The sequence below is a fragment of the Nostoc sp. DSM 114167 genome (assembly GCF_052692655.1).
The window spans coordinates 2,401,372-2,459,042 of the sequence record NZ_CP195116.1 but is presented as its reverse complement, the minus strand read 5'-3'; the positions used below and the strand labels follow the sequence as shown (position 1 = coordinate 2,459,042).

Genomic DNA, 57,671 nt, shown 5'->3' with positions numbered 1-57,671 from the left:
CGCCTCGATTTAGAAAACCTTGGCGAGACGCCCTCGAATGAAATCCCTGGCTTTTATGAAGGATTAGTTGAGGCGCTGCCAAGTCTGGAGGGCCACTATTGTTCGCCTGGCTGTCGTGGTGGTTTTCTGATGCGAGTCAAAGAAGGCACTATGATGGGCCACATAGTGGAACACGTAGCCTTAGAACTCCAAGAATTAGCTGGGATGCATGTCGGCTTTGGTCGCACCCGCGAAACTGCCACACCCGGAATTTACCAAGTAGTAATTGAGTACCTGAATGAGGAAGCGGGACGCTACGCTGGACGAGCCGCAGTACGGCTGTGCCAGAGTATCGTCGATCGAGGCCGTTATCCCAAGGCAGAACTCGAGCAAGATATCCAAGACCTGAAAGATTTTTCCCGTGATGCTTCCTTGGGACCTTCTACGGAAGCGATCGTCAAAGAAGCAGAAAAAAGAGGTATTCCCTGGATGGCGCTGGAAGCCCGCTTTTTGATTCAGCTAGGCTATGGCGTGAACCAGAAGCGGATGCAGGCGACAATGACGGACAACACCAGCATTCTGGGCGTAGAACTAGCTTGCGATAAAGAAGCCACTAAACGTATCCTTGCTGCTGCTGGTGCGCCAGTACCCAGAGGTACAGTAATCAACTTCTTAGACGATTTGGAACAAGCCATTGAATTCGTTGGCGGCTATCCCATCGTCATCAAGCCCTTAGATGGCAATCACGGACGTGGGATCACCATTGATATCAGAAGTTGGGAAGAGGCAGAGGCTGCTTATGAAGCTGCTAGACAGGTTTCTCGGTCAATTATTGTCGAAAGATATTACGTTGGGCGCGACCACAGGGTATTGGTGGTAAATGGCAAAGTAGTAGCAGTAGCCGAACGTGTCCCGGCTCATGTCATTGGCAACGGCAGATCCACCATTGCCGAACTGATTGAAGAAACAAACCTCGATCCAAATCGCGGTGAAGGACATGATAACGTCCTGACCAAGATTGAACTAGACCGCACCAGCTACCAGCTGCTAGAAAGGCAAGGTTACACCTTGAATAGCGTGCCACCCAAGGGCACTATTTGTTATCTCAGGGCAACAGCCAACTTGAGTACAGGTGGTAGTGCCGTCGATCGTACCGATGAAATTCACCCAGAAAATCTGTGGTTGGCACAACGAGTAGTCAAGATCATCGGTTTGGATATCGCCGGACTCGATATCGTCACCACAGATATTAGCCGTCCTCTGCGGGAAGTGGATGGCGTGATTGTCGAAGTTAACGCTGCTCCCGGTTTTCGGATGCACGTTGCCCCAAGCGTAGGTATTCCCCGCAATGTCGCTGGTGCAGTGATAGATATGCTGTTTCCTAACGAGCAATCTAGCCAAATTCCCATCCTCAGCATCACGGGTACTAATGGCAAAACCACCACTACTCGACTACTAGCACATATTTATAAACAGACTGGTAAAGTAGTAGGTTATACTACTACCGACGGAACATATATCGGTGATTACTTAGTAGAAGCTGGCGATAATACAGGTCCTCAAAGTGCCTATGTCATCCTCCAAGATCCTACGGTAGAAGTAGCAGTACTAGAAACGGCTCGCGGTGGCATTCTCCGCTCTGGATTGGGCTTTGAAGCCGCAAATGTAGGGGTAGTATTGAATGTAGCGGCCGACCACTTAGGAATAGGCGATATAGATACCATTGAGCAGTTAGCTAACCTCAAAAGTGTAGTGGCAGAAGCTGTATTCCCTGATGGCTATGCAGTACTCAATGCCGACGATCGCCGCGTTGCTGCGATGTCAGAAAAAACTAAAGCTAATATTGCTTACTTCACCATGAACCCCGATTCGGAATTAGTGCGGAAGCATATCCAGAAGGGTGGAGTAGCAGCAGTATATGAAAATGGCTATTTGTCAATTGTTAAAGGTGATTGGACACACCGCATAGAAAGAGCTGAAAATATACCTTTAACAATGGGCGGACGGGCACCGTTTATGATTGCCAACGCTTTAGCAGCAAGTTTGGCAGCGTTTGTGCAAAACGTCACAATTGAGCAGATTCGTGCTGGTTTGAAGACCTTCCGAGCTTCAGTTAGCCAAACACCAGGACGAATGAATCTATTTAATTTGGGCAACTACCACGCTTTAGTGGACTATGCCCACAACGCAGCCAGTTACGAAGCGGTAGGTTCCTTTGTGCGGAACTGGACTACAGGACAACGAATTGGCGTAATTGGTGGACCAGGCGATCGCCGCGATGAAGATTTTGTTACTTTGGGTAAATTAGCAGCGCAAATTTTTGATTACATCATCATCAAAGAAGACGATGATACACGCGGACGCCTACGGGGTTCAGCCGCCCAGTTGATTATTCAAGGCATCACAGAAGTTAAGCCTGATAGCCGCTATGAATCAATTCTGGATGAAACCCAAGCAATCAATAAAGGCTTAGATATGGCTCCTGATAACAGCCTAGTGGTCATTTTGCCAGAAAGTGTTAGTAGGGCTATTAAGTTAATTAAGCTGCGTGGTTTAGCCAAGGAAGAGACACACCAACAAAATCCCGGCACAACTGTTATCGATTCCCAAAATGGAATCATACCTTCTTCTGTTGTTAATACCTTGCTGTAGTCAGGAATCAGGAGGAAGCAGGGCGCTGGCTTCTCCTGACTCCTTTAATTACTGTTTTTCTTCTTCCTGATTGGTTTCTTCGCTAGGAGTTTTCATTTCCTCCTTAAAACCTCGTAGGGTTTTGCCCAGTGCAGTCCCCAGTTCGGGAATTTTTTTTGGGCCGAAAATTAGAATAGCGACTATGCTAATTACAGCTATTTCTGGCCATCCCAGTCCAAACATATAAATTTCCTCTAAGGCATCTGTAATTAAATATAGACATTGATGGCTCAAATCCGATAAGTTCGCCACTTATAAGGCATCAAGAGTGAGCAAATTAGATAAAATAGGTTCAATGAATTCCAGGCGATCCCCCATAAACCCATGAATATTGTTGATAGATTAAAACCAGCTGGTGGAACGATAATTTCTAGAGAATCCTGATTTTTGGTTAATTGAATCTTACTGCCATCTGGTTTGCCAACAACCAAAGTAGGTAAATTTATTGACTGTGGTTTCTCTAAGGCTGCGATTGCAGCAGCAGCAGAATTCAAACGCTTTTCTAAACTGGGTTCAACCATCCACTTTAACCAATTGGTAAAGCTGGGACTGAGATTAGCCGCTACCTCAAACTGAATGCGAAAATCTTTTTGGGGTAAATCAGCTGGGTGTGTACCTGTCACTAAATAAATTAAAGTTGCACCTAAACTATAAAGGTCAGAAGCGGGAACGGTACGCCCGCCAAATTGCTCCTGTGGCATATAGCCATAGGTTCCTACCACAGTCCTAGTCCCAGTTTCTGTGGCCAGGACAGTTTGCACCGAACCAAAATCAATCAGATAAACTTCACCGACACTATTACCAGAGCGATCGCCCAATAAAATATTGCTAGGCTTAATATCACGATGGATTACAGGCGGATGCAACCCATGTAAATAAATCAGAATTTCTAAAAGTGCTTTGGCTATCTGTTTGATTTCAGCTTCGGTAAAAGTCCGCCCACTTTGTAAGTATTGCTCTAAAGTTTGTGCTGGAATATAAGTTTGTACTAAGGCAAATCCTTTGATGGTTGGTGAATTTACCTCAAAATAGTCTAAATAGCGAGGTATACAGGGATGTGCTAGGTTTTTTAAAATTTTGGCTTCCCGCTCAAACAGCTTGAAATCGTCCCATTCAGAGTCACTACCAAAAGAGAGTAACTTGATGACGACTAATTCCTGAGTTTTTAAGTCACGAGCTAGCAAAGTTCTACGCCCAGCTTTTTTACCTAATAGCTGCTGAACTTCGTAGCGATCGCTGAATATTTGACCAATCATAATCAGCACTGCAATCTAGCTAATTATATTTAAAACTATTACATAAAATACTACTTGGTAATATCCATACGTAACCAATCACTTAATTCTTGAGCTAGCCATTCCAGTTCCGCTTCCGATTTAATTGCACCATCACTACCACCAAGTTGATATTTTTTTACTCCTACCCAAATATCCAATTGTGCGGGGACGGCAATTCTCGTGCCTTCAGAATCTTTAGTAAAATGTTTGGGAATATAAACTAACTTATTAATACTTTGTCTTGGCGATGCACGATGACGAGAAAATTTTCCAGAAAACAACTCCCAGCTTAGGGAAATTTGTTTGGAATTCAGGCGTAAGCAGATGCGTCCAAAAAAATGAAAGAAAAATTTATACACCATCATCAAGCCAGCACCCCAAAATGGAAGTGAAAACATCGCAAAGGGGATGTTGACAGGAAAAGGTGCTGAAAGTGCGCCAATTGTCCAAAAGAGAATAAATGAATTCCAGACGATCGCAAACAAACCTGTAAATATTATTGATGAATCAAAACCAGATGGTGGAACGATAATTTCTAGAGAATCCCCATTTTTGGTTAGTTGAATATTACTCCCATCTGGTTTGCCAACAACCAAAGTCGGCAAGTTTATTGGTTGTGGTTTCTCTAAAGCTGCGATCGCTTGGTCAGCAGAACTCAAACGCCGTTCTAAATTAGGCTCAATCATCCACTTTAACCAATTGCTAAAGCTGGGACTGAGATTAGCCGCTACCTCAAACTGAATGCGAAAATCTTTTTGGGGTAAATCGGCTGGGTGAGTACCTGTCACCAAGTAAATTAAAGTTGCGCCTAAATTATAAAGGTCTGATGCTGCAACAGTGCGTCCGCCAAATTGCTCTGGTGGCATATAGCCATAGGTTCCCACCACAGTTCTTGTCCCGGTTTCGCTGGCCAAGACTGTTTGCACTGAGCCAAAATCTACCAAATAAACTTGACCGACACTATTTCCAGAACGCTCCCCCAATAAAATATTGCTAGGCTTAATATCACGATGAATTATAGGCGGATGTAGTTCATGTAGGTAAACAAGAATCTCTAAAAGTGCTTTGGCTATCTGTTTGACTTCAGCTTCGGTAAAAATCCGCCCAGTCTGTAAACATTGCTCTAAGGTTTGTGCAGGAATATAAGTTTGGACTAGAGCAAATCCTTTGATGGTTGGTAAATTTACCTCAAAATAGTTTAAATAGCCAGGAATTGAGGGATGTGCTAGGTTTTTTAAAGTTTCAGCTTCTCGCTCAAACAACTTGAGTGAATCCCACTCAAAGTCACTACTAAAAGAGAGTAATTTAATGACAACTAATTTTTGAGTTTGCAAATCACGAGCTAATAGCGTCCGTCGCCCTGCTTTTTTTCCTAATAGCTGCTGAACTTCGTAGCGTTCGCCTAATATTTCACCAATCATTATGTTTTCTTATAATGCTACCGTTGAAAAGTTGTATAGCTGATAGCTTTTCAATTTGGCAAATCGATATCTTTAGTATAATTGCGTAATTCTATGCCCTCCCAACTTTGGCCTTATATTACCCCCGGTATTCCCGATGAATTATTCGAGCATTTGCCAGGAATTCCTCTGAGCCAGCGAGAAGTCCGACTACTATTGATTGCCCAACTGCGGCTGAAATCAGATTCCGTGTTGTGGGATATTGGTGCAGGGACGGGTACAATTCCGGTAGAGGTGGGGCTATTGTGTCCAGGCGGACAGATTATCGCTATCGAAAGGGATGAAGAAGTAGCTAGTCTGATCAAGCGTAACTGCGATCGCTTTGATGTGAAAAATGTCGAAGTTGTTGAAGGCAGCGCCCCAGAATGTTTACATGACCTGAAAATTACCCCTCATCGCGTTTGTATTGAGGGAGGTCGCCCCATTCAGGAAATACTGCAAGCAGCTTGGCATTATTTGCCGCCATCCGGTCGGGTTGTAGCCACAGCTGCTAATCTAGAAAGTCTGTATGCTATTTCCCAAAGCTTTTCCCTATTAAGGGCTAGAAATATCGAAGTCGTCCAATCTGCGGTTAACCGCCTAGAGACACGCGGCTTTTCTCAAACCTTTACCGCCGTCGATCCCATTTTTATCCTCAGTGGTGAGAAACTGGATTAGGAAATGGGGCATAGGGGAGCCACTGCGGTCTTCTCCCTTGGCGCTAGCCTCTCACGAATGGGAGAAGGGGAGACGCTTTAGCGCATAGCGTCGGCGGCAAGCGAGTCCGCGAGCGTCTGGGGTCTCCCCAAGTGGAGGAGGCAGTGCGGTCTTCTCCCTAGGGGAGACGCCAAGGGCGATGGGGTCTCCCCAAGTGGAGCAACTGCCGTCAACTGCCGTCAAGTGGCGTCATAGGGCATTGAAAGAGGCGGCAAGGGAAGGAGGAAAACAAAGATGAGGAAGTAGGGGGAGCAGCCCTTCTCTACGAGACGTTGCGCGAACGACTACGCTCAGTGACCGGGGAGCAGGGGAGCAGGGGAGAAATGAATTCAAAATTCACGCATTCAAAATTCACGCATTAAAAAATTTTAGAACTTCTACCTCTCTACCTCTCTGCCCCATCCCCCATACCCCATCCCCCATGCCCCATCCTCCATGCTCAATGCCTAATGCCCCATTCCCAATATTTAATACTTCTATGCCTTGGTCTCGGATTATTAGTGGAATTGTTGCGATCGCTCTTGCTCTTTGGGCAACCCTTTTTGGGGGTTGGTACTTTACCATCATCTTTGCGGTTATCATCTTTTTGGGTCAACAGGAATATTTTAATTTGGTGCGAGCTAGAGGCATCGCTCCTGCCGCTAAAACCACTATGGCTGTCAGCCAAGTATTGCTGGTGATTTGCACCCTTGATGGCAGTTTAGCTGACGCTGTGATGCCAATAGCTGGCACTCTTATTTGTTTTTACCTGCTGTTTCAACCCAAATTTGCGACGATCGCTGATGTTTCCGCTTCTATTATGGGGCTATTTTACGTCGGTTATTTACCAAGTTACTGGGTGCGATTACGAGCAATTGATAGCGCTGCTTTTAGCAATCTCCCTTTGGGGGGTTACTGGCCCACAACCTGGACAGATTTCTGGGAAAAAGCAAATTCCGCTTCTTTAGCACAAGGTTTTACAGCCACATTACTAACTTTTTTGTGTATTTGGGCAGCTGATATCGGTGCGTACACCATTGGCAAATTCTTTGGGAAAACGCGTCTATCTGACATTAGCCCGAAAAAAACTGTTGAAGGCGCTGTCTTTGGTATTACTTCAAGTGTTGCCGTAGCCATAGCAGGAGCCTATTATCTCCACTTGCCCAAATCTCCTTTCACAGGTTTAGCATTGGGTTTGCTGATTGGCATTGCTAGTCTTTTAGGGGATCTTACTGAATCTATGCTCAAACGGGATGCTGGAGTTAAAGATTCTGGGCAATTAATCCCCGGTCATGGTGGTATTTTAGACCGTACCGATAGTTATATTTTCACAGCACCTTTGGTTTACTATTTTGTGACATTACTTTTGCCACTACTTAGTAAATAGGTAAGTTGGGCATTGGGGAGGCAGTGCGGTCTTCTTCCTTGGCGCTAGCCTCTCACGAATGGGAGAAGGGGAGACGCTTTAGCGCATAGCGCCGGTGGCAAGCGAGGTACAAGCGTCTGGGGTCTCCCCAAGGGGAGGAGGCAGTGCGGTCTTCTCCACTTGGGGAGACGCCAAGGGCGATGGGGTCTCCCCAAGTGGAGCAACTGCCGTCAACTGCCGTCATTGCGCACTTATACTGAGTTTCGACTGTGCGGTAATCGAGCGACTTGTACTGAGTTTCGACACTTCGACTGCGCTCAGTGCATCGCTGCGCGGTAATCGAGCGACTTGTACTGAGTTTCGACACTTCGACTGCGCTCAGTGCATCGCTGCGCGGTAATCGAGCGACTTGTACTGAGTTTCGACTGCGCTCAACTACCGCGTAGTCGAAGTAAGTCGAGATTCAACTACCGCGTAGTCGAAGTAAGTTGAGATTCAACTACCGCCAAGTCGTTGGCGTGGTAACAGAGCGTTGGTCATTGAATTTCGACTACGCTCAATTACCGCGTAGCCGAAATGAGTCGAAGTGCAGCCTCTCTAAGAGTTGTATTGGGCCAGATCGTTTAAAATAACGTGAGTTCGACAAACCTCTCCTTCCCAGCCTTCCTCTTTAAAACCCAAAGACAGGAGCAATGAAAAATTCAACTTTTGCTCTCCTCTCCGTGTCCAAGAGGGGTTGGGGGAGAGGTCAAATAATACTTGTCCAACTCACGTTAAAATAGGGTATTAATATTTTTTAATTTGTGAGATCCGTCAAGGGTTAACATTAATCCGCCCACGACACACCAGCTTTCCTGGGATCAGCGTTAATTCTTGGATATCGACATCTGAGCCAAGATCGAGATTGTACTCATAATTATTTTTTAATATATCTCCTTGGTCTGGCTTGATTGGGATATGTACCAGTTGCAACTCATGTCCACTAAGTAATTGTAAGCCCAAACAAATCTCTAGAGGCGTTGTTTCACTATTGGTGACTCTCAAACCTCGCAGTATAATTTGGTTGTTCCCAAGGATAATTTCTTGCCACTTGATTGGTTGTGACTCGGGGTAATTTGTTGGTAAAACCTTAACCAATAGATCGCTCAATGCAGTCGATAATAAGTCTGATGAGAGAGAAGCATTAAGATCCTTCTCATCTACAATCAAATCGCCAACCACTGGTACTGTCTCTAACAATCGCAGGGGTTTTCCCTTGAGTACGGAGCCGAGATTGATCCGAATATTTTCTGCTATTAATTGAATTTGCGTAATTAGGAGACCTTGATAAACTGCATGAGTAGCAAAAACAGATACCGAAGGAATGCGTCCAGAGAAAAGTTGGCGATCGCTAGCTTTAATCTCCACTTCTAGTTCAGAGATTTGGCTGGTCTGCGATCTCAACCAGAGCTTGACTGCTGTTGTGAGTACCTGCGTAATTATGCGGATTTTATTTCCACTTGTTGTTTGGGAATTTTGCTCTGGCATTTAACCAATTTGTTTAAGAGTATTTGCTCAACAACCGAACCGAAATTAAATAAGCTTTAAATGTAACATTTATGCCTACTCGCTACAAAATGCAAATATCATTTAATTGATAACAATAAATAAGCAATTTCCACATGGAGGTACGGTTACAAAAAATTCTTGCTCAATGGGGTATCGCCTCACGTCGTGAAGCCGAAGAAATGATTAGGCAATCACGGGTGCGGATTAATGGAGTATTGGCACATTTAGGTCAAAAAGTCGATCCCGAAAAAGATGCGATCGCAGTTGATGGTCAGCCTGTATCCCAAAAGCAGCGTCCGGCTTTAATATATCTATTGCTGCACAAACCTGCGGGAGTGGTTTCTACTTGCTACGACCCTCATCGCAGACCAACAGTCCTGGATCTACTACCGAAAGAATTACGGGAGGGTTCAGGTATTCACCCAGTTGGTCGTCTAGATGCAGACTCTACAGGAGCATTAATCCTGACTAATGACGGAGAACTGACATTTGGACTAACCCATCCACGTCACAGTATTTCCAAGACATATCATGTTTTGGTCAAAGGACATCCTCCAGAAACGGTACTACAGATGTGGCGTCAAGGTGTGATGTTGGAGGGTAGAAAAACCAGAGCCGCTAAGGTATGCCTCATAAAACGTCGTACCGAGGAAAGCGTTTTAGAAATAGTATTGCAGGAGGGAAGAAATCGTCAAATTCGCCGGATAGCTCAACAGTTAGGATACCCAGTAATCAAGCTGCATCGGACTGCTATCGGCCCAATTCAATTACAAACTCCAAAAGAACCCTTTTTGTCAGAGGGTAAATATCGTTCCCTCAAAGATTATGAAATTCACTTTTTGCAAGATCAGATCGCGCAACCTAATTATTGATTCAGTGGAGTTAAGGAGTGTCAGCAGGCATGAAATGGCTAAGAAAGAAGAATAAGCACCAGCCATCACTTTCATTAGAGGAACAACGAGCCGAAAAGTTGGCAGAATTAGGCGCTCAACTTTGGGCTTTGCGTCAAGAACAGGGTTTATCTCTAGAGCAAGTGGTTGCATTGACCAGGATTCCCCGACGATTATTGCAGGCGATCGAAGAAGGTAATTTAAACGATCTACCAGAACCAGTCTATATTCAGGGTTTGATCAGACAATTTGCCGATGCACTAGGCTTGAATGGAGTAGAATTTTCTGGCACTTTTCCGATCAGTTCTGCACAAGTTAGTCCTCTAAGTAGGGGGAATACTTCACCCCTAGCTCAACTGCGTCCGATTCATCTTTACTTTCTTTACATATTCCTAATAGTATGCTCTGTAAATGGGTTATCTCAGTTATTAAATAACGCCTTACTACAAGCAAGTAATAGCCCAAACCAGCAATATCCAAAACAAAAGTCTGTTGTTAAACCAGAAATAGCTCAACTAAAAGAGTCAACACAGGTACAACCTGTCAGCGATACCCTGAGCGGTGTCCAAAAGAGACAGGTTGTACAGGTTGGTGTAACTTTGAAAGCCTCATCTTGGATTCGTATAGTAGCTGATGGCAAAACCGAGTTTGAGGGTATTCTGCCAGAGGGAACTCACCGAGTTTGGAAAGCCCAAGAGCAACTGACAGTGAAAACTGATAATGCTGGTGGGGTGTTGGTGAGCGTCAATCAAGAGAAAGCCAAGGAAATGGGAGAGCCAGGGAAAGAGGAAGAAGTTAGGATTGCTGCCAAGCCTAAGTTTTAAAATATGAGGCATGGGGCATGGGGTGTTAGGAGTGCTGAGTTAGGAGTTAGGAGTTAGGAGTTAAGAGTTAAGAGTTAAGAGTTAGGAGTTTTGTTTATCTCCTTGTCCCCCTGCTCCCTTGCTCCCCTGCTCACTCAGCCCCACTCCTTACTGGACTTGATCTTCCGGAGCGCGTCCATTGAGTTTAGTAAGAGCTTTCAAGCGATATCGCGCAATTCGTCTGTTATCGCTCCTGCTCGATAGCGCCACTCCCAGTTCCCCTCAGCAACACTGGGAAAATTCATCCGCGCTTCGTTTCCTAATCCCAAAATATCTTGCAAAGGAATAATCGCTTGGTTGGCTACAGAACTCAAAGCTAGGCGAATTAAATCCCAGTGAATGCCATCAGGGCTGATAGAACCTAAATAAAGCAACAAGTTTTGCTTTTCCTCGTCCTCAGCTGTATTGAACCAGCCTATAGTTGTATCATTATCGTGAGTCCCGGTATAAACTACAGCATTGTGCGGATAATTGAATGGTAAAAATGGATTAGCGGAATCAGCACTAAAGGCAAATTGCAAAATTTTCATCCCCGGAAATTCATACTTGTCTCGCAGCGCTTCTACCCCTGGTGTAATTACTCCTAAATCTTCTGCTAAGACGGGTAGCTTGCCCAACTTTTGCCGAATCACTTCAAAGAAAGCATCTCCAGGCGCTTCCACCCATTTACCATTTATGGCAGTTTTTTCACCTTGCGGCACAGCCCAATAAGCCTCGAAGCCGCGGAAGTGGTCAATACGAATTATATCTACATAATCCAGCATTGCCTCAAAGCGCTGTACCCACCACTTAAAGTCTTGTTTTTGCAATTCCTCCCAGTTATAAACCGGGTTGCCCCACAATTGACCGGTGGCGCTAAAGTAATCTGGTGGAACTCCTGCCATTAGGGCAGCAGCTCCTGTCTCTGGATCTAAGCAAAACATGTTGGGATGCGCCCACACGTCGGCACTATCATGAGATACGTAGATGGGGATATCGCCAATAATACTAATGCCGCGCATATTAGCGTAACTTTTTAGTTCTGACCACTGGCGGAAAAACTCAAATTGGACGAATTTGTAATAATAAATCTCTCCGTTGAGCCGATGCTGTACTTGCTCCAATGCTTGTGGGTCGCGCTTGACAAATTCTGGTTTCCATGAGTGCCAGTTTGCATTGTCGTTGGCATCTTTCAGCGCCATAAATAAGGCGTAATTATCTAGCCAATAAGCTTTACTGTCGCAAAAACCTGCAAACTCTTTTTGCTGAATGGGCGTAGCATTGGCTCTAAAGTTGTCACAGGCTTTTTTGAGTAGCGCAATCTTAATCGGCACAACCTGCTCGAAATCGACCTTTTCTACCGGGAATTCTGGTAAATTAGCAAAGTCTTCCTCAGATAGTAAACCTTCTTCTAAAAGCTTTTCTGGGCTAACTAACAGAGGATTTCCTGCCATTGCTGAGTAGCACATATACGGAGAATTGCCGTATCCAGTGGGGCCCAGTGGTAAAACTTGCCAATATTGTTGATGGCTTTCTTTAAGAAAATCAATGAAGCGATAGGCTTCTAAGCCTAAATCCCCAATGCCAAATCGACTGGGAAAGGAGGTAGGATGCAGCAAAATGCCACTGGATCTAGGAAAAGGCATAAGTAACCTGAATTATGAGAATTATGAGAGGGAGCAATTGTCTGATGGAAACGCTAGGCGATCGCATCGAATTTATCACGGAACGGTATTTGCAGGGGAAAGTCATTTGTCATTTGTCATTTGTCATTTGTTCTTGGTTAATGCCCAATGCTCACCTAATTAATCCAAAATCCAAAATCTAAAATCCAAAATTGTATGACTTACCGAAATCCTACACCGACAGTTGATATCATTATTGAACTAGTAGATCGACCTCATCGGCCAATAGTGTTAATTGAAAGACATAATCTACCTTTAGGTTGGGCTATTCCTGGTGGTTTTGTAGATTATGGCGAAGCGGTGGAAGTGGCGGCCCGGCGCGAAGCTCAGGAAGAGACGGGTTTACAGGTAGAATTAGTTGAACAATTACTGGTATATTCTGACCCAAATCGCGATCCGCGTCAGCATACGATTAGCATTGTGTTTTTGGCGACAGCTACGGGGGAACCAAAGGCTGGAGATGATGCTAAGGGCGTAGGCATTTTTGAGTATTGGCGTGTCCCTGGTAATTTATGTTTTGACCACGATCGCATTCTGCGCGATTATTGGCGATATCGGCATTATGGGATACGTCCGAGGTTGGGGTAAGAAGGACGAACCGCAGAGGCGCAGAGGTCACGCAGAGAAGAGGGGAGAGGAATACCTGTGACACAAAATTTTTGTGATTATACTGTGTCAGTGGTATTCAAAGGTGCATTATGGACGCTGAGGAACTTTTAAAACAATATGCAAAGGGTAAACGAAAGTTTGATTCAATAAATCTCAGAGGGGTAGACCTCAAAGGTGCAAATCTGAGTGAGATAGACCTAACAAGTGCAGATTTGACGGGAGCGGATTTAAATAATACCAACCTTAGTAAGGCATGTCTTAAAAGTACAAATCTCACCAGGGCATCTCTGACAAGCGCAAACTTAAGTGGTTTGGTGGAAAGTTCTAGTTTAAATTTGAGTTGGGCAGACCTAGATAATGCCAATTTGAGTGATGCTACCCTAAATTCTGCCAATTTAACTGAAGCTTCTTTCAAAAAAACAAATCTCGTGAGAGCTAACCTTAGTGGTGCAATTTTAAGTGGCGCTAACTTTTTTGAAGCTGATTTGAGCCAAGTAAACCTAATTCAAGTACATTTCAGAGATACCAATTTGCAGGGAGCCAAAATTCGGGGTGTTAATTTATCTCAAAAGAATTTGTCTGGGATGAATATGGCTGAGGCTGATCTAGGTGCAGCAAATCTTAGAGGCGTAAATTTCAGAAAAGCCTGTCTAAAAGGGGCAAATTTAGAGAGAGCGGATTTACAACAAGCGGATTTAATGAAAGCAAATTTGAACGGAGCAAATCTTAGAAAAGCTGACCTAACTGGAGCTAACATTTACGGTGCCAATCTTCAAGATGCAGACCTGACTGGTGCGATAATGCCAGATGGAGAAGTCTACAGACCGATCGCTTCTCAGGTAGAAATCGATAAACAGGAAACATCGCTAGAGAAAGTAATATCTATGACCCGTAAAGTAATTAATACTGATAACGCACCCGCACCAGTCGGCCCTTATAATCAAGCGATCGCAGCTTCAGGTCAATTTGTATTTATCGCTGGACAAATTGCTATCGATCCCCGCCTTGGTGATGTCGTCTACACTGATGATGTCAAAAAACAAACTGAGCAGGTATTAGCTAATCTTGAAGCCATCCTCACAGCAGCCGGTGCGACTTTTCAAGATGTGGTGAAAACCACTGTATTTTTAGCTGATATGAATGATTTCGCGGCGGTGAATGCCGTTTATGCTAAATATTTCCCGGAAGATACAGCTCCAGCGCGGGCTTGTGTGCAAGTATCGCGCTTACCGAAAGATGTGTTGGTAGAGATTGATGCGATCGCTGTGATTGGCGGTTAGGAAAAATAGAACAATTGACAATTGTAAGTATTTTTGAGTGTTCGCTTCTGATGAATGCGATCGCCTTTACAACTTTGGGAATACTGAAATTAAGTACCCTAGAGGAGTATTAAAAATGGCAGAAAATCGTATCAGTGCCAGCCTAGACCCAGCAGACAAAGAAGCAGTCATGCAGGCGATCGCTACAATTAGAGAAAAGTTACCGTTTTTGGTTGATTTGACCCCTGAAGATCGGCGAACAATGCTGAAGATGGGAGATAAAAGTCGGGCTTTTGTCAGCAAAGCCTTACAAGTGGCAACACAAAACCCTAACTTTTTGCCTCGTTACTTTGATTTAGAAGAAATGCGCCGGGACTTGGAAATATATGAGGACTTGTATCCGGTGCTGTTGTCTCTAACGCAACTGCAAGAATTGGTGGATGATACCTGTATAACTGCTGCTAGTGAAGCGTATGCAGCAGCATTAGCAGTTTATAGCTACGCCAAAGCTAGCGGTGATGTCGCAGGTTTAGATGCAGTAATTGATGAGATGGGACGCAGGTTTAACCGCCGTTCTAAGAAGAAGCAATCCGAAGTACCAGTTAGCTAAAACTTGAAACAGGCAATTATACCAGTTGTTAACTTGGTAAAATACACGTCATTTGTAGGGGCATAACATTGTTATGCCCTTTTTGCGTCTTGAATTCAAAGATTTTTGAAACCCACGCAGGTGGGTAAAGTCTCGTGTAGCCGCGATTTCTATAGTGCATCTCATTAATCTAAAATACACTTTGACCTCTCTCCAAACCTCTCCCATACAAGGGGAGAGGCTTTAAATCTTACTCCCCTTCCCTTGTAGGGAAGGGGCTGGGGGTTAGGTCTATATTAGACTCCACCGATAAGCGCTAATTCGCCAAGGCATTTTTGAGCCTCAGAAGGTCAACGTCGAGCCTCAGAAGGTCAACGTCGAGCCTCAGAAGGTCAACGTCGAGCCTCAGAAGGTCAACATTGAGCCTCAGAAGGTCAACGTCGAGCCTCAGAAGGTCAACATTGAGCCTCAGAAGGTCAACGTCGAGCCTCAGAAGGTCAACGTCGAGCCTCAGAAGGTCAACGTTGAGCCTCAGAAGGTCAACATTGAGCCTCAGAAGGTCAACTCATAAAAATTACCTAAAAAAATTTAATAAATTACGAAATACACTTTGTATATTTAGTAGTTATTCTGTAGGCATTAGCACCTCAAAATTAAATCTTGTAATGAACCCACAAAACAAGCCCAAGAGTCTACAAGATATTCGTAAGCAGCGCCAGCAATCAGGTTTTGTGGGTCGTGAAGACCAAGTAAACCAATTCCGCCAAAATTTAACATTACCTCCAGAAGACGATCGCCGTCGTTTTTTGTATAACATTTGGGGTGAAGGCGGGGTTGGTAAAAGCACACTTATACGACAGTTTCGCAAAATTGCTGAACAAGCAAAAAATATTACGGCTTATATAGATGAAGCCGAGAAAACTGTACCAGAAGTGATGGGTCGTCTAGCTGAAGACTTGGAACGGCAAGGTCACAAATTGCCGCAGTTTACCGAACGCTACAAAGTTTACCGTCAGAAGCGCCAAGAATTAGAAACCGATCCAGATGCTCCTCAAGGTTTTTCGGCTTTTGTAGGCAAAACTATAGTTAAAACTGGTGTGCGTCTGGCGCGTCAAGTTCCTGTTGGCGGTGCTGTATTTGACTTTGTAGATGAGGATGCTTTGGCTACCCAAGCCGGAGAATGGGCATCTTATGTTGCAAAAAAAATCACAAATAAAGATGAGGTACGCTTAATTCAAGAACCTGTGGAAGTCCTGACCCCACTATTTTTACAAGATATTTTTAAAATTTGTGAGAAAACTGCTATTGCTTTGTTTTTTGATACTTATGAACGCACCGGGGAATTCTTAGATAACTGGTTACGAGAAATTCTGGAGGGTCGCCACGGTGAAGTATCTTTCAATATATTAATAACTATTGCTGGTCGGCAGGAATTAGATAAAAATCTTTGGACAGGCAACGACGGGTTAATAGTTAGTTTTCCTCTAGAACCCTTTACAGAAGAAGAAGCCCAAAAATATCTCACTCGCAAAGGCATCACTAACAATAAGCATGTTGAAGAGATTTTACGCCTTTCTGGAAACTTGCCCTTGCTAGTGGGAATGCTAACAGACGCTTATCAAAATAACCCTAACCAAATAATTGAGCCTAGCAGCAGTGCTGTAGAACGCTTTTTAAAATGGGTTGATGACCCCAAACGGCGACAAGTAGCTCTTGATGCTGCCATTGCTCGGAGCTTGAATCGGGATATTATCGCTCAGTTGAAAGGAGAACAAGAAGCTGATGAGCTATTTACTTGGCTAAAAGAAATATCCTTTGTCAACGAACGTACTGACGGCTGGGCTTATCACGATGTCGTCAAAATGCTAATGTTACGCCACAAGCGCCTATCATCACCGCAAGGTTGGGCTGAGATACATGGCAAGCTGGCAAATTACTACGACACCCTGCGGAACGATCTGCAATTAGAAGAAGAGAAGAAACAGCGCGATCCTAGCTGGCAAAGTCACACTTTAAATGTGTTGTACCACAGCTTATGTCAGTCACCACAAAAGAGTTTATCTCTAGCTCTCAATGAATTTCTCGTTGCACTCAAAAATCAACGTAAATTTGCCCAACAATTGGCAGAAACGATGCTTCAGGCTGGTAAAGATGCTGATTCTGCTGAAGTTAAGCGGTGGGGTGAACAACTAACTAATGGGTTAAAAGCTTATAAAGAAGACCGTTATCAAGTCACGGTTGAAATGTTTACCGCAATCTTACAGAATCCCAGCATTCAGATACAATGGCAACCTATTGCTCTAGGTTGGCGCGGTAGAACTTATCACTTAATGAAGCGTTATGAGGAAGCACTGCAAGACTTAAACCGCGCCATTGAACTTGACTTGAATTACGAGTGGGCGATCGCCAGTCGCGGTATAACTTACTTTTTAATGGAGCGTTATTCTGAAGCGCTACAAGATTTTGACCGCGCTATTAAACTCAATCCCAATCCCGAATCTGACACGGTGTTCGCATTCCGCGGTATAAATTACTTTTTAATGGAGCGTTACTCTGAAGCGCTACAAGATTTTGACCACACTATTAAGCTCAATCCCAAATACAAGTGGATGATTGCACTTCGCGGTGAAATTTACTACCAATTGGAGCGTTACTCAGAAGCCCTACAAGATTTTGACCGCGCTCTTGAACTTGACTCCAAGCTCAACGGGGCGATCATTGCACGTCGCGGTGAAATTTACTACCAATTGGAGCGTTACTCAGAAGCCCTGCAAGATTTTAACCGCGCTCTTGAACTTGACTCCAAATCAGACACAGCGCTCGCACTTCGCGGTGAAACTTACCGCTCAATGAACCAATACACAGAAGCTCTACAAGACTTTGACCGCGCCATTGAACTTGACCCTAAACTTGACTGGGCGATCGCAAGTCGCGGTGAAACTTACCGCTTAATGGAGCAATACACGGAAGCTCTACAAGACTTTGACCGCGCCATTGAACTTGACCCCAAATCTGCCCGGGCGATCGCAAGTCGCGGTGAAACTTACCGCTTAATAAAGCAATACACGAAAGCTCTACAAGACTTTAACCGCGCCATTGAACTTGACCCTAAACTTGACTGGGCGATCGCAAGTCGCGGTGAAACTTACCGCTTAATAAAGCAATACACGAAAGCTCTACAAGACTTTAACCGCGCCATTGAACTTGACCCCAAATCTGCCCGGGCGATCGCAAGTCGCGGTGAAACTTACCGCTTAATAAAGCAATACACGAAAGCTCTACAAGACTTTAACCGCGCCATTGAACTTGACCCTAAACTTGACTGGGCGATCGCAAGTCGCGGTGAAACTTACCACTCAATGGAGCAATATACGGAAGCTCTACAAGACTTTGACCGCGCCATTGAACTTGACCCTAAACTTGACTGGGCGATCGCAAGTCGCGGTGAAACTTATCTAATGCTTAAACTGTATAATGAGGCTCTTGCAAATTTCAACCGCGCTATTGATTTAGATTCTGACAGTAATTGGTATTTGTATAATCGTGCTTTAGCCTACCTAGTCCTTAACCAACCAGACAAAGCACGAACTGACCTAGTGCTTGCCATCAAGCTTGCTAAACAGAATTACGAAAAAGATACTAAAGACTGGTTTAATGCTTTTAATTTAGCCCTTTACTACTTGGCTGCTAATTATACTCAACCAGCAGAGCGGTTATATCGCTATGCCTTATCTAAAGGTGTTTCCTCAGAATCTATTGGTGGAGCTATGCAAGACCTAAATAACTTTTTAACTGTCTTCCCTGACCATCTGCAAGCTACATCCATGCGACAGTTGTTGCAGTCTTCTCTAACTTAGGTCATGTAATTTCTACTAGAAATATTAAGCGATACCTACGCTTTTACAACAGTACCTTTCTCATGAGAAGCTGTAGGCGATCGCTAATACCAATTCACGAAAATTCTGATACATATAGATTTCTTGTAGGGGCATGGCATTGCCATGCCCTTACCAGCATATTTGTATCATTATTAAAGTGAAATGGTATAGAACCCATTTGAGATATATACAGGAGGGCAATCGAATTTGGCTGAACTACGAGCTAAGTTACAAATTTTATAGATTGATCGTCAGGATTTTTTTCTTGCTTTTTTTGTCGCTCAACACGACTGTATTGTAGGGTAATGTATCCGTTCCCAGCGGAATTGGCAGCTTAAAACTGGGGCTTTTATGATCGAGTTCGCCTAAATCAATGCTTTTGGTTATATCGCCATCTGTTGCAAGATTTGCGGTAAGTTCGCCTTTATAATCTTCAATTAAAAAGTCTCTAAAGAAAACGACTTCCCCACCCTCAGGATCTATACCAAGGATGACCGTACCGCTGAAAGTTGCGCCTTTTCGTTCTTCATCAACCGTTGCCATTGGGATTTCCGAGGGGTCTTGACCGGACTTATTTGCCATAAACTTTTTCCTGGGCGAATTCTCAACAATTGAAAATGATTTTACAAGAGCGCTATGGGCGATCGCAAAACTCTCAAGACGTATTTCTGCATCGGTCTTGCAAATGTATAGCCAAGTTACTTCTGGTTATACGCCTAATTGGAAGATTGAGTAGGGATGAGTAGGGGCCCAAAGCGATCGCGAAGCGTTGCTGCAAAGCAGATCGCATCGCAGAAACCTGATAGAGGGGAGACGTTGAGAAGTTTCCGCATAACTTGATCCGACCTTGCCTCGGCAGTAGAGTGCCCTTAGAGGTTGTTTGAAAAGTGGTTGGCTGTGATTTTAGGCACTTATTGATCCCCCCAACCCCCCTTAAAAAGGGGGGCAAAACCTTTCAAAGTCCCCCTTTTTAAGGGGGATTTAGGAGGATCTAGAACGTTTTGCTACCAAGAAGAGGATTTTTCAAACATCCTCTTAGGCCCTTCCCAGTAATAAAATCTTCAAGATAGTAAAAGATGTCAAATGGGTTCTATAAGGCAATTTCCGTTAATAAATCTACTGCCGCCGTTGGTTTCGACTTCTCTGCGAGACACTACGCGTAGCTTGCTTCCCCGGAGGGTTACGCTCAACCAACTAAGGGATCGAGAGTTGAGCAAACTTGTACTGAGCGAAGTCGAAGTAATCGAAACTCGTCAACCTGGGCATTTTTGAGCCTCAAAAGGTCAATGTCGAGCCTCAGAAGGTCAACGTCGAGCCTCAGAAGGTCAACATTGAGCCTCAGAAGGTCAACACATAAAAATTATCTCGAAAAAGTTTAGTAAACTCCGAAATACACTTTGTATATTTGGTAGTTCTGTTTATAGACATTAACGCCTCAAAATTAAATCTTGTTATGAATACCCAAGACAAGCCCAAGAGTTTACAAGATATTGTTAAACAACGTCAACAATCAAATTTTGTCGGTCGTGAAGACCAAATAAACCGATTTCGCCAAAATTTAACATTACCCCTAGAAGACGATCGCCATTGTTTTCTGTTTAACGTTTGTGGTCAAGGCGGAGTTGGTAAAACTACCTTGCTGCGGCAGTTTCGGAAAATTGCTGATGAAGCAAAAATGATTTCGGCTTGCATTGATGAAGCTGAAAAAACTATACCAGAGGTCATGGGTCATATAGCTGAGGAGTTAGAACAGCAAGGTTACAAACTAACGCAGTTTAGCGATCGCTACAAAGTCTACTGCCAAAAGTGCCAAGAATTAGAAACAGATCCAGATGCTCCTCAAGGTTTTTCCGCTTTTGTTGGGAAAACTATGGTAAAAACTGGTGTGCATCTGGCGCGTCAAGTTCCCGTTGGCGGCGCTGTATTTGACTTTGTAGATGAAGATGCTTTAGCCACCCAAGCCGGAGAATGGGCATCTTATGTTGCTAAGAAAATAACCAATAAAGATGAGGTGCATTTAGTTAAAGAACCTAAAGAAGTTCTGACCCCGCTATTTTTGCAAGATATTTCTAAAATTGCTGATAAAACTACTGTTATCCTGTTTTTCGATACCTCAGAACGCACCGCAGAATTCCTAGAGAACTGGCTACGGGAAATTTTTGAGAATCAACACGGTAAAGTATCTGCCAATATATTAATGATTGTTGCCAGTCGGCAAGAATTAGATAAAAATGACTGGGCATCCTACGAAGGATTAATAGCTCGTTTGCCTCTAGAACCGTTTACAGAAGAAGAAGCCAAACAATATCTAACTCACAAAGGCATTACGGACAGTCGGATTGTTGAAGTAATTTTAAACGTTTCTGGAAACTTACCCCTGCTAATGGAAATGTTAGCAGATGCTCATCCCAATCACCCCAACCAGATAATTGAGCCTAGCAGCAGTGCTGTAAAAAGCTTTTTAAGATGGATTGACGATCCCAAACGGCGACAAGTGGTGCTTGATGCTGCCATTCCTCGGTGCTTGAACCGGGATGTTATAGCCAAGTTAAGAACAGAAGAAGAAGCTGATGAGCTATTTACTTGGCTCAAAGAAACATCTTTTATCAACGAACGTAGCAACGGCTGGGTTTATCATGATGTCGTCAAAGCCCAAATGTTATGCCACAAACGCCTTTCATCACCGCAGAGTTGGGCTGATATACATGGTAAGTTGGCTCAATATTATGACAACCTGCGAAACGATTTGCAATTGGAGGAAGATCAGAAACAGCGCGATCCTAGCTGGCAAAGTCACACATTAAATGTTTTTTACCATAAATTATGTCAGTCACCGCAAAAGAATTTACTTCTAGCTCTTAATGAATTTCTTGCTCTGGTCAAAAATCAACCCACTTTTGCTCAACAATATGCAAAAATCATGCTTCAGGCTGGTAAAGATGCGGATTCTGCTGAAGTTCAACGTTGGGGTAAGCAATTAGTAAATGGGTTAAAAGCTTATGAGGAAAAACGTTATGAAGATGCTGTGTATAATCGTGCTTTAGTCTACTTAGCTCTTAAACAATCAGACAAAGCACGGGCTGTGATAGTGCCTGCTATCAAGCTTGCTACAGAGCATTGTCAAAAAGATCCCAAAGACTGGAGTAATACCTTTAATTTAGCCCTTTACTATTTGGCTGCTCAATACACTCAACAAGCAAACCGCTTATATCGCCATGCCTTATCAGAGGGTGCTTCTTCAGAATCTATTGGTAAAGCTATCCAAGACCTCAATAACTTTTTAATTCTCTTCCCTGACCATCTGCAAGCTACATCCATCCGACAGATGTTGCTGTTTTGTCTAACGAAGTCATGTAATTTGCAACCTACTCTGCAAGAAACCCACAAATCCCAACAACAAACTGCTAATCAATTTCCTCTCTCATAATGCAAGTCCATTTGAGTGGACTTACATTATGAGCCTGGGATTTCCACCTCTGGCACAGAAACGGGTAAGCGCAATATCTCAGCTAAGTTGCATTCGAGAGACTGGCGGCTGAACGCAATTACACAAAAATATGAAGCGGTTTTTCCTTTCTCATGAAAAAGTGTTGCGATCGCTCAATCTAATTCTGTATCTAAATGAGACACTACGCATAGCTTGCTTCACCGTAAGAAACACAATCCAAAATTTAAAATTCAAAATGATATCAGCCAGCTAAGGGATTTCCAAATAAAAAAATATTCCATCGCTTTTAGGGCAGAGGGGGCAGGGGGCAGGGGGCAGGGGGCAGGGGGAGGAAAAGTTGTTTTGATTCCAAAAATTGGACAATTTATTTTTTGGAGTTCCCTAAAAACGCGATTTGTCTAAATCCACTCAAATCCCTGTGTGGCTAAAAATTCTTTAGCTGGTTCCAAAATATCTTTACTTAAAATCAGTTTGACTTTTGGCGAACTAACATACAAACGAAAACGCTCAATAAATAGTTCGTTAGCAGGTTCAATTTTCCTAATGGCACTCCAGGGAATCAACAACGGCGTAAGTCCAAAGCTAAACAACGGGAAAATACTCAAATAAATCCCTTGAGAATTCGTACCAACGTTTAAAGTTCCTTTGTAATACGCCAAACCCACAGAACCGCTTTGCATTCGAGAGAAGTTTTGTGGCGGCGCTTCTTGGGTGCTGTAGAGTTTAGCAAGGCGATTCCAGTCATGACGGAATACAAAAATCATGACTATCGTGCTAAGTGGGAAAAAAACGATGTATATCCACTGCGGGGTGTGTGGCATTTGCTTTTAAGTCATTGATGATTGACGCTTCCACTGTAAGCGATGTCTAACAACAAGCCTCAGTGCGTCTACGTATTCATCAATCAACCACATTCCCTTGAATCTTTTTAAATTATCGAAGCATCCCAGTCAAAAATTGCTTAATAAAAATCCTTTTCATTCAAAAAACTGGCCTTAATTAAAGCCAGTTTTTTGATTTGATTGCAAACTTCTAGCGGGCTTTACGGCCGAGTATTAACGGAACACACTTGAGAAGATATTATTAAGCTTTCTCATCGAAATGTCAAGATTTTATGAACTACTTCCCCAAAGTTTGCCATTAGATATCGCTACTTCCCTTAAATTCTCAGGCTGTGCTGATAAATTTTTGTCGCCAAAATGCTGATTCATCAAGGCTGGAACCTGTGCAGCTTGAATTCGGCTATGGCGGGTTTTATCTGGCATTACTAAATTCGGCCCGGCTTTACAGTTCTTCATACAACCAGTGCCCTTGATTGTAACTTGGTCTTCTAAACCGCGATCGCTTAAAGCTGCCTCCAACGCCTGACAAACTGCTTTACCACCGCGTTTCATACAATCAGACTTTTGACACACCAAAATCGTGGCCTTAGTCTTAGCTGGTTTTACCTTGACATTATCAATAGATGGGGGTTCTTGGATTGGTGCGATCGTTTGAATTGTTGCCGTTTCAGAACGCGCCGCCATCACACGTTCAGCTTTGAGTGTAACTTTGTCTTTTTTTATATCGTATTCTTTATAACCAACAACTTGTAGCCAAGTACCTGCTGGTAGCCGCAAATCAAAAGCAGCCCGTAAGTGTTTAGCGAGTTTAACGTAGCATTCACCCTCATGAGTACTTAGCAGTAAACCTTTCAGCTTATAGCCGTCTTTTATAACAAAATCTATAAATCTGCCCTCAAGGCAAAATTTTGATACTTCCAGATTGTGAGATGCACCCATTTTTTAACCTCCTTTTAACTAATACAAGCTGTCAAGCGAGATATTCTCAGCAGTAGCAAAAAATTAGAACTGTTGATAACGACTTTTCCAGCAACACTCAAGAGTCCAAATTTGGTCTTGACGAGAGGCTGTAAATCGCCGTACTACACTCCAAAGTTGAACAGCCGCAGTCGGATTGCTAATTTCAACTTTTAATGGCTGGTTAGCCGCACAAATACAAGGAATGTCTAACTCCTCTAAGCGTTGATAGACTTGCCAGCGGTCTACCCAATTCACCTCTACAAGGTGGTTTATTTCTATTTCTGAACTATACGATTTCAAGAGAATTGCCCTCAAAGTGCAACAAACTTGTAGTAACTACGGCCATTTAACTTCCTGCTTTTTGAAAATCTTAGTAATCTAGCCTCTTAAAACCAGCATACCTTAAGTGCAAACAATTCTCATTAATTTTGCAAAAAAAATAAAATTCTTGCAATCATCCCATGAGAGAGATCCGGTAAATGACAAGGAGTATTAGGACGAGAAGGCATTTACTCCTTTATCTCCCCTCACTCCCCTCAGGAGGTATACACACTTAACTGTTCATGTCAATAGTAATGAGAAAGATACACAACTCGATGAGCGTGCCATAATCCAGCAAACAATAAACTTAAGAATTTTAGTAAACAAAAATACAAAATCTTGTAATGGCAAATTGGCTTGCTCTGATTGTGAAAATGTTAATATGTAAAGAATAAGCAGTTAAAATCTATAATTGCTAAATAGCGAGGAGAACAATGTCTGAAACGCAAACTTTGTTACGGAATTTTGGTCATGTATATGACAATCCTGTATTGCTGGATCGCAGTGTAACTGCTCCAGTTACAGAAGGATTTAACGTTATATTAGCTAGTTTCCAGGCACTGTACTTGCAGTACCAAAAGCATCATTTTGTAGTTGAAGGCTCAGAATTTTACTCTCTGCATGAGTTTTTTAACGAAAGCTACAACGAAGTACAAGACCACGTTCATGAAATTGGAGAACGTTTAGATGGACTGGGTGGTGTACCAGTAGCTACCTTCAGCAAACTAGCAGAATTAACCTGTTTTGAGCAAGAATCTGAAGGCGTATATTCCTCTCGCCAAATGGTGGAAAACGATCTAGCTGCCGAACAAGCAATCATTGGCGTAATTCGCCGCCAAGCTGCTCAGGCAGAGAGTTTAGGCGATCGGGGCACACGCTATCTGTACGAAAAGATTTTGTTGAAAACTGAGGAACGTGCCTATCATTTATCTCACTTCCTTGCCAAAGACAGCTTAACTTTAGGGTTTGTCCAAGCAGCTCAAAGCTAAAATTCTCATAATCTAGATTTGTCTACCTAGACTGAAAAAAAACTTGGCAGCACCAACTATTAAAATAAGATAAAAAATGGCAGAGAATAGTATCCCTATTCTCTGCCATTTTTAATTTAAGTAAACATATTTATATAATATTTAACGTTGAAAATATTTAGCAATTAGCTAGTTAAAATAAATTTTTATCTAAATAATCTATTTGTGCATAAATAAGCAGACAGATATATACCAAAATAAACGATCGTTTATCACAAAATTCATCAGATTAAATAATAAAGATTCGCAAAATCTTTAGAAATTTGAGCATCATAATTAAATAAAATTAAAAATACAAAATAATAATTGGGCGTTAAGAGTGCTGAGTTAGGAGTTAGGAGTTAAGAGTGCTAAGTGCTGTTAGCGGAAGCGGGGCGTTTAGCCCGTGCTGAGTTAGGAGTTAAGAGTTTTGTTTATCTCCTTGTCCCCTTGTCCCCGTGTCTCTTTTCTCCCCTGCTCCCACTTCGGCTACGCTCAGTGACCACCTGCCCCTCGTTCACTGAGCGTAGCCGAAGTGCTGCTCCCCTGCCCCTCTGCCTCCTTCCTGTCATCAAACTTAGAAAACTTAATAATAAAAAGCACCAGAGGGGGTAAAGACCCTTAAAATGATCAGGATTTCTATTTTCGTATTCCAAGGCAACGACTATGCCCCGCCGTGACGACCTCCAGAAGATTCTGCTGTTAGGTTCTGGTCCAATTGTGATCGGACAAGCCTGTGAGTTTGACTACTCTGGCACTCAAGCCTGCAAAGCGCTCCGAGAAGAAGGCTATGAAGTGGTTTTGGTCAACTCCAACCCTGCAACGATTATGACCGATCCGGAAACGGCCGATCGCACTTACATTGAGCCGTTGACACCGGAATTGGTCGAAAAAGTCATCGAAAAAGAACGCCCTGATGCTCTTTTACCAACGATGGGAGGACAAACCGCCCTCAACATCGCTGTTGCTTTAGCCAAAAATGGGGTGTTGGAAAAGTACAGCGTTGAATTAATCGGCGCTAAACTCCCAGCGATCGAAAAAGCTGAAGATCGAAAGCTGTTTGGTGAAGCAATGGCAAAGATCGGAGTAGCTGTGTGTCCTAGCGACACAGCCGAATCTTTAGAAGAAGCCAAAGCTGTTGCTCGCCAAATTGGTAGTTATCCCCTAATTATTCGTCCAGCTTTCACAATGGGTGGAAGTGGCGGCGGCATTGCCTACAACCAAGAAGAATTTGAAGAAATGGCACAAGTAGGTATAGATGCCAGTCCTGTTTCGCAAATTCTCATTGACCAGTCTTTACTCGGCTGGAAAGAATATGAACTCGAAGTGATGCGTGACTTGGCAGATAACGTGGTGATTATCTGCTCCATCGAAAACCTTGACCCGATGGGCATTCACACCGGAGACTCAATTACCGTCGCTCCCGCGCAAACCCTCACTGATAAGGAATATCAAAGGCTGCGGGATATGGCAATTAAAATCATCCGCGAAATCGGTGTGGAAACTGGTGGTTCTAATATTCAATTTGCCATCAATCCGCTGAATGGCGATGTGGTTGTAATTGAGATGAACCCGCGCGTTTCCCGCAGTTCAGCTTTGTCTTCCAAAGCCACGGGTTTCCCCATCGCCAAAATGGCTGCAAAATTGGCTGTGGGCTACACCTTGGATGAAATTAAAAATGACATCACCAAGAAAACTCCCGCGTCTTTTGAGCCGACAATTGATTATGTGGTGACAAAAATCCCCCGCTTCGCCTTTGAAAAATTCCCCGGTTCCGACCCAGTGCTGACAACCCAAATGAAATCAGTTGGGGAAGCGATGGCAATTGGGCGGACATTCAACGAATCCTTTCAAAAGGCACTGCGATCGCTCGAAACCGGACGCGCTGGTTGGGGTTGCGATGGAGCCGAAAAATTACCCAGTGGCGAACAAATTCGCGCCCAACTGCGGACACCTAACCCCGATCGCATTTTCTCCGTGCGCCATGCCTTGCAACTAGGAATTAGTGCTGAGGAAATATATGAACTGACTGGTATTGACCCGTGGTTCCTAGATAAATTTCAGCAACTCCTAGATATCGAAAAATTCCTGAAGCGGACAACTTTACAGCAATTGACAAAAGAGCAACTTTATGAGGTGAAGCGAGACGGATATAGCGATCGCCAGATTGCCTATGCCACCAAAACCACTGAAGATGAAGTTCGCGCCTACCGCAAGTCACTAGGAATTATCCCAGTTTATAAAACCGTAGATACCTGCGCGGCTGAGTTTGAAGCCTTTACCCCCTACTACTATTCTACCTACGAAGAAGAAACAGAGGTAATGCCTGCAACCAAGCCAAAAGTGTTGATTTTGGGTGGTGGTCCCAATCGCATTGGACAAGGAATTGAGTTTGACTATTGTTGTTGTCATGCCGCTTATGCTTTGAAGGATGCAGGCTATGAGACGATTATGGTTAACTCTAACCCAGAGACAGTTTCGACAGATTACGATACCAGCGATCGCCTTTACTTTGAGCCGTTAACAAAAGAAGATGTTCTTAACATCATCGAAACTGAAAATCCAGTCGGGGTAATTATCCAGTTTGGCGGACAAACCCCCCTAAAGTTAGCTATCCCACTCCAGCAGTTTCTCAGCACTCAAGACTCAGGACTCAGCACTCAAATTTGGGGGACATCGCCAGATTCCATCGATATGGCAGAAAACCGGGAGCGGTTTGAAAAGATTCTCCAACAGTTGAATATTTCCCAACCGCCCAATGGTATCGCGCGGAGTTACGAAGATGCGCTGATTGTTGCTAAACGCATTGGTTATCCAGTGGTAGTGCGTCCCAGCTATGTGTTGGGGGGACGGGCGATGGAAATCGTTTATTCCGATGCTGAGTTGGAACGCTATATGACCTTTGCGGTACTAGTAGAACCAGAACATCCGATTTTAATTGATAAGTTTTTGGAAAACGCGATTGAAGTCGATGTCGATGCGATCGCCGACCATACAGGAAGAGTGGTAATTGGTGGTATTATGGAACACATTGAGCAAGCTGGAATTCACTCAGGAGATTCTGCTTGTTCCTTACCTTCCATTTCCCTATCACCAGCAGTTCTCAATCAAATTCGTACTTGGACGATACAGCTAGCACAAGCATTGTCAGTTGTAGGGTTGATGAATATTCAATTTGCCGTTGTCGGTGCAAGCAGCTATTCTCCCCAAGTTTACATTTTAGAAGCCAATCCCCGTGCTTCTCGCACAGTGCCATTTGTATCTAAAGCTACGGGCGTACAGCTAGCGAAACTAGCATCCTTAATTATGTCGGGTAAAACCTTAGAGGAGCTAAATTTTACAGAGGAAGTCATTCCTATACATATTGCTGTAAAAGAAGCTGTATTGCCCTTTAATAAATTCCCAGGAACTGATACAATATTGGGCCCAGAAATGAGATCCACTGGTGAGGTGATGGGGATTGATAGCGACTTTGGCCGTGCCTTTGCCAAAGCGGAGATGGGTGCTGGGGAGCGTTTACCGCTAACGGGAACTGTATTTGTATCAATGAGCGATCGCGATAAAGCTGCTGCAAGTGGTGTGGTGAAAGAATTTATCGATTTGGGCTTTACAGTGATGGCTACCCTTGGTACACGTCGAGTTCTTCTGGAACATGGGTTAAATGTTGAATTAGTGTTAAAACTCCATGAAGGTCGTCCCCACGTCCTAGATGCGATCAAAAACCAGAAAATCCAACTTATTATCAACACACCTTCCGGGGAAGAAGCCCAGACTGATGCTAGGTTAATCCGCCGCACAGCTTTAGCTTACAAAATTCCCATCATTACTACCATCGCCGGCGCAAAAGCTACCGTCGCCGCCATCCGTTCCTTACAAAATACGACTTTGGATGTAAAAACTATTCAAGAGTATTGCCCTCTCTAAGAAGTAGGGGGGCAGGGGGCAGGGAGCAGGGGAGCAGGGAGATGAGGGAGTGAGGGAGTGAGGGAGTGAGCGGACAAGGAGATAAACAAAACTCCTAACTTCTAACTCTTGTACAGACGCGATTAATCGCGTCTCTACTCCTAACTCCTAACTCAGCACGGGCTAAACGCCCCGCTTCCGCTAACAGCACTCAGCACTCAGCACTCCCAATGCCCCATACCCAATTCCCGATTTACAATTCCCAGAAAAATTAAACAATTGTTAGAAGAGAATGAATATAGTTCTCATTGAGATACTTTAACAAATATGAGGAAAATTATTTGAATTAGATATTTTCTTAAATTAACTTTTAGTCAGCCTTAAGATAGAGGCCAACATTCGATGAACTGGAATAACCAGGAAATTTCATGTCGCCATCTAGCCAAAATCTTCTCATAAATGTTACAATTGTTAATAGGAGTTTCATAAAAAATGTTTAAAAAGCAACTTTTTATCTAACTGTAGATACTTGTGAAAAATAGAAAATAACTGTAGTTTTAGCAGTTAAGAAGCCTAAATTTGATTATTATGAGCAGCCGAGTTTCTCAGGCGCGTAAGTTGCAAACCATAGCACAGGTTCCCAGTCTGACTGGGTAGCACCCTAATAAATAAAGAAAGCATCTATCCCTTAATGACCCTACCGCCAACCCCATCATTACCAAAGAGTAGCGCCATGAAGACCGCTCAGACAGCCACAGACCTCGTGCGGACTTACCTGCGTGAGATTGGCCGCGTGCCACTTTTAACCCACGAGGAAGAGATTTTCTATGGTAAACAAGTGCAACGTTCCTGCGCTTTGCACGAATCAAGAGAATCTCTTGCCACCCAGCTAGGTTATCAACCGACTCTAGAAGAGTGGGCCAAAGCAACAAACCTAGAACCAGCAGAGTTAAACGAAGCGATCGCTGATGGTGAGATTGCCAAGCGTAAGATGGTAGAAGCCAATTTGCGGCTGGTAGTCTCCGTTGCCAAAAAATACATCAAACGCAACGTCGATTTATTGGACTTGATCCAAGAAGGTAGCATTGGTATGCAACGGGGCGTAGAAAAGTTTGACCCCACCAAAGGGTACAGATTTTCTACTTATGCCTATTGGTGGATTCGACAAGCTATTACTCGTGCTATAGCTGAAAAAGCTCGTACCATTCGGTTGCCGATCCATATTACCGAAAAATTAAATAAGATTAAAAAGGCACAGCGCCAATTGTCTCAAAAGTTGGGACGCGCTCCTACGGCTGGGGAGCTAGCTCAAGAATTAGAATTGACGCCCAAACAAGTGCGAGAGTATTTAGAAAAGGCGCGTTTGCCTCTTTCCTTGGATTTGCGGCTGGGTGATAACTACGACACCGAACTCGGAGAAATGCTGGAAGATCCAGGCGCTTCTCCCGAAGAGTTTGTTATGCAATCTTCTCTATCTTATGACTTAGATCGTCTGATGGGCGATCTCACGCCACAACAGAGGGAAGTAATCACACTGCGCTTTGGCTTAACTGATGGGCAAGCTCTGACTCTGGCTAGAATTGGTGAAATATTGAACATCAGTCGAGAACGAGTCCGACAAATTGAACGGGAAGCCTTAAGCAAACTTCGCAAGTCTAAAGCCAACATGGATGAATACTTGGCAAGTTAGTCATTTGTCATTAGTCATTTGTCATTAGTTATTAACAAAAGACTAAAGACCAATGACTACTGACCAATTGGTGAGAAAATACGCTGACTTTGGTACGGTTACACCTACTTCCACTCTGACGCTAGGCTGTTACATTAGTTGACAGGAAGACAAAATAACTAAGTCAAATCCAAAACAAACATTTAATATTCAAATCACAAGCACCGCAGCTAATAGTGGTAGTTAAGGAGCTAAAAAATGAGTAACCCATCCAATCGTGTCTCAGAATTTTTTAATAGCGAAGCAGAAACTAACGATTTACTATGGCAGTACGTTAAATCCTTAAGTCCAGAGACAGTTACCCAGCTATCCAAACCCACGTCTGCCGAAGTCTTTCAGGTGATGGAACGGAATATTACAGGACTATTAGGTAATCTACCTTCAGAACATTTTGGTGTTACTGTCACCACAAATCGGGAAAATCTAGGTAGGCTTCTTGCTTCTGCGATGATTAGTGGTTATTTCTTACGTAATGCCGAACAGAGAATGAACTTTGAAATGGCTTTACAAGGATCTGAAACTGACAACAGCGAAATTGACTAGAAATGTAAAATAAATTCAATATTGTTGGGTTGATAGCTAGTCAAGAGCTAGTCATAGTTACGGCAATACGAATTGAAAATAAGTCTCTGCGAAATCTTTGCCGCTAATTCTCAATCATGCATCAGCTAAGTTTTTTGAAAATATCCAAATAGTGACGAATTCAGGTTGAAATTTCAACGCAGAGGAACGCGGAGTCTTTGATTTCGCTTCTCTGTGAACTCCTGTAATTTTTTGATTAATTCAATCAATTATATGATGTCAGGCTAGTTAGTTAGAACTTGCGAACCTATGCAGAAAGCATAAAAATTCCTGCCCCCTAAGTCTCTGCGGTCTGAATAATAAGTCTTTAACCGGACACGATATTAGATAAAGGCTTATTTATAAATGATTAATGCACATTTGTGGATAAAGGAATAGTGCCAAATGACCTTTGCAATAAATCTAAACTCGGCAGAGTTACAACTAATCTGCCGAGTTTTGTTATTAGAAGTTAGTATCTCTTATCTCCCTATTCAACTATGAGTGAAATCAGTTCTTTCCCACCCCATAAAATCATTGGTGTTGCAGTAATTTGGAATGACCAAAACCAAATTTTAATTGACCGCCGTCGTCCAGAAGGAGCAATGGGTGGTTTGTGGGAATTTCCTGGTGGTAAAATAGAGCCTGGTGAAACCATCCAAGAATGTATTCAACGGGAAATTTCTGAAGAACTGGGAATAGTAATTGAAGTGGGAAAGCATCTGATTACTATTGACCACAGTTATACAAACTTGCGCGTTACCCTCACAGTACATCATTGCCGCCATCTTACAGGTGTCCCCCAACCTTTAGAATCCGATGAAATTCGCTGGGTAAGTTTGGAAGAACTGGAGCATTTTACTTTTCCGAAAGCAAATACTCAAATTATTGCTGCATTAAAAGGGACTGAGGGCTAGGAAAGAAGCAGAGGAGCATACTTCTCTACGAGAGGCTACGCCAACGACTGCGCTCAGTAACAGGGGAGCAGAGGAGAATAATCAATAACCAATGCCCAATACAACTCTTGGAGAGGCTGCACTTCGACTCATTTCGGCTACGCTCAATGACCAACGCTCAGTGACCACGCCAACGCTTCTCTACAAGACGCTACGCGTTAGCAGAGCTTTCGCTTTAGCGATACGCTCAGTACAAGTGCCCAATGACAAATGACAAATACAACTCTTGGAGAGGCTGCACTTCTCTACGAGACGCTGCGCGTAGCTTGCTTCCCCGGAGGGGTACGACTACGCTCAGTGACCACGCCAACGGCTTCGCTCAGTACAAGTGACAAATGACAAATGACAAATAACAAATAACCAATCCCGTAACAATCTATTAATTGCATCAGGTTGAGTCCCGCAATTTTCTACAATAGGCGCAGGGACTTTGATTTAAGGTGTCAGCAAATAAATGCCTAAAACCGTTGCCGATGTGATGAGCCGCGATCCTATTGTTGTCCGGGAGGAAACTCCACTCAAGGAAGCTATCCAAATTCTCGCAGAACGCCATATCAGCGGACTACCTGTTGTGGACGATCTCGGTAAATTGGTAGGCATTATCTCGGAAACAGATTTGATGTGGCAAGAAACTGGTGTTACTCCACCTGCGTACATTATGTTTCTTGATAGTGTTATCTATTTAAAAAATCCTGCTACGTATGACCGTGATTTGCATAAGGCTCTAGGGCAAACCGTCGGGGAGGTGATGAGTAAAAACCCGATCGCTATTTCCCCTGATAAAACTTTAAAAGAAGCAGCTACAATCATGCACGATCGCAGCGTTCACCGCTTGCCAGTACTTGATAGTACAGGTCAAGTAATTGGTATCCTGACTCGTGGTGATGTTATTCGGGCTATGGCTGCTAGTCAAGATTAGCCAATAATAGAGACGCGATGAATCGCGTCTGTACAAAATCCAAAAGTAGAGACGCGATTCATCGCGTCTGTCTTTTTTATACATTTGAAAATCAAGGATAACTAAATGAGTATTACTCCGGAGTCTGTTAAGCAATTGCTCAGTTCTGAGGATTTAGGCGATCGCTTACGTGCTGTAAATCAAATCCGCGAATTGGAACCTGCGGTTGGCTTTGAATTAATTCAAAGTGCTATTGGCGATCGCAATTCCCGTGTTCGTTACTCAGCAGTGAGTCAAATGGATACACTCGGAACCCAAGATTTGCAGATATCCTTGGATATCTTGCGCGATCGCTTGCTTCATGACTCCGAAGTAGATGTACAAGCAGCAGCAGCAGACTGTTTGGGCGCTCTCAAGTTAAGCGAAGCTTTTGAAGATTTACAGCAGCTTTATCATACAACCAGTGAATGGCTAATACAATTCAGTATAGTTGCTACATTAGGAGAGTTGGGCGATCCGCGAGCCTTTGAACTACTCAAAGAGGCACTCTCATCAGAAAACGAGTTAGTCCAAACTGCTGCTATTAGTTCTTTGGGTGACTTGGGAGATGTACAAGCAATTCCTCTCTTGGCTCCCTATGCTACCAACCCAGATTGGCAAATTCGTTACAGACTTGTACAAGCTTTGGCTCGTTTGGGTAATCCAGAAGCCAAATCTATATTAGAAACTCTGGCTAATGATGAAGTAGAAGCGATCGCAAGCGAAGCGAAACAATCTTTGCAGTCTGTTTAAGTCTATCTAATACCAATTTGAAAAAAGAATGCGACAAATAGACCATTTGTAGAGATGCGATGAATCGTGTCTTTATCCAAGAATGTGTTGCAATCATTAATTGAATTGGTATAAGGTTAAGAAAATTCAGCATTCATATAGATTTATCTGGCAGTATAAAAAATTCGACCTGGTTGGGAGAATTTTGCATTCCAGCCAGATCGAAATAGATTAATTAGAGTTACTTTTAGCAATTAAAAGTAACTTTTTTATATTTAGGATAGGACTATTGAATGACACTTTTGCGACGACGAGACATAATCATGCCAGCACCAACTAAACCTAAACCTAGCATTGTGGTTGGCTCAGGAACGCTAACTGCTTCGAGAGTTAAGTGGTAAGTGCTTGTAGCTCCAGAAAGAGAAGCACCCAAATTGCCACTCGCAATAGTTTTTCCATTGAAATTAAAGTTCCCTGTAATCCCATCCAATATTACGTCATTAATGTCAGTAGCCGATTTCCGAATTCTGGTAACTACAGAATCATCTAGATCAAAGGTAAGAAGTGCAGTAGTAGAACCCAGGGTTCGCGATCCGAAATTAATGAATGGAGTGTAAACCCCTGTAGAGTATGTAGCTTTTGTGGTTGTTCCGCTTGATGGTAGATTAGCTATCTTGGTTAAAGTTAGAGGGTTAATGGTAATACCTGCGCCTGGGTTTAAATTTGGTGAGAAGAATTTAAAATCACCATCAGTGTCAACACCATCAACATCGACAAATTTAATGGTAGTCTTAGCTGGATTGATTCCATCACTAGGAACGATAGATGTACCATTAAGACCAATACTCCCGTTCAGGGTTACAGCTTGAGCCGAACTAGCAGATGTGAAAATCCCAGCGGTAGTCAAGGGGATTGCAAAACTAGCAGCCAAAGTCGCGTTTACTAATTTAGATTTAAAATTAATCATGAGTGTTTGAGAGTCCTAATAATAACCTGGAACAGAGAAATTAATTGCTTGACTTTTACTATCAGTAATCTATTTAAAATACTGTCAGTGAAAGCTAAACTTGCGTGATGTATTTCTTATCTCCATAAAATCACATAGACTTAGAACCTGCAATATTTACTGAGTGGTCTTCATCACATCTTCAATTAACAAATAGTCTTCATAAAATTTTAATTTCTTACATATCTGCGCTTCGTATATCTCTTACTCTCTAGGGTTGAAATTATTGGCAATAGCTCCAGCTTCAAGAAAAAGTATTTACGTAAATATACTTATAATAATATATAAAAATACTATTAGCGGCTAAACTCTATTTTAGATAAATGGAGTATGAAGTGTATTTATAATCTTTCTAGTTACTAAATATTTAGTGAAACGGTTCCTCTCATAGAAGAAATGGGAGGAACCGCTGTATTTGTTTACTATAAATAGTCTTTTTGAATCTTTGTAACAAACAGCTAGTTGCTAGCTATTATCTCTGTTCTCAAATCTGTCAGATTTTTTAAATGCTAAGACCCATATACCTGTGGCCAGGTTGTTATAACAAAAACTACAACTGCGGCGATCGCTAACAACCCTTGAATCAAATTTCCAACCAAAGACCCAACTACAATTCCTATACCTGCTTTAATCGCCAATCCAAATTCACGTCGGTAAAGGTACTCACCAATAATTGCTCCCAAAAGCGGGCCTAGTAAAATTCCTAACAATGGCCCCCCAAAAGGTAAAGTTGGCAATAATCCCAAAAATCCTACCACCAAACCAACAATTGCGCCAATTTGCCCCCACTTGCTAGCTCCAGCTTGTTTTGCTCCTACATAGCTAGCTAAAAAATCTACTCCGACACTGAGCAGTAAAACTATAATTGTCACAATTAGTGGAATCTTGATAGCTGCAAAGGAACTACTAACAATGCCCCAGACAATAATTGCAATTAAAATTAAGCTGCTACCAGGAATGGCTGGAACTACAGCACCAATAATACCCACAAGCATTACAGCAACTAATAGCCAATAAATAATTTGCATAGATTAATTGTAAATTTCCAAATTTTCTCATAAAGACGCACGTCCGTGCGCCCCTACTGTTTATTCTATCTGGGTAAGATAGCGAAAAATGCCTAGTACACTGTGGTGTAAGTTTGCCTAATGCTTCTAAACTGCTATTAAAAAGCTCAAAACCTATGACGAGAAAAATATTAACTGGACTAAGTTCGGAAGCCTACGAACACCCCTTTGATCGCAAAGCCTTGGCTTCTTTACAAAATATGCCCGGTGTCTCACTACTACTCAAAAAAATTAACGAATACGGTATCGATCGCCTACTTAGATTGCAAAGTCTTGGTAGTGAAATCAGAATTTCGCCCCGTAATTTTCCCGAATTACATCAAGCATTTGTAGAAACCTGCCAAATTCTTGATGTTGCTCCACTTGCTGAATTGTATCTATTTCGAGGCACAGGTCACATTCAAAGCTACATTGTTGGCGTGGAAAAACCCATTGTCGGTATCAATTTAGATGCAATGGAGTGGCTTGGCGTAGATGAATTGCTTTATGTTTTCGGACACGAAGTTGCTCGAATCAAGAGTCAGCATATGGTTTATCACCAAATGGCAATTGTTATGCCAACTTTGAAAAATTTGTTGAGCAGTACCACACTGGGAGTTGGTGGCTTGGTAGCTGGTGGAATGGAATTAGGTTTGTATAATTGGCGGATGATGGCTAGGTTCACTGCCGATCGGGCTGCAATGCTAGCTTGTCAGGATATTGACGTAGCAACTACTACACTGATGAAACTTGCGGGTTTACCAGATGAGTACTTGACTAGTGCTGTAATTGAAGATTTCCTCGTTCAAGCCCGTGAGTTTGCATCCAATAACTTTGATAGCGTGGATAAAGTCACTAAAATATTAAGCTATACAGAGCCTGGGCTTTCTTGGATAGTTATGCGGGCTGGCGAATTATTAAAATGGGTTGATTCAGGAGCTTATGATAATTTAATTCAACAGACAAATTTAAAGACAGCGGCAGAACTAGAAGAAAAAGAAGCAAAGACACTAGAAGAAAAGGAAGGGTGGAATTTTTTGACTTCTTGGTGAGTTAATAATTCGTAATACTTCGGCTCCCTTCTCTACGAGAGGCTGTGCCAACGACTTCGCTCAGGGCAAGACGCTCAGTACAAGTTCGTAATTCGTAATTAACTATAGATAGAAGTAAGTTAATTTGAGTTAATAATTACAAATTACGAGTTATTCTGACAGACGATCGGCCCAATTCTAGGTTAGGTTACTTGGTTGGATCAAATCGAACTAAGAGTAACGGCTAACTTATCAGCAATTCCTGCAATCCAGTTTTCATCTTGTTTGGTGTAACTTCGAGGAGCATTCGCTCCCAAAATTAATGCACCTTGGTTGCCAATAGGTTGACAAATTACACCTTGAGTATTTTCTGGTAAATAATCAAATTCAAGCCTACCTGGATATATTTTTAGAGCAACTAGATAAATCGGTTTTTGTTTTTCGAGTACCTGTTTTAAGATTACTCCTGGCACAACTTCAGATTTAGTACCCAGAATCCCGCGACGCAACAAAACTTTACCTTGATAAAAAACCACAAGCGATCGCGTTACTGTATTAGTCAACAATAAATGAGATGCCCAGGCTAGCTCTGTTTTCACGGTTTCGGGTAAATCTGGTGCGAGTACAAAACCTTCTTCTCCAATTAGTTCTACAGTATCAGGCGATCGCGGCTGAACTTGCTGCCAAATTAAACCTGTCAAAATTAACACCGCACTCAAAATCACGCCCACTACATCACCACGCGATTGAGACTGGGTTAATTCCGGTGTTAATAAACGGTTAATCAATAAAAGTACAGCGCCTAGCCCACCCACAACAATGGGCAGACGCCGCAAAACTCGATTAGGATCGGGTTTAGTCATTTGTCATTTGTCATTTGTCATTTGTCATTGGGCATGGGGCATGGAAAAGAGACAAGGTAGACAAGGAAGAGGGGGAAGACTTGGGAGAGATTTGTTCAATAATTCCCCCTTGTCCCCCTTGTCTCCCTGCTCCCTGCACCCCTGCCTCTTGTCCCCCTTGTCTCCCTGCTCCCCTGCTCCCTGCCCCCTGCCTCATCTCCTCACTCCTCTCCTGGTTCAATAATCCGCTGGAAAAGATAACCAGTACCCCGCGCGGTGAGAATCAATTCTGGGTTGCTAGGATCGTCTTCTAATTTTGCCCGCAAACGCGATATATGCACATCTACTACGCGGGTATCTACATGACGTTCTGGTGTATAACCCCATACTTCCTGCAAAATTTCCGAACGAGAAAAAGCTTCTCCAGAGCGACTGACTAACAACTCTAACAAGCTGAACTCCATACCCGTCAATCGAATCCGCTCATCGCCTTTGTAGACTTGTCGCTTATTCGTATCAATTTTAATATTCGCGACATGAATTACCCCAGAGCTGGGAATACCAGAAGCACCGTTTTTATCTACTCGCCGCAGCACCGAGCGAATCCGGGCTTCTAGTTCCTTGGGGGAAAATGGTTTAACTACATAGTCATCAGCACCCAATTCTAACCCGGTGATGCGATCGGCGACATCACCCAAAGCTGTTAGCATAATAATGGGGACATCTGATTCTTTTCGTAATTCTTGACATACACCATAGCCGTCTAGCTTTGGCATCATTACATCTAAAACTACCAGGTCAGGCTCAGTTTTGCGAAAAGTATCCAAAGCTTCTTCCCCGTCGCCAGCGGTCACTACATCGTAGCCAATCATGGAAAGGCGTGTTTCCAAAATCCGGCGAATGCTGGCTTCGTCGTCTACCACCAAGATTTTTTCTTTATGGCTTTCCAAGTTTCTCTAGGCTCCTTGACTAAAAATTTACATGATTAATTTTTAATACCATAATATTAAGATATCATTCCATGAATTGATTTGGAAAAAGCTCTAAATACCACATATTATTAGTTTTTAGTTTTTTTCAAGAATTAAGTAAATATTAAGATTATTTAATAAGATTTAAGAATGGCAAAGCCAAAAACCTTTTTTGTTTGTAATGAATGTGGAGCAGAATCGCCCCAATGGTTTGGTAAGTGTCCAGCTTGCGGTACTTACAACTCTCTAGAAGAACAAATTTCGATTCAATCCTCAGTAGATGTACCCAGTCGGGGAGGAGTGAGTGGTTGGCAATCAACTCAAGGCAATGGCAAATCTCACGCTAAACCAGCTAAAGCGCGAGCCTCCTTAACATTTAACCAAATTACCGATCGCCAAATCGCTCGCTGGGAGTCTGGTTATGGAGAATTAGATCGAGTACTTGGAGGTGGGGTTGTCCCTGGCTCGATGGTGCTGATTGGTGGCGATCCAGGTATTGGTAAATCGACTTTATTGTTGCAAGTCTCTAATCAATTAGCACAGAAATATCGCATCCTTTACGTAACTGGTGAAGAATCAGGACAGCAGGTAAAATTACGAGCTTCTCGGTTGGGAGTATCAAAACCCCTAAGTATGGTAAATGAGGAGAAGGTAACAGTAGTAGATACTACGATTTCTATAGACCCTGACAGTATAGGTGCAGATTTATATGTACTGCCAGAAACAGATTTAGAAGAAATTTTACGAGAAATAGACTCTCTCAAACCAAATGTGGCGGTAATTGATAGTATCCAAACAGTGTTTTTTCCAGCGCTAACTTCTGCACCAGGTTCAGTAGCTCAGGTACGAGAATGTACCGCAGCACTGATGAAAGTGGCGAAGCACGAAGATATCACCATGCTGATTGTGGGACACGTCACCAAAGAAGGAGCGATCGCTGGGCCAAAAGTTTTAGAACATTTAGTCGATACAGTATTGTATTTTGAAGGCGATCGCTTTGCTTCCCATCGGTTATTACGGACAGTCAAAAACCGCTTCGGCGCAACTCACGAAATCGGCATCTTTGAAATGGTGACAGATGGATTGCGAGAAGTCTCCAACCCCTCAGAGCTATTTTTAGGCAACCGTGACGATCCCGCACCCGGTACTGCGATTGTGGTTGCTTGTGAAGGCACTCGCCCGATCGTTGTAGAATTGCAAGCTTTGGTGAGTCCCACTAGCTACCCCTCACCCCGTCGTGCTGGAACTGGCGTAGATTACAACCGCTTGGTGCAAATTCTCGCCGTTTTAGAAAAACGGGTGGGAATTCCCATGTCCAAGTTGGATTCCTACGTTGCTTCTGCGGGTGGGTTGAATGTGGAAGAACCGGCGGTAGATTTAGGAATTGCGATCGCAATTGTCGCTAGTTTCCGCGATCGCATCGTCGATCCCGGTACAGTATTAATCGGTGAAGTTGGGTTAGGCGGACAAGTGCGATCGGTTTCCCAAATGGAATTGCGGTTGAAAGAAGCTGCTAAGTTGGGATTTAAAAGAGCGATCGTCCCTAAAGGACAAAAATTCCCCGATCTTGATATCGAGATTTTACCCGTTGCCAAAGTAATAGATGCGATTATTGCCGCCATCCCGCATCAAGAATTGACAGCCGACGATTTAGAACCCGATGAAGATTAATAAGGGACTTCCAAATAAAAAAATATACAAATTTTCTTGTGGGGTGGACATCTTGTCATTGGTGTCAACGGGCGCTCGTGTCGCCCACCCCACAAGAGTGGATAATTTATTTCTTGGAAGTCCCTAAGGATAACGCGGGAGATGAGGGAAATGGGGGAGATGAGGGGACAACCAGACAAGGAGAATAACTCCTAACTCCTAACTCCTAACTCAACAGTCACTTTTACACACCAAAGAAAAACCCATCATGGCAACCCTCACTCAAGACTACAAAATCACTTGGGAAAAACTACCCGATGATTACAAACTCCCCGACGATCCAGTGGATAACATCAACCAACCAGCCTTAGCTGCTGCACTCACAGAAAGCCTACAATTAGCTGGAAAAATTTCAGCTAACGCCCTGGCAACAACTAATTATGGCATTTGTGCCACTCTAAATAACAAAATAGTCATTAAAGCGCCTGATTGGGCTTTCATTGCCAAAATTAATGTTAGTAGAGAAGAAGTAATACGCAGTTACACACCTCAATTACAAGGTGACATTCTCGTAATTGTAATGAAATTTGTTTCTGATACACAGGAGACAGAATATTCTATCAAAGCGACATATCCCCCAGGAAAATGGTTTTTCTACGAGCGCATCTTAAAAGTACCAAACTACATTATTTTTGAGCCAGACAGCGGCAGTTTTGAGATGTATCGCTTGCAGAATACAGAACAATACATTTTGCAAGAGCCTGATGAAAATCAACGCTACTGGATAGCAGAAATGAATCTTTATCTTGGGTGTGGCAAGTACTCGTGAAAATCGCACAACGAAATGGTTGCGGTAGTGGGATGAACAAGGAAACCTTCTACCTTGGGGAACAGAATTAGCCGAACAAGAACGCCAACGCGCCGAACGATTAGCAGCACAGTTGCGGGCTGCGGGAATTGAACCGGAAGATTAGACTTCTTGTAAATAATTAAAGATTGCTAGGTTTAGTTAAAAATTTGCTAAATCTAGCATTTTTTTATAGCAATAAAATTTTAAATAACTCGAATTAGACATAATTTATTCTCGTTAAAAATTGGGAATTATTGATAGAAATTTTTGAATTCATAGTTGACAAAGTATAATTTTATACATTAGTATAAAACCATGATAAAGGCGATCGCCCAATCCCGCAAAAGATGAATGCGATCGCCCTTATCGGCCCCCTTATCAGGAGATAAATACAATCATGGCACAACACAAAGATTCCGCCCAGTCAAAGTTAGAACAGTTCTTAGGTGAATATTTAAATACACCTGCTCCCAAAGAATCTACTCAAAGCCCATTTCCCAAAAGAAAACCTATCAAGCATATATTGATAGGTTCTCTTGAAACCGTTACCAGTACCATTCACCATTTGCAGGTAATTGGCTACGCCAGCGTCGGAGATTGGAGTCCACTAGTACCAACTGGGAGTCCAGATGAAGTAATGAGTATTCTAATCCGGCAAATCCCGATCCAATAACCCAAATGTAGAGACGTTGCATTGCAACGTCTCTTTTTCTGAATTCTGATTAGTTCCTATCCAATCCTTCTTCCTGGTTGCCTGTTTCATTAGATTTTTGTGCTTCATTAGCAATCATGCCATTGATGTAGCTAACAATTATCGCTAATTCTCCAATTGCTTCCAGTTCAGCAGCTTCTTCTGGTGTTTCAGAATCAGCAGTTTTTTTATCAACAAGTTCTTGCATTCGATCTGACATTTCATCTGTAATTTTAAACAGATAAAGTTTATTGACTTTTTGAAGTTGAATACCATTCTCTAGCCAGGATGAAGGTTTAGCTACTGCGATCGCCATAAGTTTATTACAATTGAATACACTGCTTATTGTAGGCTCCATCGACATTGCTTAAAGTCTACCTTGTTAAACACCAGTAATGAGACAAATCAAAATTATCGTTGAAAAACATTCTGACGGTTATGTTGCCTATCCTCTTGGTATAAAAGGGGCTGTAGTTGGTCAAGGAAACACTTATGAAGAAGCCTTAGCCGATGTCAAGTCAGCTATTCGCTGCTATATCGAGATATTTGGCAAAGAAATGCTTGAAGATGACTCACCAGTAATCGAAGCTTTTCTGACAGAAGCAGAGGTGGCTATTTAATGCCCAAGTTTCCTGTAGATGCTCCAAAGAAAAGAGTTATCAAAGCATTTGAGTTATTAGGGTTTCGCATTGTTCGGGAACGCGAACATATTGTTATGGTGCGAGAAAATGAAGATGGCTCGCAGACACCATTAGTAATGCCTAATCAATCCCAAATTAAATCAGGGACATTAAGATCGATTTGCACTCAAGTAGCTATCTCGCGGGATGAATTCTTAACAGCCTATGAGCAAAGTTGAGTAAACAGCTAAATGTAGATATATTGCATACAAAGTTTATACATTAACCTTGCCAAAAACTGATATTTATGATGTGCCAAAATAAAATATCAGTGAAACTACGGTTTTGACCAATGGCGTGGAATCCAGGGCAGCAGTTATTTGGCGATCGCTACATCATCGAAAGAAAATTAGGCGAAGGTGGCATAGGTATAACTTATCTGGTAAAAAATCGACGCGGTGAATTGCGAGTTATCAAAACTCTCAGAGAACAAATCCTGAATCATCCTGACTGGATACGACATCAAGATAAATTACGGCAAGACTTTCGCGATGAAGCTTTGCGACTGGCTTTGTGTCACCATCCTCATATAGTGCAGGTAGAAAACGTCTTTGATGAAGGTAATTTTCCCTGCATGGTGATGGAGTATATCGAAGGCGAAGATTTGGGAAAGCGAATAACCGAAAAAGGTGCGTTACCAGAAGCAGAAGCACTGCAATATATTAGACAAATTGGCGAAGCTTTGATACTGGTTCACGACAAAGGTTTACTGCATCGGGATTTAAAGCCAAGTAACATTATGATGCGTGCGGGTAAACCAGAGGCAGTGTTAATTGACTTTGGTATTGCCAGACAATTTATTCCCGGTGGAGTTCAACAACACACACAAAATCTTACTCCTGGTTATGCGCCACCTGAGCAGTATTTACCTGATGCCGAACGGGGAGAATATATTGATGTTTACGCCTTAGCCGCTACGTTATATTCTTTGCTGACTGGAGAGTTGCCGATGCCAGTACCAGTCAGACTGCAAAATTTTACCATGCGATCGCCTAAAGAATTGAATTCGAGTGTGGGCGATCGGGTGAATGAGGCAATTATGCGGGGGATGGCGTTAAATTACAAATTTCGCCCCCAGTCAGTACAGGAGTGGTTGGATTTGCTGGGTGCAAGTCCCATACCGCCAACACAACCAGTAATATCTTCTCCTCAAACACCCCTATCTTGGGAATGCGTCCACATCATCCCAGGTATTTCTGGAATAGCCCTTAGTCCCAAGGGAGATATCCTAGCAAGTATGCCAGGTTCAGTTATTCACTTGTTTTCATCAACTACAGGTGAACTTATCCGCACCCTAACTGGTCATTCCGAATTGGTTAGTTTCGCAGGCGTAGCCATCAGTAGTGATGGGCAAATGCTGGCTAGTGGTAGTGAAGACAAAACCATCAAACTGTGGTCAGTCGCAACAGGTAGAGAAATTTGCACTTTCATTGGTCACTCCCACGCTGTTAATTCCGTTGCCATTAGTAATGATGGTAAAATACTAGCCAGTGCTAGTGCTGATAAAACTATCAAATTGTGGTCAGTCGCCACAGGTAAAGAAATTCGTACCCTGACCGGTCATACCGAATCAGTTTTTTCCGTCGCCATCAGTACTGATGGGCAAATTGTCGCTAGTGGTAGTGTGGACAAGACTATCAAATTGTGGTCGGTGGCAACAGGTAGAGAAATTCAAACACTGACTGGTCATTCCCACTATGTTTTTTCTGTAGCCATGAGTAGTGATGGGCGAATACTGGCTAGCGGTAGTGCTGACAAAACCATCAAACTGTGGGAACTCTCAAAAAATTGGCTGCAAAAGATCAAGGTTACAGAAATTCGCACGTTGACTGATCATTCTGACGGGGTTTATCCCGTAACCATCACTGGTGACGGACAAATTCTGGCTAGCGGTAGTTGGGACAAGACTATCAAACTGTGGTCAATCCCAACAGGTAGAGAAATTCGCACTCTGAGTGGCTATTCTGATTTGGTTTTGTCCGTCGCCATCAGTAGTGATGGTCAAATGCTGGCTAGTGGTAGTCGGGATGGGAGTATCAAACTATGGGAAGTAGTCACAGGCAAAGAAATTTACACCCTGACTGGTCATTCTAACTCGGTTAATTCCGTCGCCATCAGTAGTGATGGGCAAATCCTGGCTAGTGGTAGTATAGACGAAACTATCAAACTGCGGTCAGTCGCCACAGGCAGAGAAATTCTCATTTTGAGTGGCCATTCTAACTCGGTTAATTCCGTCGTCATAAGTAGGGATGGGCAAATTCTGGCTAGTGGTAGTGCTGACAAAACTATCAAATTCTTGGAAGTTGCAACAGGTAGAGAAATTCGCACTCTAACTGGTCATTCTAAATCACTTTTTTCCATCGCCATTAGTAGTGATGGGCAAATTCTGGCTAGCGCTAGTACGGACAACACTATCAAGCTGTGGTCAGTGGTAACAGGTCAAGCAATTCACACCTTAACTAGTCATTCATCGTATGTTATGTCTGTAGCCATGAGTAGCGATAGGCAAATACTGGCTAGTGGTAGTGCTGACAACACTATCAAATTGTGGTCAGTCACAACAGGTAAAGAAATTTGTACCCTAACTGGTCATTCTTGGCATGTTATGTCCGTAGCCATAAGTAGCGATGGGCAAATACTGGCTAGTGGTAGTCGGGACAACACTATCAAATTGTGGTCAGTCACAACAGGTAAAGAAATTTGTACTCTAACTGGTCATTCTAACTCGGTTAATTCCGTCGCCATTAGTAGTGATGGGCAAATCTTGGCTAGTGGTAGTGCTGATAAAACTATCAAACTGTGGGAAGTCGCAACAGGTAGAGAAATTCTTACCCTCAGTCATTTTGACTCAGTTAATTCCGTCGCCTTTAGCCCCGATGAAAATTGGCTTGCTGCTGGAGACAATAGCGGAAATATCAAAATATGGCGACGCAGCTAGTTGTGGAATAACAGCGTCACAATAATATTAGAACTAGCGCACAATCAATATATATGAGCGTCATTATATCCGATGAAACCTTAAAAGCCTGTGGGATGACCGCAGCCGAATTCAAGCAGGAAATTGCATTGCTATTGTTTCAGTCTGGTAAATTGCCTTTAGGACACGCCAGCAAGTTAGCAGAAATGGATAAAGTACAGTTTCGACAGCTGCTCAAAGAGCGCAAAATTCCTCTTTACTCTTATGATATAGAAGATTTTGAACTCGATTTAAAAAACTTGCGGGAGTTAGGCAGGTTGTGATTGTAATTGGTGATACCTCGCCAATCACCAACCTAGCTGCAATAGGTCAATTAAACTTACTTAGGCAACTATACAATACAATCCTGATTCCGAAAGCTGTTTATCAAGAACTAACAGCTACAGGTGTACCTGTACCTGGTGCAATTGAAGTGTAAACGTTGAAATGGATTGAGATGCGCCAAGTAACAAATCGCTCCCTAGTCACAACCCTTTTACGACAGCAATTGGATGAAGGTGAATGCGAAGCAATTACACTTGCGATTGAACTCAAGGCAGAATTGCTACTTATTGATGAACGTCGAGGTAGAGCAAAAGCTGATAGCTTAGGATTGCGGATTACAGGGTTGTTAGATGTTCTCATCGAAGCCAAACAAAAAGGATTTATTTTAGCTGTTAAACCTCTACTTGATGAGCTAATTGCTAACGCGGAGTTTAGAGTTGCTGACGATCTCTACGCTCGTATTTTAAATACTGTAGCAGAGTAACATAGATACCGTTTAAGCAATGCAAGACGAGCAACACTTGTGGACGGATAATTTTAGAAAACGGAAATGAATACGCGATTAGTCGATTCGCTGGTACAAATCATCGAATCCCTCACCCTAGAAGAACGCATTTTTCTGCAACAGCGACTAAGCAGCCAGCCAATTCAAGTGACAGTCGGTGTCTGCGGGGGACAGCCACGCATTCGCAATACGCGCATCCCTGTGTGGACGCTAGTGGCTTTTCGCCAACAGGGAGCAGATGAGGAAGAGTTACTGCGAAATTATCCTACTCTAACCCATGACGATCTAAAAGCTGCCTAGACTTATTATGAACAGCACCAAGAACAATTAAATCGAGCAATCATCACGTTCGCTGAGGATGATGATGGTTAAGCTTTACTCTAATGAGAATTTTCCAATGGATATAGTCAGAGAACTGCGCCAGTTAGGCTATTATGTCCTAACTTCCTATGAAGCAAGCTATTAAAACACTAAAATAAAAGCACATATCAATAAATTATATCGCCCTAACTATGACAACCGTAATCGCTAGACCTTCATCCTTGATTGGCAGTATCAGAATAGAAAAGCTGGATAAATTTAATCTGTTCAAATTTAATGATGAACTGCAAGCACGGATGGAAGAACTTTTAGAACGCAAAAAAGCTGATTTACTAACTCCAGAAGAAGTTATCGAACTTGAAGAAATTGGAGAACTAGATAGAATTTTTACCCATATTAATGCGATGCTGGTAGCTCAAAAAGATGATTGATGATGCTACTAAAGAAATTGTCCGAAAACGCGCCAATTATTTGTGCGAGTATTGCCATTCTCCAGAACGCATTTCTACAACAAGATTTACAGTAGACCATTTGATACCAAAGTCTATTGGTGGTGATGATGAAATTAATAATTTAGCCTTGGCTTGTCGCCGTTGTAACGAACGTCGCTACAACTTTATCGCGGGATATGACTCAGAGACTCAAGCAGTAGTACCCCTCTTTAATCCTCGTCAACAAATTTGGTCAGAGCATTTTCTCTGGTCAGCAGATGGTAGGACAATTATCGGAATTACACCCACTGGTAGAGCAACCTGCAAGCGACTTGATATGAACGATGAACGCTATCCAGAAGATGACTCAATTCAGAGTGCGCGAGGTTTTTGGTTTCAAGCTGGGTTGCATCCTCCTAGTGAAGATCGCCGAAAAACCTAGTCGCTATAATTCTCTTTAGCTGAAGCGTATTGCTCTTGAACCTACTACTATTTAGCTCTAAACACAAAAATTTTAACTTTAAACGAAAATATTCTCACTTCAAACCACAATGTTCTCGTTTTAAACCAGAACGTTCTCACTTCAAACCGAAAATTTCTCGTTTCAACCCAAAACATTCTCACTTCAAACCGAAAATTTCTCGTTTCAACCCAAAACATTCTCACTTGAAACCGAAATGTTCTCGTTTCAAACGAAAACGTTCTCACTTGGAACTAAAATATTAATGCTCTGAACTCGGAGTGTCTCACTTGAAACTGAAACACCCAAGCTCAGAGCAGCAAGTTTTATGTTTTTAGGTACAAGCGTCGAGTTAATTTCTCGACTTATGAAGTTTGTGGTTGCGCTTTTTTAGCTTTCCGCGCAAATCTTCGCCCTAAATCATCAACCATTGACTCTAAACCCGCGCCTTTACCACTAACTTTGGCATAGTTATATACCATCAAACCCGCCGCATAAGCTTCGCTACCAACAGCCACAGATGTATCATCCACCAGTCCTTGCAGTTGCGTCAACGACAGCATAATGGGGTACAGGGCTTCAAATAGTTCGATATCCTGACGCATTTCATTCAAGTCAAAAGAACGCGGTAAAAAGTCAGGGTTTTGTGTGGCGATTTCTAAAGCTTTACTCACAAACGCCCGACTCTTATCGCCCAGCTTGGGTAAAGCTTTACGTTCCTCGGTTGTCAAATCAATCAAGAACGGTAACTTTTCGCGGATAGTAGTAATAGCTTGCATCACGGCTTCCCTGTCTGCAGAAGAAAGTTTTGCACTGACTTTATTATCTGCCATTTTTCATACACCTTTAATGGTACTAAATTTCAGTATTCCCCAAGTAATTTAGAAAGTAATAGTTATTTATAAGCAATTAACAAAATTTTTTATACCTTTCAACAAGCGATATCTAGCTAATTACCAACCTTGAGCAAATTTCACGATTAGAGTCCAGTGGCATTTCAATACTTTTCGGTTAAGGGGGAAAGGGGAAAGGGAAAGGGTTTGAATTTACCTTTTCCCCTTTGCCCTTTAACCTTTTCCCAGACCAAAAGAGAGATTGTTAGGCTTATCCGAAAAGTATTGAGTGGCATTTTACCCAAGGAAGCCGAACATTTAGAGATAATAGTAGCAAAGGTAATCTTCAAATTTGGCGTTAGCAGAGCGGTGCATGAACACTTCGCAGCTAGTTGTGGAATAACATTAATTTTGAATGCGTGAATACTTCGGCTACGCTCAGTACAAGTTTTGAATTTTGAATTTTTAATATGACTTCTTCTCCCCATTACATCCCTCAATCTGACCCACCGCTTCCTCCTTGGGAAACCCTACCAACAATGTATGATTTACCAAGTGACAACCCAGAGGAACCAGGCTTGCCAGACGATTTCCACTTTTTACAACCCTTACTTTTATACTTAACTTTTCAGCCCATGAACTGGAATCCCGAACTAGTTTACAGTGCGGCTGACCTTAATCTCTATTATGATTTACAGCATCCTTTGTGGTATAAACGCCCAGATTGGTTTGGTGTAGTAGGTGTAGGAAAATTATATAAAGGGTATAAAGGCCAAGACTTGCGGTTAAGTTATGTCACTTGGCAAGAACCAGCAAATCCCTTTGTAGTTGTTGAGTTATTATCTCCAGGTACGGAAGACGAAGATTTAGGCACAAGAAGAGAAAGTGCAGCAGATAAACCTCCTAGCAAATGGGAAGTTTATGAGCGAATTTTGCGGATTCCCTACTATATTGTTTTTAGTCGCTACACTAATGAACTTCGGGCTTTTCAGTTAGTCGGCGGTCACTATGAACCGATGAATTTGACGGAAGGGCGCTTACTAATGCCAGAGATAGATTTAAGTTTAGGCTTATGGCAAGGTTCATTTCGAGATATTGAAAAGTTGTGGTTAAGGTGGTTCACTTTGACAGGAGAATTAATTCCCGCACCCACAGAGGAAGCTGCTGCTGCAACTGAACGAGCTATAATTGCTGAACAAGAAGCTACAGAAGCTAGACAAGAAGCTACAGAAGCGAAACAAGAAGCTACAGAAGCTAGACAAGAAGCTACAGAAGCGAAACAAGAAGCTGCTCAAGCCAAACGAAAAGCTGAACAATTAGCAGAACGTTTGCGTCAGTTAGGCGTGAATCCTGACGAACTAAATGAATTATTGTAGCTTCAGGAGTCTTTTCTGATACGCAGCATCATTTTCTGCTTTTGAGGAATCACTTGTAATGAAAACTTTGATAGCTGATACCGAAGCCGCTATCTGATAATGATATTAGCTCTCAGAAAGATTAATTTTTGAGAGCGATCGCATATTTAGCACTTGAAATACATATAATATTTCTTTCAGCAAGTCTATAGCAACCTCATTTTTTATGAAAAACTATGATGTCACGCTATATCCTTACTGTTCCTCAACCCAGTTTCAATTGGGTAACTATGGGGATAAGGTTCAGCAGCAAATCTCAAAGGCGATGCCCTGAACATTTGCAGATATTACCGCAGACACTGATTATGTTGCAGCGGCTAAAATACTTAAGTATTAGTATTACGATCGAATTACTCAAGTTAAAATCGTCTATTTGGTAACACAAGACCATCAGAAAATTGTAGAAAAGTGTATTTCCTTGGCTTGATAGTGGTGCTAACCTCAATTTAAAGGATGTTATCAGCCCTTATCTGCTAGAGTTTCTGACTTTCAGCAAATTAGATAATTTATCAATAACAAAATCGCTAGGAGTGCGATGATGATGTCACAGTCCCCTATGACAAGACCAGAAATAGCTGCTGGAACTCTAATCGATAACCGCTATATTATCCAAAAACTTCTAGGACAGGGAGGATTGGGACGAACTTACTTAGCATTTGACACTCGTCGGTTTAATGAAGCCTGTGTTCTCAAAGAATTTGCACCCATTGGCACAGGCGAAAGTGGACTGGAACAATATCGGAACTTATTTAAAAGAGAGGCAAAAATTCTTCATCAATTGCAACATCCTCAAATTCCTAAGTTTTTGGCTTGCTTTGAAGGAGATGGTCGGCTATTCCTAGTACAAGAGTATGTTGATGGTAAAACATATTCAAGACTGCTAGGAGAACTGCAACGTCAAGGAAGAAATTTTTCTGAAGACGAAGTTATCCAGTGGCTAAAGAATCTGCTGCCTGTTTTGGAATATGTTCACCAGCACAACATTATCCATCGAGATATTTCTCCAGACAACATCATGTTACCCGATGGCAAGGATCTGCCAGTGCTGATTGATTTCGGGGTAGGCAAGCAAATTGCTGATATTAACGAAGGAAGAAGTTCCAACCACCAGGTAACGTTTGTTGGCAAAATGTCCCTTGTCGGCAAAGTTGGATATGCTCCCCGCGAACAGATTAGTTTGGGTTTATGTTCGCCCTCCAGTGACCTTTATGCTTTGGGTGTAACTGCTATTGTATTACTCACAGCTAGAGATCCATCTTTATTAATGGATCAATACTCACTTGAATGGAACTGGCGTGATTATACCTATGTTACTGATGAGTTTGCTCAAGTGCTTGACTGTATGTTGGAAGATAGACCTAACAAGCGATACCAAACAGCCAGCGAAGTTCTTAGAGATTTAGAACGTATTGGAGAACCAGAAATAGCAATATCTTCTGCATTCATGGTTGATGATTTGCCGGCTACAGTATTTAACCCTGAATTTCAGGCTATGTCAGCCATATCGCAGTCATATAACCAACCTGAAGAAACAATTTTTAATTCACCTACTAGTCCACAAAATGGGCGAAAAATTGAACAACAGCAACAATCTTTACTCCAACCAGCATTTATCAAACATTGCCAGCAAGAATTAGCCTATCACATCGGACCAATGGCAAATCTGATTATAGAAGAAATACTAGCTCACAATCCTTATATTTCAGCTGACCAATTCATTGAACTTGTAACTAAGGAAATTCCTAACTTTCAAGCAGCTTTTGAATTCAAAAAAAGCTTATTTTCATAGAGATATAGACATTATGAAAGTAAGTTGAAGTCAAGAGATTTCATAAAAGTAACAAGGTTTTTTAGCAAAGCTACACGCAAGGTCTTCTACAGAAGTCATTGCATTAGCGTAGCAGTAGATAGTTCACGTACCTTTGCAAAGAAGCAAGCTAAATGTAGCCTCTCGTAGAGAGCATCATTATGAATTATTGTAATCGCCTGTACCTCCTTGAGTACGTTTGATTCTTTTCATTGCCATTTCTAAACTTAACTGCATCCGTTTAAAGGCTCTAGCTAAATTACCGATTTCATCATTAGACATCTGCTCAAATTCAACTTCCATATGTCCCGTACTAACTTCTTCGGCTATACGAGTCATGCGTTTGAGAGGAATTACAACTTGTCGATTCAAGAACAAGTTGACTAATAGGATAGTCGCTATAAATATAGCTGATACAATCAAGATAATTAGTAAAGAAGACTGATTTGCTTTATTAATGACATTCTTGGCGGGTACTGATATAATCTGAGCGCCAACAATTTCATTAAGTTTCCACCCAAATCCATTAGCAGCACCATAAAGACTAATCATACTTTGAGGTGCAGCTTCAGGTACGCTATGACAGGCCAGACAGCTTTGTTCAGACACTGCTAAGGGACGAGCAATATAAAAGATATCCCCACCAGGAATTGAGCGAAATCCACTAACTTCTTTAAGGTCTGATTTATTTCTGAACTGTTCTACAATTTCCGTCTCAAAACCGTCAGCCTTATCCCGAAGATTTGTGGGATTGAGAGTTGCTTCTTTATAAAAGAAATCACGGTAGTCTGTTGTTTTCCGTAAAATTTCAAACACTTCTCGTGCTGAGTATCCAGGAACGGTTTGCGGCAAAAATTCAGTAGCCAATTTATCAACTAGCTCTGGATTTACTTGAGTACTGGTATATTTACGAACAGAACTCATTGTTTGAATGAGCATGAGACCAGTGGAGCTAATATCTTGTTTAGCATTCTCCCTCAGTAGAGAAGAAAGAGTAAATCCACTCAAGCTCAAACCAAATGTCAAAATTACTAGTAGCAGAATTGTAAATTTTTGTTTCAAATTTAAATTCTTTAGCATAATTTTAGATTACCTACAAGTCAAATTATTATGAACAAATATATCTAAAGTTACTGTTTACTCTAGCATGAGCAATCAAGTTTCATATTTTCGTATAAGGGCATAGTTTAGGCAAAACTATGAGGGTATATTCAAACTTTATACTATTAGTAATTATTGAGGTTAATCAAAATGTTATCTAAGTAACTAAGTTCTCAAAAGCTACAACAGCAATTCAAATGGAATTCCTAAAAATTCGTGTTGGCTGTTCTGATACCGTGCCAAAATAAATACCAGCAATTGTCAAATATTACTAATGGTGTGGAATGCAGGAAAGTCTTTATTCGGGGGACGCTACATTATTGAAAGCCAACTAGGTGAAGGCGGAATTGGCATTACTTATCTTGCCAGAAATCAACGAAATCAACAGCGAGTGATTAAAACCCTCAAAGAAGAAATCCTGAATCACCCCGCCTGGATACTCCACCGAAACAAGTTAAGGCAAGACTTTCGTGATGAAGCAGTTCGGCTGGCTGTGTGCCACCACCCTCATATAGTACAGATAGAAACCATCTTTGATGAAGGGAATTTGCCCTGCATGGTGATGGATTACATCGAAGGGGAAGACTTAGCACAGCGCTTAAGGCGAACAGGGGTGCTATCAGAAGCAGAAGCACTACTTTACATCCGGCAAATTGGCGATGCTTTAACCCTAATCCATTCTAAAGGACTGTTGCATCGGGATCTCAAACCACGCAACATCATGATCCGCATTGATAAATTAGAAGCAGTGCTGATAGACTTTGGCATCGCTAGAGAATTTATTCCTAATACGATTCAAAGGCATACAGTGTATCGTACTCCTGGTTTTGCTCCACCTGAACAGTATGAATCAGAAGCGCCGCGAGGAGAATACATTGATATTTACGCCCTAGCTGCTACTTTGTATAACTTGCTTACCGCAGTTGTACCAACTAGTGCAGATGATAGACGACACAATATCAATTTAGAACCACCACAATATTTTAATCCCAACATCAGCAACAGGGTAAATCAAGCTATTATGTGCGGCATGGATCTGGAGTCAACGTATCGTCCCCAATCTGTGCAAGAGTGGTTGGATTTATTAGGCTCTGAGACAGAGGGGTATGTAACAAAAACATCATCTACTCTAGTGATAAGCCCTAAGCAGCAACTACCTGTACCTATTGTATTAGATCGGCAGAACTGGAAATGCGTACAGACCCTCAAAGGTCATTCTAGTATGGTTCATGCGATCGCCATTAGCCCAGACGGACAATTTATTGCTAGTGGCAGTAATGACAAGACCATCAAACTTTGGCAAGTGAACACTGGCAAGCTAGTGCGTCAACTGGGTCGTTGGTATTCTAGTCATTCCAGTATGGTTCATTCCGTCGCCTTTAGCCCAATCCCAATCTCTTCAAACCTTTCTTATCAAGGCGAATCCGGCAAATCTGCGGGAGTTGCAGACCTAAATCGGGGAATTTTAGCTAGCGGGAGTTGGGATAATACAATCAAATTGTGGGATGTCAACACGGGTAAAGAAATTCGTACTCTCACTGGTCATGCTAATTGGGTAAATTCCGTTACTTTTAGTCCAGATGGCAAGTTTTTGGCTAGTGGCAGCGCTGACTGCACAATCAAACTGTGGCAGGTAAACACAGGCATAGAAATCCAAACTTTCACAGGTCATTCCGACCCAGTTTCGTCAGTCGCCTACTCTCCGAGAACGTTTACAACCAATAGCCAGGATAGACAACTGGTGGCTAGTGGCAGTAATGATTACACAATTAAATTGTGGCAAGTATATACAGGCAGGAACATTTACACATTCACAGGCCATTCTTTCTTTGTCAACTGTATTGCCTTCAGCAAAAATGGGGAAATTATCGCCAGTGGCAGTGGTGACAACACGATTAAACTCTGGCATATAAATACAGGCAGAGAAATTCGTACTCTCATTGGTCATTCTGATTCAGTTTGGTCAGTCGCCTTTAGCCAGGATGGACAATTTCTGGCTAGTGGCAGTTGGGATAACACAATCAAACTGTGGCACATACACAGTGGCAGAGAAATCAGCACACTTACAGGGCATTCTAACTATGTTAGATGTGTCGCCTTCAGTCCCGATGGCCAAACCCTAGTTAGCGGTAGTGATGACGATACGATTAAAATTTGGCGAAGGGGTAGTAAATAATTCGTAATTTTTCTATAAATCTACAGATAGAACTGCGATCGCCCCAAATTTGTGACAATAATGACGGCAACCGTTATTTTTGAACAAAAATAAATTATATGGGCTTTGGTATTGGTGATTTATTCTGGATCTTTCTCCTTCTGACTTCTTTGCAACCCCTTTGGCAAAAACGTCAAATTGAATATCGGCGCTTGCGTGCTTTGCAAGAATTTCAGCAGGAACGCAAAAGTCGGGTGATTTTACTGATTCACCGTCAAGAGTCCATTAGCTTTTTGGGAATTCCCCTATCTCGCTACATTACTATCGAAGACTCAGAACAAATATTGCGAGCAATTCGCCTCACACCCCCAGAAGTGCCGATTGACTTAATTTTGCACACTCCTGGTGGTTTAGTTTTGGCTACGGAACAAATCGCCAGAGCATTAATTCGCCACCAAGCAAAAGTCACAGTTTTTGTACCTCACTATGCTATGAGTGGCGGTACAATGCTTGCCCTCGCCTCTGATGAAATTATTATGGATGCTAACGCTGTCTTGGGTCCAGTTGATCCCCAATTGGGTAATTACCCCGCAGCCAGTATCTTGAAAGTGGTTGAAGATAAACCCATCAGTGAGATTGATGACCAAACCCTAATTATGGCCGACCTATCACGCAAAGCAATTGGGCAGGTACAGCGGTTTGTACGAACTTTGCTAAAAGACAGTATACCTAAGCAAAAAGTTTTGCCAGAAAATATCGAACCGATTATTGAAGCCTTGACAACTGGACGCGTCACCCATGACTATCCCATCACTATTGAAGAAGCAACAGAAATGGGGCTGCCCGTAACCGTCGGACTGCCCCATTCTATTTATGATCTCATGGATCTGTACCCACAGCCACAAGGAGGACGACCCAGCGTGCAGTATATTCCTATGCCTTACAATGACCGCCGTCCAATTCTACCTACACCAAAGGGCAGACCCTTAGAAGAACCAAATCAGATCGCTTGAGCGGCTTTGGGGTAGGAGTTTTTTCTGGCAACTAGGGTGTCGCTGTTGGTGTCGCTGTTGGTGTCGCTGTTGGCGTAGCTGTCGGTGTCGCTGTCGGTGTCGCTGTCGGTGTCGCTGTTGGTGTCGCTGTCGGTGTCGCTGTTGGCGTAGCCGTTGGCGTAGCCGTTGGCGTAGCCGTTGGTGTCGCTGTCGGTGTTGCTCTCGGTGTTGCTCTTGGTGTTGGTTTAGTTGTCGGTTTAGTTGTTGGTTTAGTTGTCGGCTGGCTGAAGAGTGTCTTTGCTTCTTCATTCAGCTTTTGGCGGAGTGCTAAATTAGCAATTCCAGTTTCTTGCAACTGATATTTCTTCTGATACTCCTTCACCACTTCTTCCGTGCGGGAACCATAAAAATGATCGCGCGGTAGGGGAGGATTTGGCTTCACCACTGCATTTAAATTTATGTGCAAAATTTGAACGATGTTAGCAGCGAAATTTTGGGTTTTTGGCCCTGCGATGCCATCAACTGGTTTTAGCTTATAACCAGTCTGAAATTCTCGAATTGCCTTTTTAGTTTCCTCGTCTGTCAAAGCGGTGTTTGTTACCTTGACGTTATAGCCTAATCCCCGCAATACTTCACGGAATTGCTGGGGCGTATAACTTTTTTGAGGGGCTGCAAAACCTGTGTCTGCAATTACCAAACTAGCAGTCATCAGGCAAGTAACAGCAAAGGTTGCGCTTGATTTTCCAAACCCACACCACATACTTAAAAACTCCTTTGGGTCAAATCAGCAGGATCATAAACGTTAACAGCTGCATTTTAAGTTTGTTTAATAACTTTTTTCACGATTATTTAATGAATTTTGAACAAATTGTGATTTTTTTTTGTTAAATTTAGCTAGATGTTTAAACAACAATTTCTGTCATCCATCAAAAGAAGTATCTTGTATTAGCAAAGATACAGTGGTTATCATTTGAAGCGAATATACCCACCCTTTTAACCCAAAACTGCGTTAGAAAATCACATCTGTGCATTAGACTTCTTGGCATTTGTCGGGAAAAGGGGAAAGTGGGGCCCCAAGAAGGGGATAAGGGGCGAGGGGAAGGGGAAAAGGTTCTGCAAAAGTCCCCTTCCCCTTTACCCCAAACCCAATTCCCCACAAATGCCAAGAAGTCTAGTCTCTTTACCTGTGGCTGTGCTGCAATGAGGAGGATTTTCAGCCTATGACTGGAAAAGAGGTTTTAAAGGAGTTTTGTTTTGGGCTGAAGTTGATACCCATGACAGATGTGTACTTCTACTGGGGTCTACTCGACTGGAAATTGCTGTAATTGGTTAGAAAGAGCAAAAAATTAATAAATGAAAAAATTTATGTTTTAAATACCTCAACAAGTATCATATATTACAAGAAATGAAAAATATAAAATCTTATAAGCAGCGTAATCTTTGGTTTGAAAGATTTATGGCAATTGCTGCGACAGTAAATTTAGGTTTAGTGTTGTTTG

Annotated in this window: 50 protein-coding genes and 3 pseudogenes (2 of these 53 only partly in view); 36 read left to right on the top strand and 17 right to left on the bottom strand. The window is 42.5% G+C overall.

From position 1 onward, the window contains the following. A protein-coding gene (cphA, locus tag NSTC731_RS10545; protein ID WP_445632059.1) for a cyanophycin synthetase crosses the window boundary here: on the top strand, positions 1-2,631 show its 3' portion. 75 nt of this gene lie to the left of the window's left edge; 2,631 of the gene's 2,706 nt are visible here — the last part of the coding sequence; the start codon falls outside the window, past its left edge; it ends in the stop codon at positions 2,629-2,631. Positions 2,632-2,679: 48 nt separating this feature from the next. Here the strand turns inward: cphA and tatA are convergent, their stop codons facing one another. From tatA to NSTC731_RS10530, 3 genes and pseudogenes are all read right to left on the bottom strand, one after another. Further along, complete coding sequence (gene tatA, locus NSTC731_RS10540; protein ID WP_094348761.1) at positions 2,680-2,853, bottom strand: twin-arginine translocase TatA/TatE family subunit; 174 nt, start codon at positions 2,851-2,853, stop codon at positions 2,680-2,682. Between the two features lie 71 nt (positions 2,854-2,924). After that, positions 2,925-3,926 (bottom strand): annotated as a pseudogene (locus tag NSTC731_RS10535) (serine/threonine protein kinase); the annotation flags it as partial. Positions 3,927-3,976: 50 nt separating this feature from the next. Then, positions 3,977-5,368, bottom strand: coding sequence for a serine/threonine protein kinase (locus NSTC731_RS10530; protein ID WP_445630756.1), 1,392 nt, complete (start codon positions 5,366-5,368; stop codon positions 3,977-3,979). A 93-nt stretch (positions 5,369-5,461) separates the two neighbouring features. Between NSTC731_RS10530 and cbiT the strand changes: the two genes are divergently transcribed. Next, positions 5,462-6,064 carry a precorrin-6Y C5,15-methyltransferase subunit CbiT gene (cbiT, locus tag NSTC731_RS10525; protein WP_322669798.1) on the top strand — a complete coding sequence of 201 codons (603 nt, stop codon included), beginning with the start codon at positions 5,462-5,464 and terminating at the stop codon, positions 6,062-6,064. Between the two features lie 517 nt (positions 6,065-6,581). Then, entirely contained in the window at positions 6,582-7,469 is an 888-nt protein-coding gene (locus tag NSTC731_RS10520) for a phosphatidate cytidylyltransferase (protein ID WP_445630755.1), read from the top strand. Positions 7,470-8,261: 792 nt separating this feature from the next. Here the strand turns inward: NSTC731_RS10520 and NSTC731_RS10515 are convergent. Then, positions 8,262-8,975, bottom strand: a complete 714-nt coding sequence (locus tag NSTC731_RS10515; protein WP_445630754.1) for an LmeA family phospholipid-binding protein — start codon at positions 8,973-8,975, stop codon at positions 8,262-8,264. A 134-nt stretch (positions 8,976-9,109) separates the two neighbouring features. Here NSTC731_RS10515 and NSTC731_RS10510 point away from each other — a divergent pair, with 134 nt between their 5' ends. Further along, complete coding sequence (locus NSTC731_RS10510) at positions 9,110-9,868, top strand: pseudouridine synthase (RefSeq protein ID WP_445630753.1); 759 nt, start codon at positions 9,110-9,112, stop codon at positions 9,866-9,868. A gap of 29 nt (positions 9,869-9,897) precedes the next feature. Next, positions 9,898-10,710, top strand: coding sequence for a helix-turn-helix domain-containing protein (locus NSTC731_RS10505; RefSeq protein ID WP_445630752.1), 813 nt, complete (start codon positions 9,898-9,900; stop codon positions 10,708-10,710). A 147-nt stretch (positions 10,711-10,857) separates the two neighbouring features. Here NSTC731_RS10505 and malQ read toward each other — a convergent pair. Then, positions 10,858-12,374 (bottom strand): annotated as a pseudogene (gene malQ / locus NSTC731_RS10500) (4-alpha-glucanotransferase). A gap of 44 nt (positions 12,375-12,418) precedes the next feature. On the opposite strand from malQ, the gene NSTC731_RS10495 reads away from it, so the two are divergent. The 5 genes from NSTC731_RS10495 to NSTC731_RS10475 all read left to right on the top strand — a co-directional run bounded on the left by NSTC731_RS10495 (position 12,419) and on the right by NSTC731_RS10475 (position 18,727). Beyond that, positions 12,419-12,556 carry a hypothetical protein gene (locus NSTC731_RS10495; protein ID WP_445630751.1) on the top strand — a complete coding sequence of 46 codons (138 nt, stop codon included), beginning with the start codon at positions 12,419-12,421 and terminating at the stop codon, positions 12,554-12,556. Positions 12,557-12,569: 13 nt separating this feature from the next. Beyond that, entirely contained in the window at positions 12,570-13,001 is a 432-nt protein-coding gene (locus tag NSTC731_RS10490; RefSeq protein WP_445630750.1) for an NUDIX domain-containing protein, read from the top strand. Positions 13,002-13,111: 110 nt separating this feature from the next. Next, a complete protein-coding gene (locus tag NSTC731_RS10485; RefSeq protein WP_445630749.1) occupies positions 13,112-14,302 on the top strand; it encodes a Rid family detoxifying hydrolase in 1,191 nt (396 codons plus the stop codon). Positions 14,303-14,417: 115 nt separating this feature from the next. Beyond that, complete coding sequence (locus NSTC731_RS10480) at positions 14,418-14,891, top strand: hypothetical protein (protein ID WP_445632058.1); 474 nt, start codon at positions 14,418-14,420, stop codon at positions 14,889-14,891. A 644-nt stretch (positions 14,892-15,535) separates the two neighbouring features. Continuing rightward, positions 15,536-18,727 carry a tetratricopeptide repeat protein gene (locus tag NSTC731_RS10475; protein ID WP_445630748.1) on the top strand — a complete coding sequence of 1,064 codons (3,192 nt, stop codon included), beginning with the start codon at positions 15,536-15,538 and terminating at the stop codon, positions 18,725-18,727. 258 nt (positions 18,728-18,985) lie between these two features. Here NSTC731_RS10475 and NSTC731_RS10470 read toward each other — a convergent pair whose 3' ends face one another. Next, positions 18,986-19,330, bottom strand: a complete 345-nt coding sequence (locus NSTC731_RS10470; RefSeq protein ID WP_445630747.1) for a hypothetical protein — start codon at positions 19,328-19,330, stop codon at positions 18,986-18,988. Between the two features lie 871 nt (positions 19,331-20,201). Here NSTC731_RS10470 and NSTC731_RS10465 point away from each other — a divergent pair. Next, a complete protein-coding gene (locus tag NSTC731_RS10465; RefSeq protein WP_445630746.1) occupies positions 20,202-22,175 on the top strand; it encodes a hypothetical protein in 1,974 nt (657 codons plus the stop codon). A gap of 419 nt (positions 22,176-22,594) precedes the next feature. Here the strand turns inward: NSTC731_RS10465 and NSTC731_RS10460 are convergent, their stop codons facing one another. The 3 genes from NSTC731_RS10460 to NSTC731_RS10450 form a co-directional block, all read right to left on the bottom strand. After that, positions 22,595-22,960 carry a hypothetical protein gene (locus tag NSTC731_RS10460; RefSeq protein ID WP_445630745.1) on the bottom strand — a complete coding sequence of 122 codons (366 nt, stop codon included), beginning with the start codon at positions 22,958-22,960 and terminating at the stop codon, positions 22,595-22,597. Between the two features lie 348 nt (positions 22,961-23,308). Beyond that, the gene (locus NSTC731_RS10455) at positions 23,309-23,977 is read right to left on the bottom strand and encodes a (2Fe-2S) ferredoxin domain-containing protein (RefSeq protein ID WP_445630744.1); all 669 of its coding nucleotides are present in this window, start codon (positions 23,975-23,977) and stop codon (positions 23,309-23,311) included. A 63-nt stretch (positions 23,978-24,040) separates the two neighbouring features. Then, the gene (locus tag NSTC731_RS10450; protein WP_445630743.1) at positions 24,041-24,298 is read right to left on the bottom strand and encodes an Asr1405/Asl0597 family protein; all 258 of its coding nucleotides are present in this window, start codon (positions 24,296-24,298) and stop codon (positions 24,041-24,043) included. A 455-nt stretch (positions 24,299-24,753) separates the two neighbouring features. Here NSTC731_RS10450 and NSTC731_RS10445 point away from each other — a divergent pair, with 455 nt between their 5' ends. From NSTC731_RS10445 to nblB, 7 genes are all read left to right on the top strand, one after another. Continuing rightward, positions 24,754-25,308 carry a Dps family protein gene (locus NSTC731_RS10445; RefSeq protein ID WP_445630742.1) on the top strand — a complete coding sequence of 185 codons (555 nt, stop codon included), beginning with the start codon at positions 24,754-24,756 and terminating at the stop codon, positions 25,306-25,308. Between the two features lie 684 nt (positions 25,309-25,992). Beyond that, positions 25,993-29,250, top strand: coding sequence for a carbamoyl-phosphate synthase large subunit (carB, locus tag NSTC731_RS10440; RefSeq protein ID WP_445630741.1), 3,258 nt, complete (start codon positions 25,993-25,995; stop codon positions 29,248-29,250). Between the two features lie 712 nt (positions 29,251-29,962). Then, positions 29,963-30,919 (top strand): RNA polymerase sigma factor, RpoD/SigA family, encoded by a 957-nt coding sequence (locus tag NSTC731_RS10435; RefSeq protein WP_322686662.1) that lies wholly within the window; start codon positions 29,963-29,965, stop codon positions 30,917-30,919. A 237-nt stretch (positions 30,920-31,156) separates the two neighbouring features. Beyond that, entirely contained in the window at positions 31,157-31,501 is a 345-nt protein-coding gene (locus NSTC731_RS10430) for a DUF760 domain-containing protein (RefSeq protein ID WP_322698271.1), read from the top strand. A gap of 518 nt (positions 31,502-32,019) precedes the next feature. Continuing rightward, a complete protein-coding gene (gene mutT, locus NSTC731_RS10425; RefSeq protein WP_445630740.1) occupies positions 32,020-32,436 on the top strand; it encodes an 8-oxo-dGTP diphosphatase MutT in 417 nt (138 codons plus the stop codon). Between the two features lie 493 nt (positions 32,437-32,929). Beyond that, positions 32,930-33,394 carry a CBS domain-containing protein gene (locus NSTC731_RS10420; protein ID WP_322669771.1) on the top strand — a complete coding sequence of 155 codons (465 nt, stop codon included), beginning with the start codon at positions 32,930-32,932 and terminating at the stop codon, positions 33,392-33,394. 105 nt (positions 33,395-33,499) lie between these two features. Continuing rightward, positions 33,500-34,165 carry a phycobilisome degradation protein NblB gene (nblB, locus tag NSTC731_RS10415; RefSeq protein WP_445630739.1) on the top strand — a complete coding sequence of 222 codons (666 nt, stop codon included), beginning with the start codon at positions 33,500-33,502 and terminating at the stop codon, positions 34,163-34,165. Positions 34,166-34,430: 265 nt separating this feature from the next. On the opposite strand, the gene NSTC731_RS10410 is transcribed toward nblB, so the two are convergent. Both NSTC731_RS10410 and NSTC731_RS10405 read right to left on the bottom strand, forming a co-directional pair. Next, positions 34,431-35,111, bottom strand: a complete 681-nt coding sequence (locus NSTC731_RS10410; protein ID WP_445630738.1) for a PEP-CTERM sorting domain-containing protein — start codon at positions 35,109-35,111, stop codon at positions 34,431-34,433. 548 nt (positions 35,112-35,659) lie between these two features. After that, a complete protein-coding gene (locus NSTC731_RS10405; protein ID WP_445630737.1) occupies positions 35,660-36,178 on the bottom strand; it encodes a DUF456 domain-containing protein in 519 nt (172 codons plus the stop codon). Between the two features lie 155 nt (positions 36,179-36,333). Here NSTC731_RS10405 and NSTC731_RS10400 point away from each other — a divergent pair, with 155 nt between their 5' ends. After that, positions 36,334-37,248 carry a M48 family metallopeptidase gene (locus tag NSTC731_RS10400; RefSeq protein WP_445630736.1) on the top strand — a complete coding sequence of 305 codons (915 nt, stop codon included), beginning with the start codon at positions 36,334-36,336 and terminating at the stop codon, positions 37,246-37,248. A gap of 200 nt (positions 37,249-37,448) precedes the next feature. On the opposite strand, the gene NSTC731_RS10395 is transcribed toward NSTC731_RS10400, so the two are convergent. Further along, a complete protein-coding gene (locus NSTC731_RS10395; RefSeq protein ID WP_445630735.1) occupies positions 37,449-38,090 on the bottom strand; it encodes a cofactor assembly of complex C subunit B in 642 nt (213 codons plus the stop codon). Between the two features lie 200 nt (positions 38,091-38,290). Further along, complete coding sequence (gene rpaB, locus NSTC731_RS10390; protein WP_292866575.1) at positions 38,291-39,019, bottom strand: response regulator transcription factor RpaB; 729 nt, start codon at positions 39,017-39,019, stop codon at positions 38,291-38,293. A 171-nt stretch (positions 39,020-39,190) separates the two neighbouring features. Here rpaB and radA point away from each other — a divergent pair, with 171 nt between their 5' ends. The 3 genes and pseudogenes from radA to NSTC731_RS10375 all read left to right on the top strand — a co-directional run bounded on the left by radA (position 39,191) and on the right by NSTC731_RS10375 (position 42,213). Continuing rightward, a complete protein-coding gene (radA, locus tag NSTC731_RS10385) occupies positions 39,191-40,711 on the top strand; it encodes a DNA repair protein RadA (protein WP_445630734.1) in 1,521 nt (506 codons plus the stop codon). A 247-nt stretch (positions 40,712-40,958) separates the two neighbouring features. After that, positions 40,959-41,664, top strand: a pseudogene (locus tag NSTC731_RS10380) (Uma2 family endonuclease). A 273-nt stretch (positions 41,665-41,937) separates the two neighbouring features. After that, the gene (locus NSTC731_RS10375; protein ID WP_445630733.1) at positions 41,938-42,213 is read left to right on the top strand and encodes a hypothetical protein; all 276 of its coding nucleotides are present in this window, start codon (positions 41,938-41,940) and stop codon (positions 42,211-42,213) included. Between the two features lie 49 nt (positions 42,214-42,262). On the opposite strand, the gene NSTC731_RS10370 is transcribed toward NSTC731_RS10375, so the two are convergent. Beyond that, positions 42,263-42,589, bottom strand: coding sequence for a hypothetical protein (locus tag NSTC731_RS10370; RefSeq protein ID WP_445630732.1), 327 nt, complete (start codon positions 42,587-42,589; stop codon positions 42,263-42,265). A 37-nt stretch (positions 42,590-42,626) separates the two neighbouring features. Between NSTC731_RS10370 and NSTC731_RS10365 the strand changes: the two genes are divergently transcribed. The 9 genes from NSTC731_RS10365 (at position 42,627) to NSTC731_RS10325 (ending at position 47,851) form a co-directional block, all read left to right on the top strand. Next, positions 42,627-42,851, top strand: a complete 225-nt coding sequence (locus NSTC731_RS10365; RefSeq protein ID WP_445630731.1) for a type II toxin-antitoxin system HicB family antitoxin — start codon at positions 42,627-42,629, stop codon at positions 42,849-42,851. Next, a complete protein-coding gene (locus tag NSTC731_RS10360) occupies positions 42,851-43,090 on the top strand; it encodes a type II toxin-antitoxin system HicA family toxin (protein ID WP_445630730.1) in 240 nt (79 codons plus the stop codon). The genes NSTC731_RS10365 and NSTC731_RS10360 overlap by 1 nt, the downstream gene beginning before the upstream one ends. Before the next feature lie 113 nt (positions 43,091-43,203). Beyond that, on the top strand, positions 43,204-45,849 hold the full coding sequence (locus tag NSTC731_RS10355) for a protein kinase domain-containing protein (RefSeq protein WP_445630729.1): 2,646 nt from the start codon (positions 43,204-43,206) through the stop codon (positions 45,847-45,849). Positions 45,850-45,902: 53 nt separating this feature from the next. Then, positions 45,903-46,151: a UPF0175 family protein gene (locus NSTC731_RS10350; protein ID WP_445630728.1), complete on the top strand. Its 249-nt coding sequence runs from the start codon at positions 45,903-45,905 to the stop codon at positions 46,149-46,151. After that, a complete protein-coding gene (locus tag NSTC731_RS10345; RefSeq protein WP_445630727.1) occupies positions 46,148-46,306 on the top strand; it encodes a hypothetical protein in 159 nt (52 codons plus the stop codon). The genes NSTC731_RS10350 and NSTC731_RS10345 overlap by 4 nt, the downstream gene beginning before the upstream one ends. 18 nt (positions 46,307-46,324) lie before the next feature. Further along, on the top strand, positions 46,325-46,636 hold the full coding sequence (locus NSTC731_RS10340; protein WP_445630726.1) for a DUF3368 domain-containing protein: 312 nt from the start codon (positions 46,325-46,327) through the stop codon (positions 46,634-46,636). Positions 46,637-46,702: 66 nt separating this feature from the next. Then, on the top strand, positions 46,703-46,957 hold the full coding sequence (locus NSTC731_RS10335; protein ID WP_445630725.1) for a DUF433 domain-containing protein: 255 nt from the start codon (positions 46,703-46,705) through the stop codon (positions 46,955-46,957). A gap of 212 nt (positions 46,958-47,169) precedes the next feature. Then, positions 47,170-47,409, top strand: a complete 240-nt coding sequence (locus NSTC731_RS10330) for a hypothetical protein (protein ID WP_190948550.1) — start codon at positions 47,170-47,172, stop codon at positions 47,407-47,409. Then, positions 47,402-47,851 carry an HNH endonuclease gene (locus NSTC731_RS10325; RefSeq protein WP_445630724.1) on the top strand — a complete coding sequence of 150 codons (450 nt, stop codon included), beginning with the start codon at positions 47,402-47,404 and terminating at the stop codon, positions 47,849-47,851. Before NSTC731_RS10330 ends, NSTC731_RS10325 begins: the two co-directional genes overlap by 8 nt. Positions 47,852-48,234: 383 nt before the next feature. Here the strand turns inward: NSTC731_RS10325 and NSTC731_RS10320 are convergent, their stop codons facing one another. Then, positions 48,235-48,702: a hypothetical protein gene (locus tag NSTC731_RS10320; protein ID WP_445630723.1), complete on the bottom strand. Its 468-nt coding sequence runs from the start codon at positions 48,700-48,702 to the stop codon at positions 48,235-48,237. 470 nt (positions 48,703-49,172) lie between these two features. On the opposite strand from NSTC731_RS10320, the gene NSTC731_RS10315 reads away from it, so the two are divergent. Continuing rightward, complete coding sequence (locus NSTC731_RS10315; RefSeq protein WP_445630722.1) at positions 49,173-50,078, top strand: Uma2 family endonuclease; 906 nt, start codon at positions 49,173-49,175, stop codon at positions 50,076-50,078. Between the two features lie 580 nt (positions 50,079-50,658). Next, positions 50,659-51,906 carry a protein kinase domain-containing protein gene (locus NSTC731_RS10310; RefSeq protein ID WP_445630721.1) on the top strand — a complete coding sequence of 416 codons (1,248 nt, stop codon included), beginning with the start codon at positions 50,659-50,661 and terminating at the stop codon, positions 51,904-51,906. A 177-nt stretch (positions 51,907-52,083) separates the two neighbouring features. Here NSTC731_RS10310 and NSTC731_RS10305 read toward each other — a convergent pair whose 3' ends face one another. Continuing rightward, positions 52,084-53,004, bottom strand: a complete 921-nt coding sequence (locus tag NSTC731_RS10305) for a c-type heme family protein (protein ID WP_445630720.1) — start codon at positions 53,002-53,004, stop codon at positions 52,084-52,086. A 295-nt stretch (positions 53,005-53,299) separates the two neighbouring features. Here NSTC731_RS10305 and NSTC731_RS10300 point away from each other — a divergent pair, with 295 nt between their 5' ends. Both NSTC731_RS10300 and NSTC731_RS10295 read left to right on the top strand, forming a co-directional pair. Continuing rightward, on the top strand, positions 53,300-55,201 hold the full coding sequence (locus NSTC731_RS10300) for a protein kinase domain-containing protein (protein ID WP_445630719.1): 1,902 nt from the start codon (positions 53,300-53,302) through the stop codon (positions 55,199-55,201). Positions 55,202-55,299: 98 nt separating this feature from the next. Then, the gene (locus NSTC731_RS10295) at positions 55,300-56,193 is read left to right on the top strand and encodes an SDH family Clp fold serine proteinase (RefSeq protein WP_445630718.1); all 894 of its coding nucleotides are present in this window, start codon (positions 55,300-55,302) and stop codon (positions 56,191-56,193) included. 31 nt (positions 56,194-56,224) lie between these two features. Here the strand turns inward: NSTC731_RS10295 and NSTC731_RS10290 are convergent, their stop codons facing one another. Then, the gene (locus NSTC731_RS10290) at positions 56,225-56,932 is read right to left on the bottom strand and encodes a peptidoglycan-binding domain-containing protein (protein ID WP_445630717.1); all 708 of its coding nucleotides are present in this window, start codon (positions 56,930-56,932) and stop codon (positions 56,225-56,227) included. Positions 56,933-57,577: 645 nt separating this feature from the next. Between NSTC731_RS10290 and NSTC731_RS10285 the strand changes: the two genes are divergently transcribed. After that, on the top strand, positions 57,578-57,671 hold the start of the coding sequence (locus NSTC731_RS10285; RefSeq protein ID WP_445630716.1) for a hypothetical protein. Its footprint extends 1,355 nt past the window's final position; 94 of the gene's 1,449 nt are visible here — the first part of the coding sequence; the start codon lies at positions 57,578-57,580; its stop codon lies beyond the right edge, outside the window.

Bases quoted from the DNA above. Each gene is read 5' to 3' on its own strand.
- cbiT (WP_322669798.1), top strand. From the start codon at position 5,462: ATGCCCTCCCAACTTTGGCCTTATATTACCCCCGGTATTCCCGATGAA.
- NSTC731_RS10305 (WP_445630720.1), bottom strand. From the start codon at position 53,004: ATGCTAAAGAATTTAAATTTGAAACAAAAATTTACAATTCTGCTACTA.
- NSTC731_RS10405 (WP_445630737.1), bottom strand. From the start codon at position 36,178: ATGCAAATTATTTATTGGCTATTAGTTGCTGTAATGCTTGTGGGTATT.
- NSTC731_RS10355 (WP_445630729.1), top strand. From the start codon at position 43,204: ATGGCGTGGAATCCAGGGCAGCAGTTATTTGGCGATCGCTACATCATC.
- NSTC731_RS10310 (WP_445630721.1), top strand. From the start codon at position 50,659: ATGTCACAGTCCCCTATGACAAGACCAGAAATAGCTGCTGGAACTCTA.
- NSTC731_RS10510 (WP_445630753.1), top strand. From the start codon at position 9,110: ATGGAGGTACGGTTACAAAAAATTCTTGCTCAATGGGGTATCGCCTCA.
- NSTC731_RS10530 (WP_445630756.1), bottom strand. From the start codon at position 5,368: ATGATTGGTGAAATATTAGGCGAACGCTACGAAGTTCAGCAGCTATTA.
- NSTC731_RS10295 (WP_445630718.1), top strand. From the start codon at position 55,300: ATGGGCTTTGGTATTGGTGATTTATTCTGGATCTTTCTCCTTCTGACT.
- NSTC731_RS10410 (WP_445630738.1), bottom strand. From the start codon at position 35,111: ATGATTAATTTTAAATCTAAATTAGTAAACGCGACTTTGGCTGCTAGT.
- NSTC731_RS10445 (WP_445630742.1), top strand. From the start codon at position 24,754: ATGTCTGAAACGCAAACTTTGTTACGGAATTTTGGTCATGTATATGAC.
- NSTC731_RS10365 (WP_445630731.1), top strand. From the start codon at position 42,627: ATGAGACAAATCAAAATTATCGTTGAAAAACATTCTGACGGTTATGTT.
- NSTC731_RS10480 (WP_445632058.1), top strand. From the start codon at position 14,418: ATGGCAGAAAATCGTATCAGTGCCAGCCTAGACCCAGCAGACAAAGAA.
- NSTC731_RS10350 (WP_445630728.1), top strand. From the start codon at position 45,903: ATGAGCGTCATTATATCCGATGAAACCTTAAAAGCCTGTGGGATGACC.
- carB (WP_445630741.1), top strand. From the start codon at position 25,993: ATGCCCCGCCGTGACGACCTCCAGAAGATTCTGCTGTTAGGTTCTGGT.
- NSTC731_RS10515 (WP_445630754.1), bottom strand. From the start codon at position 8,975: ATGCCAGAGCAAAATTCCCAAACAACAAGTGGAAATAAAATCCGCATA.
- NSTC731_RS10360 (WP_445630730.1), top strand. From the start codon at position 42,851: ATGCCCAAGTTTCCTGTAGATGCTCCAAAGAAAAGAGTTATCAAAGCA.
- NSTC731_RS10315 (WP_445630722.1), top strand. From the start codon at position 49,173: ATGACTTCTTCTCCCCATTACATCCCTCAATCTGACCCACCGCTTCCT.
- NSTC731_RS10335 (WP_445630725.1), top strand. From the start codon at position 46,703: ATGAATACGCGATTAGTCGATTCGCTGGTACAAATCATCGAATCCCTC.
- NSTC731_RS10505 (WP_445630752.1), top strand. From the start codon at position 9,898: ATGAAATGGCTAAGAAAGAAGAATAAGCACCAGCCATCACTTTCATTA.
- NSTC731_RS10465 (WP_445630746.1), top strand. From the start codon at position 20,202: ATGAATACCCAAGACAAGCCCAAGAGTTTACAAGATATTGTTAAACAA.
- mutT (WP_445630740.1), top strand. From the start codon at position 32,020: ATGAGTGAAATCAGTTCTTTCCCACCCCATAAAATCATTGGTGTTGCA.
- NSTC731_RS10290 (WP_445630717.1), bottom strand. From the start codon at position 56,932: ATGTGGTGTGGGTTTGGAAAATCAAGCGCAACCTTTGCTGTTACTTGC.
- NSTC731_RS10300 (WP_445630719.1), top strand. From the start codon at position 53,300: ATGGTGTGGAATGCAGGAAAGTCTTTATTCGGGGGACGCTACATTATT.
- NSTC731_RS10325 (WP_445630724.1), top strand. From the start codon at position 47,402: ATGATTGATGATGCTACTAAAGAAATTGTCCGAAAACGCGCCAATTAT.
- NSTC731_RS10520 (WP_445630755.1), top strand. From the start codon at position 6,582: ATGCCTTGGTCTCGGATTATTAGTGGAATTGTTGCGATCGCTCTTGCT.
- NSTC731_RS10485 (WP_445630749.1), top strand. From the start codon at position 13,112: ATGGACGCTGAGGAACTTTTAAAACAATATGCAAAGGGTAAACGAAAG.
- NSTC731_RS10435 (WP_322686662.1), top strand. From the start codon at position 29,963: ATGAAGACCGCTCAGACAGCCACAGACCTCGTGCGGACTTACCTGCGT.
- NSTC731_RS10475 (WP_445630748.1), top strand. From the start codon at position 15,536: ATGAACCCACAAAACAAGCCCAAGAGTCTACAAGATATTCGTAAGCAG.
- tatA (WP_094348761.1), bottom strand. From the start codon at position 2,853: ATGTTTGGACTGGGATGGCCAGAAATAGCTGTAATTAGCATAGTCGCT.
- NSTC731_RS10495 (WP_445630751.1), top strand. From the start codon at position 12,419: ATGGAAACGCTAGGCGATCGCATCGAATTTATCACGGAACGGTATTTG.
- radA (WP_445630734.1), top strand. From the start codon at position 39,191: ATGGCAAAGCCAAAAACCTTTTTTGTTTGTAATGAATGTGGAGCAGAA.
- NSTC731_RS10430 (WP_322698271.1), top strand. From the start codon at position 31,157: ATGAGTAACCCATCCAATCGTGTCTCAGAATTTTTTAATAGCGAAGCA.
- NSTC731_RS10470 (WP_445630747.1), bottom strand. From the start codon at position 19,330: ATGGCAAATAAGTCCGGTCAAGACCCCTCGGAAATCCCAATGGCAACG.
- NSTC731_RS10400 (WP_445630736.1), top strand. From the start codon at position 36,334: ATGACGAGAAAAATATTAACTGGACTAAGTTCGGAAGCCTACGAACAC.
- NSTC731_RS10460 (WP_445630745.1), bottom strand. From the start codon at position 22,960: ATGATTTTTGTATTCCGTCATGACTGGAATCGCCTTGCTAAACTCTAC.
- nblB (WP_445630739.1), top strand. From the start codon at position 33,500: ATGAGTATTACTCCGGAGTCTGTTAAGCAATTGCTCAGTTCTGAGGAT.
- NSTC731_RS10370 (WP_445630732.1), bottom strand. From the start codon at position 42,589: ATGGAGCCTACAATAAGCAGTGTATTCAATTGTAATAAACTTATGGCG.
- NSTC731_RS10340 (WP_445630726.1), top strand. From the start codon at position 46,325: ATGCGCCAAGTAACAAATCGCTCCCTAGTCACAACCCTTTTACGACAG.
- NSTC731_RS10330 (WP_190948550.1), top strand. From the start codon at position 47,170: ATGACAACCGTAATCGCTAGACCTTCATCCTTGATTGGCAGTATCAGA.
- NSTC731_RS10420 (WP_322669771.1), top strand. From the start codon at position 32,930: ATGCCTAAAACCGTTGCCGATGTGATGAGCCGCGATCCTATTGTTGTC.
- NSTC731_RS10375 (WP_445630733.1), top strand. From the start codon at position 41,938: ATGGCACAACACAAAGATTCCGCCCAGTCAAAGTTAGAACAGTTCTTA.
- NSTC731_RS10320 (WP_445630723.1), bottom strand. From the start codon at position 48,702: ATGGCAGATAATAAAGTCAGTGCAAAACTTTCTTCTGCAGACAGGGAA.
- NSTC731_RS10455 (WP_445630744.1), bottom strand. From the start codon at position 23,977: ATGGGTGCATCTCACAATCTGGAAGTATCAAAATTTTGCCTTGAGGGC.
- NSTC731_RS10490 (WP_445630750.1), top strand. From the start codon at position 12,570: ATGACTTACCGAAATCCTACACCGACAGTTGATATCATTATTGAACTA.
- NSTC731_RS10395 (WP_445630735.1), bottom strand. From the start codon at position 38,090: ATGACTAAACCCGATCCTAATCGAGTTTTGCGGCGTCTGCCCATTGTT.